General features: G+C 43.7%; 61 protein-coding genes (1 of these 61 cut by a window edge). 10 read left to right on the forward strand and 51 right to left on the reverse strand.

Annotated elements, in window-relative coordinates; genetic code table 11:
• Positions 1-323 precede the first annotated feature (323 nt).
• Positions 324-467, reverse strand: coding sequence for a hypothetical protein (locus NSQ54_17420; GenBank protein ID WYP26085.1), 144 nt, complete (start codon positions 465-467; stop codon positions 324-326).
• 70 nt (positions 468-537) lie between these two features.
• Between NSQ54_17420 and NSQ54_17425 the strand changes: the two genes are divergently transcribed.
• Positions 538-1,533: a nuclease-related domain-containing protein gene (locus NSQ54_17425; GenBank protein ID WYP26086.1), complete on the forward strand. Its 996-nt coding sequence runs from the start codon at positions 538-540 to the stop codon at positions 1,531-1,533.
• 46 nt (positions 1,534-1,579) lie between these two features.
• Here the strand turns inward: NSQ54_17425 and NSQ54_17430 are convergent, their stop codons facing one another.
• From NSQ54_17430 to NSQ54_17455, 6 genes are all read right to left on the reverse strand, one after another.
• Positions 1,580-2,476 carry a M23 family metallopeptidase gene (locus tag NSQ54_17430; GenBank protein WYP26087.1) on the reverse strand — a complete coding sequence of 299 codons (897 nt, stop codon included), beginning with the start codon at positions 2,474-2,476 and terminating at the stop codon, positions 1,580-1,582.
• A gap of 221 nt (positions 2,477-2,697) precedes the next feature.
• The gene (spoIID, locus tag NSQ54_17435) at positions 2,698-3,729 is read right to left on the reverse strand and encodes a stage II sporulation protein D (protein ID WYP26088.1); all 1,032 of its coding nucleotides are present in this window, start codon (positions 3,727-3,729) and stop codon (positions 2,698-2,700) included.
• 153 nt (positions 3,730-3,882) lie between these two features.
• Positions 3,883-5,217, reverse strand: coding sequence for a UDP-N-acetylglucosamine 1-carboxyvinyltransferase (gene murA, locus NSQ54_17440; protein WYP26089.1), 1,335 nt, complete (start codon positions 5,215-5,217; stop codon positions 3,883-3,885).
• Between the two features lie 41 nt (positions 5,218-5,258).
• Positions 5,259-6,020 carry a YwmB family TATA-box binding protein gene (locus NSQ54_17445; protein ID WYP26090.1) on the reverse strand — a complete coding sequence of 254 codons (762 nt, stop codon included), beginning with the start codon at positions 6,018-6,020 and terminating at the stop codon, positions 5,259-5,261.
• 95 nt (positions 6,021-6,115) lie between these two features.
• A complete protein-coding gene (locus NSQ54_17450; GenBank protein ID WYP26091.1) occupies positions 6,116-6,349 on the reverse strand; it encodes a DUF1146 family protein in 234 nt (77 codons plus the stop codon).
• 315 nt (positions 6,350-6,664) lie between these two features.
• Positions 6,665-8,203 (reverse strand): BCCT family transporter, encoded by a 1,539-nt coding sequence (locus tag NSQ54_17455; protein ID WYP26092.1) that lies wholly within the window; start codon positions 8,201-8,203, stop codon positions 6,665-6,667.
• A gap of 155 nt (positions 8,204-8,358) precedes the next feature.
• On the opposite strand from NSQ54_17455, the gene NSQ54_17460 reads away from it, so the two are divergent.
• Entirely contained in the window at positions 8,359-9,345 is a 987-nt protein-coding gene (locus tag NSQ54_17460) for a nuclease-related domain-containing protein (GenBank protein WYP26093.1), read from the forward strand.
• 530 nt (positions 9,346-9,875) lie between these two features.
• Here the strand turns inward: NSQ54_17460 and NSQ54_17465 are convergent.
• The 28 genes from NSQ54_17465 to NSQ54_17600 form a co-directional block, all read right to left on the reverse strand.
• Positions 9,876-10,277 (reverse strand): F0F1 ATP synthase subunit epsilon, encoded by a 402-nt coding sequence (locus tag NSQ54_17465; protein ID WYP26094.1) that lies wholly within the window; start codon positions 10,275-10,277, stop codon positions 9,876-9,878.
• 31 nt (positions 10,278-10,308) lie between these two features.
• Positions 10,309-11,727 (reverse strand): F0F1 ATP synthase subunit beta, encoded by a 1,419-nt coding sequence (gene atpD, locus NSQ54_17470; protein ID WYP26095.1) that lies wholly within the window; start codon positions 11,725-11,727, stop codon positions 10,309-10,311.
• A 32-nt stretch (positions 11,728-11,759) separates the two neighbouring features.
• Positions 11,760-12,623, reverse strand: coding sequence for an ATP synthase F1 subunit gamma (atpG, locus tag NSQ54_17475; GenBank protein ID WYP26096.1), 864 nt, complete (start codon positions 12,621-12,623; stop codon positions 11,760-11,762).
• A 41-nt stretch (positions 12,624-12,664) separates the two neighbouring features.
• Positions 12,665-14,179 carry a F0F1 ATP synthase subunit alpha gene (gene atpA, locus NSQ54_17480; protein ID WYP26097.1) on the reverse strand — a complete coding sequence of 505 codons (1,515 nt, stop codon included), beginning with the start codon at positions 14,177-14,179 and terminating at the stop codon, positions 12,665-12,667.
• Between the two features lie 23 nt (positions 14,180-14,202).
• Positions 14,203-14,751 carry a F0F1 ATP synthase subunit delta gene (locus NSQ54_17485; protein ID WYP26098.1) on the reverse strand — a complete coding sequence of 183 codons (549 nt, stop codon included), beginning with the start codon at positions 14,749-14,751 and terminating at the stop codon, positions 14,203-14,205.
• A complete protein-coding gene (atpF, locus tag NSQ54_17490) occupies positions 14,748-15,239 on the reverse strand; it encodes a F0F1 ATP synthase subunit B (GenBank protein WYP26099.1) in 492 nt (163 codons plus the stop codon). The genes NSQ54_17485 and atpF overlap by 4 nt, the downstream gene beginning before the upstream one ends.
• An 88-nt stretch (positions 15,240-15,327) precedes the next feature.
• Positions 15,328-15,549, reverse strand: coding sequence for a F0F1 ATP synthase subunit C (gene atpE / locus NSQ54_17495; GenBank protein WYP26100.1), 222 nt, complete (start codon positions 15,547-15,549; stop codon positions 15,328-15,330).
• Between the two features lie 71 nt (positions 15,550-15,620).
• A complete protein-coding gene (gene atpB, locus NSQ54_17500) occupies positions 15,621-16,355 on the reverse strand; it encodes a F0F1 ATP synthase subunit A (protein WYP28584.1) in 735 nt (244 codons plus the stop codon).
• Positions 16,356-16,373: 18 nt separating this feature from the next.
• Positions 16,374-16,763 carry an ATP synthase subunit I gene (locus NSQ54_17505; protein WYP26101.1) on the reverse strand — a complete coding sequence of 130 codons (390 nt, stop codon included), beginning with the start codon at positions 16,761-16,763 and terminating at the stop codon, positions 16,374-16,376.
• Complete coding sequence (locus NSQ54_17510) at positions 16,753-16,989, reverse strand: AtpZ/AtpI family protein (protein ID WYP26102.1); 237 nt, start codon at positions 16,987-16,989, stop codon at positions 16,753-16,755. The genes NSQ54_17505 and NSQ54_17510 overlap by 11 nt, the downstream gene beginning before the upstream one ends.
• 257 nt (positions 16,990-17,246) lie before the next feature.
• Positions 17,247-19,490, reverse strand: coding sequence for a S8 family serine peptidase (locus NSQ54_17515; GenBank protein WYP26103.1), 2,244 nt, complete (start codon positions 19,488-19,490; stop codon positions 17,247-17,249).
• Between the two features lie 117 nt (positions 19,491-19,607).
• The gene (gene upp, locus NSQ54_17520; protein WYP26104.1) at positions 19,608-20,237 is read right to left on the reverse strand and encodes a uracil phosphoribosyltransferase; all 630 of its coding nucleotides are present in this window, start codon (positions 20,235-20,237) and stop codon (positions 19,608-19,610) included.
• Between the two features lie 498 nt (positions 20,238-20,735).
• The gene (gene glyA, locus NSQ54_17525) at positions 20,736-21,989 is read right to left on the reverse strand and encodes a serine hydroxymethyltransferase (GenBank protein ID WYP26105.1); all 1,254 of its coding nucleotides are present in this window, start codon (positions 21,987-21,989) and stop codon (positions 20,736-20,738) included.
• A gap of 134 nt (positions 21,990-22,123) precedes the next feature.
• Positions 22,124-22,672, reverse strand: a complete 549-nt coding sequence (locus NSQ54_17530; GenBank protein WYP26106.1) for a TIGR01440 family protein — start codon at positions 22,670-22,672, stop codon at positions 22,124-22,126.
• A gap of 12 nt (positions 22,673-22,684) precedes the next feature.
• Positions 22,685-23,122 carry a ribose 5-phosphate isomerase B gene (rpiB, locus tag NSQ54_17535; protein WYP26107.1) on the reverse strand — a complete coding sequence of 146 codons (438 nt, stop codon included), beginning with the start codon at positions 23,120-23,122 and terminating at the stop codon, positions 22,685-22,687.
• Positions 23,123-23,189: 67 nt separating this feature from the next.
• Positions 23,190-24,488, reverse strand: coding sequence for a HAMP domain-containing methyl-accepting chemotaxis protein (locus NSQ54_17540; GenBank protein WYP26108.1), 1,299 nt, complete (start codon positions 24,486-24,488; stop codon positions 23,190-23,192).
• Positions 24,489-24,506: 18 nt separating this feature from the next.
• Positions 24,507-24,941, reverse strand: coding sequence for a low molecular weight protein arginine phosphatase (locus tag NSQ54_17545; protein WYP26109.1), 435 nt, complete (start codon positions 24,939-24,941; stop codon positions 24,507-24,509).
• Between the two features lie 72 nt (positions 24,942-25,013).
• Positions 25,014-25,556 (reverse strand): manganese efflux pump MntP family protein, encoded by a 543-nt coding sequence (locus NSQ54_17550; GenBank protein ID WYP26110.1) that lies wholly within the window; start codon positions 25,554-25,556, stop codon positions 25,014-25,016.
• 208 nt (positions 25,557-25,764) lie between these two features.
• On the reverse strand, positions 25,765-26,808 hold the full coding sequence (locus NSQ54_17555) for an L-threonylcarbamoyladenylate synthase (protein ID WYP26111.1): 1,044 nt from the start codon (positions 26,806-26,808) through the stop codon (positions 25,765-25,767).
• A gap of 204 nt (positions 26,809-27,012) precedes the next feature.
• The gene (locus NSQ54_17560) at positions 27,013-27,468 is read right to left on the reverse strand and encodes a hypothetical protein (protein ID WYP26112.1); all 456 of its coding nucleotides are present in this window, start codon (positions 27,466-27,468) and stop codon (positions 27,013-27,015) included.
• Positions 27,469-27,525: 57 nt separating this feature from the next.
• Positions 27,526-28,173, reverse strand: a complete 648-nt coding sequence (gene spoIIR / locus NSQ54_17565; GenBank protein WYP26113.1) for a stage II sporulation protein R — start codon at positions 28,171-28,173, stop codon at positions 27,526-27,528.
• Positions 28,174-28,226: 53 nt separating this feature from the next.
• Positions 28,227-29,042 (reverse strand): peptide chain release factor N(5)-glutamine methyltransferase, encoded by an 816-nt coding sequence (gene prmC / locus NSQ54_17570; protein ID WYP26114.1) that lies wholly within the window; start codon positions 29,040-29,042, stop codon positions 28,227-28,229.
• Positions 29,043-29,103: 61 nt separating this feature from the next.
• Positions 29,104-30,174 (reverse strand): peptide chain release factor 1, encoded by a 1,071-nt coding sequence (gene prfA / locus NSQ54_17575; GenBank protein WYP26115.1) that lies wholly within the window; start codon positions 30,172-30,174, stop codon positions 29,104-29,106.
• 70 nt (positions 30,175-30,244) lie between these two features.
• The gene (locus NSQ54_17580; protein ID WYP26116.1) at positions 30,245-30,604 is read right to left on the reverse strand and encodes a hypothetical protein; all 360 of its coding nucleotides are present in this window, start codon (positions 30,602-30,604) and stop codon (positions 30,245-30,247) included.
• A complete protein-coding gene (locus NSQ54_17585; GenBank protein WYP26117.1) occupies positions 30,597-30,977 on the reverse strand; it encodes a hypothetical protein in 381 nt (126 codons plus the stop codon). The genes NSQ54_17580 and NSQ54_17585 overlap by 8 nt, the downstream gene beginning before the upstream one ends.
• 24 nt (positions 30,978-31,001) lie before the next feature.
• Positions 31,002-31,397 carry a hypothetical protein gene (locus NSQ54_17590; protein ID WYP26118.1) on the reverse strand — a complete coding sequence of 132 codons (396 nt, stop codon included), beginning with the start codon at positions 31,395-31,397 and terminating at the stop codon, positions 31,002-31,004.
• 765 nt (positions 31,398-32,162) lie between these two features.
• Complete coding sequence (ptsG, locus tag NSQ54_17595; GenBank protein WYP26119.1) at positions 32,163-34,202, reverse strand: glucose-specific PTS transporter subunit IIBC; 2,040 nt, start codon at positions 34,200-34,202, stop codon at positions 32,163-32,165.
• Between the two features lie 160 nt (positions 34,203-34,362).
• Positions 34,363-35,193 (reverse strand): transcription antiterminator, encoded by an 831-nt coding sequence (locus NSQ54_17600; GenBank protein WYP26120.1) that lies wholly within the window; start codon positions 35,191-35,193, stop codon positions 34,363-34,365.
• A 149-nt stretch (positions 35,194-35,342) separates the two neighbouring features.
• Here NSQ54_17600 and NSQ54_17605 point away from each other — a divergent pair, with 149 nt between their 5' ends.
• A complete protein-coding gene (locus tag NSQ54_17605; protein WYP26121.1) occupies positions 35,343-36,659 on the forward strand; it encodes an FAD-dependent oxidoreductase in 1,317 nt (438 codons plus the stop codon).
• A gap of 270 nt (positions 36,660-36,929) precedes the next feature.
• On the opposite strand, the gene NSQ54_17610 is transcribed toward NSQ54_17605, so the two are convergent.
• From NSQ54_17610 to NSQ54_17645, 8 genes are all read right to left on the reverse strand, one after another.
• Positions 36,930-37,556 carry a thymidine kinase gene (locus NSQ54_17610; protein ID WYP26122.1) on the reverse strand — a complete coding sequence of 209 codons (627 nt, stop codon included), beginning with the start codon at positions 37,554-37,556 and terminating at the stop codon, positions 36,930-36,932.
• Between the two features lie 132 nt (positions 37,557-37,688).
• A complete protein-coding gene (locus NSQ54_17615; GenBank protein ID WYP26123.1) occupies positions 37,689-37,931 on the reverse strand; it encodes a type B 50S ribosomal protein L31 in 243 nt (80 codons plus the stop codon).
• A gap of 101 nt (positions 37,932-38,032) precedes the next feature.
• Entirely contained in the window at positions 38,033-39,319 is a 1,287-nt protein-coding gene (rho, locus tag NSQ54_17620; protein ID WYP26124.1) for a transcription termination factor Rho, read from the reverse strand.
• Between the two features lie 355 nt (positions 39,320-39,674).
• Positions 39,675-40,640, reverse strand: coding sequence for a class II fructose-bisphosphatase (glpX, locus tag NSQ54_17625; protein ID WYP26125.1), 966 nt, complete (start codon positions 40,638-40,640; stop codon positions 39,675-39,677).
• 34 nt (positions 40,641-40,674) lie between these two features.
• Positions 40,675-41,958, reverse strand: a complete 1,284-nt coding sequence (locus NSQ54_17630; protein ID WYP26126.1) for a UDP-N-acetylglucosamine 1-carboxyvinyltransferase — start codon at positions 41,956-41,958, stop codon at positions 40,675-40,677.
• A 144-nt stretch (positions 41,959-42,102) separates the two neighbouring features.
• Entirely contained in the window at positions 42,103-42,747 is a 645-nt protein-coding gene (gene fsa, locus NSQ54_17635; GenBank protein ID WYP26127.1) for a fructose-6-phosphate aldolase, read from the reverse strand.
• Positions 42,748-42,841: 94 nt separating this feature from the next.
• Entirely contained in the window at positions 42,842-43,705 is an 864-nt protein-coding gene (fba, locus tag NSQ54_17640; GenBank protein WYP26128.1) for a class II fructose-1,6-bisphosphate aldolase, read from the reverse strand.
• A 264-nt stretch (positions 43,706-43,969) separates the two neighbouring features.
• Positions 43,970-44,323: a response regulator gene (locus NSQ54_17645; protein WYP26129.1), complete on the reverse strand. Its 354-nt coding sequence runs from the start codon at positions 44,321-44,323 to the stop codon at positions 43,970-43,972.
• A gap of 183 nt (positions 44,324-44,506) precedes the next feature.
• On the opposite strand from NSQ54_17645, the gene NSQ54_17650 reads away from it, so the two are divergent.
• The 3 genes from NSQ54_17650 to NSQ54_17660 all read left to right on the forward strand — a co-directional run bounded on the left by NSQ54_17650 (position 44,507) and on the right by NSQ54_17660 (position 46,461).
• The gene (locus NSQ54_17650; GenBank protein WYP26130.1) at positions 44,507-45,031 is read left to right on the forward strand and encodes a DUF2529 family protein; all 525 of its coding nucleotides are present in this window, start codon (positions 44,507-44,509) and stop codon (positions 45,029-45,031) included.
• 276 nt (positions 45,032-45,307) lie between these two features.
• On the forward strand, positions 45,308-45,586 hold the full coding sequence (locus NSQ54_17655) for a transposase (GenBank protein ID WYP26131.1): 279 nt from the start codon (positions 45,308-45,310) through the stop codon (positions 45,584-45,586).
• On the forward strand, positions 45,583-46,461 hold the full coding sequence (locus NSQ54_17660; protein ID WYP26132.1) for an IS3 family transposase: 879 nt from the start codon (positions 45,583-45,585) through the stop codon (positions 46,459-46,461). The genes NSQ54_17655 and NSQ54_17660 overlap by 4 nt, the downstream gene beginning before the upstream one ends.
• A 291-nt stretch (positions 46,462-46,752) precedes the next feature.
• Here the strand turns inward: NSQ54_17660 and NSQ54_17665 are convergent, their stop codons facing one another.
• From NSQ54_17665 to NSQ54_17680, 4 genes are all read right to left on the reverse strand, one after another.
• On the reverse strand, positions 46,753-47,703 hold the full coding sequence (locus NSQ54_17665; protein WYP26133.1) for a nuclease-related domain-containing protein: 951 nt from the start codon (positions 47,701-47,703) through the stop codon (positions 46,753-46,755).
• Positions 47,704-47,775: 72 nt separating this feature from the next.
• Positions 47,776-49,371: a CTP synthase gene (locus NSQ54_17670; GenBank protein WYP26134.1), complete on the reverse strand. Its 1,596-nt coding sequence runs from the start codon at positions 49,369-49,371 to the stop codon at positions 47,776-47,778.
• Between the two features lie 219 nt (positions 49,372-49,590).
• On the reverse strand, positions 49,591-50,136 hold the full coding sequence (gene rpoE / locus NSQ54_17675) for a DNA-directed RNA polymerase subunit delta (protein WYP26135.1): 546 nt from the start codon (positions 50,134-50,136) through the stop codon (positions 49,591-49,593).
• A gap of 115 nt (positions 50,137-50,251) precedes the next feature.
• Complete coding sequence (locus NSQ54_17680; protein WYP26136.1) at positions 50,252-50,863, reverse strand: TetR family transcriptional regulator; 612 nt, start codon at positions 50,861-50,863, stop codon at positions 50,252-50,254.
• Positions 50,864-50,992: 129 nt separating this feature from the next.
• Here NSQ54_17680 and cls point away from each other — a divergent pair, with 129 nt between their 5' ends.
• On the forward strand, positions 50,993-52,189 hold the full coding sequence (gene cls / locus NSQ54_17685) for a cardiolipin synthase (GenBank protein ID WYP26137.1): 1,197 nt from the start codon (positions 50,993-50,995) through the stop codon (positions 52,187-52,189).
• On the opposite strand, the gene NSQ54_17690 is transcribed toward cls, so the two are convergent.
• Genes NSQ54_17690 through NSQ54_17700 form a run of 3 tightly spaced genes read right to left on the reverse strand, consistent with a single transcriptional unit; the run spans position 52,186 to position 54,823 of the window.
• Positions 52,186-52,671 carry a DUF456 domain-containing protein gene (locus NSQ54_17690; protein WYP26138.1) on the reverse strand — a complete coding sequence of 162 codons (486 nt, stop codon included), beginning with the start codon at positions 52,669-52,671 and terminating at the stop codon, positions 52,186-52,188. The two genes, cls and NSQ54_17690, sit on opposite strands and share 4 nt — an antisense overlap.
• A gap of 7 nt (positions 52,672-52,678) precedes the next feature.
• Positions 52,679-54,349, reverse strand: a complete 1,671-nt coding sequence (gene argS / locus NSQ54_17695) for an arginine--tRNA ligase (GenBank protein WYP26139.1) — start codon at positions 54,347-54,349, stop codon at positions 52,679-52,681.
• Positions 54,350-54,379: 30 nt separating this feature from the next.
• Positions 54,380-54,823 carry a DUF1934 family protein gene (locus tag NSQ54_17700; protein WYP26140.1) on the reverse strand — a complete coding sequence of 148 codons (444 nt, stop codon included), beginning with the start codon at positions 54,821-54,823 and terminating at the stop codon, positions 54,380-54,382.
• Positions 54,824-54,963: 140 nt separating this feature from the next.
• Here NSQ54_17700 and NSQ54_17705 point away from each other — a divergent pair, with 140 nt between their 5' ends.
• Together NSQ54_17705 and ybaK are read left to right on the forward strand one after the other, a co-directional pair.
• Complete coding sequence (locus NSQ54_17705; GenBank protein ID WYP26141.1) at positions 54,964-55,137, forward strand: CsbD family protein; 174 nt, start codon at positions 54,964-54,966, stop codon at positions 55,135-55,137.
• A gap of 215 nt (positions 55,138-55,352) precedes the next feature.
• Entirely contained in the window at positions 55,353-55,829 is a 477-nt protein-coding gene (ybaK, locus tag NSQ54_17710) for a Cys-tRNA(Pro) deacylase (protein WYP26142.1), read from the forward strand.
• A 34-nt stretch (positions 55,830-55,863) separates the two neighbouring features.
• Here the strand turns inward: ybaK and speE are convergent, their stop codons facing one another.
• Entirely contained in the window at positions 55,864-56,691 is an 828-nt protein-coding gene (speE, locus tag NSQ54_17715) for a spermidine synthase (GenBank protein WYP26143.1), read from the reverse strand.
• Between the two features lie 145 nt (positions 56,692-56,836).
• Here speE and NSQ54_17720 point away from each other — a divergent pair, with 145 nt between their 5' ends.
• Positions 56,837-57,671, forward strand: the beginning of a protein-coding gene (locus NSQ54_17720) for a PBP1A family penicillin-binding protein (GenBank protein ID WYP26144.1). It continues 1,223 nt past the right edge of the window; 835 of the gene's 2,058 nt are visible here — the first part of the coding sequence; its start codon is at positions 56,837-56,839; its stop codon lies off the right edge, out of view.

The raw sequence follows: 57,671 nt of genomic DNA on the forward strand, positions 1-57,671 counted from the left end.
AACTCCCCAGACGCTCTTACTAAAATAAAAAATGAACATTTTTTCCTTATGTCAGTGGAGGGTCTTGGTTTGCGTGTGATTCTTCTTGGTGTACGTGCTCCAGATCTTGGTATCACGCTCTTCCTTCTTGGTATCGAGCGCCCAATCTTGATAACGCCTCCGCTCTTCTTGCTATCGGCCCTCTCTTCTTGGTGCATCCCCCGCTTTTTCTTGATAGTTCCTGCGTTCTTCTTGGGAAGGTGCTTATGGGCTTGGTACTTCTTCCGTTCTTCTTGCTAATTCCCAGACGCTCTGACTAAAATAAAAAATGTTCATTTTTTTCCTTATGTCAGTGGGTCTTCTTGATAGATCCCGCGTTCTTCTTGGTAAGGCTCCTCGGTTCTTGGTACTTCTGCCGTTCTTCTTGCTCCCACTCCCGTTCTTCTTGCTAACCCGCTCCCATGCAAATTCTCCTCCACACATCGCAAATTTTCTCACCCATTTTAAAGGATTTCATCCACTCGAAAAGAATAGTACAGTACGAAGGGAGTTGATGGTTTGATTGTTTTGAAGGAACGAACGCGTCCTGTGCGGATCGCTCAGCTTGAGGCGCTTTTGAGGCGTATACCGAACCAGCATGAGAAGGTGCCTAATATTAAGAAGGAACTGAATCGGCGTAGGATTGGGTATCAAGGGGAGCAGTCACTCAATTATTATTTTAAATTTTTGAATGATCCTCAGTTGTTTTTGCTTCATGATCTTCGTTTGCTTGGAATGAATCAATCGTATTTTCAAATTGATACGCTTTTAATTAGTAAGTCGTTTGTCGCAATACTTGAGATTAAAAATTATTCAGGGTCTATTTATTTTGATCCGGATACGTATCAGGTCTACCGCACGTCTGCTACGCATGATGATGAAATTCTCACGAATCCTCTTCTACAGATCCAGGCACAAAAGCTACAGCTAAGAGATTGGTTGACTGCGCATAATTGGCCGCTGCTGCCGATTGCGAAGCTTGTTGTGTTTAGTGATCCTTCTACAAAAATTGTTTCTACTCCAACGAATCTCCAACTGCTGAAGCAAGTCGTTACGGCTCCCGCACTTCTTTCAAAGCTTGAGAGTCTTCAATCTATGTACTCAAAAGACTATCTGACTGACAACGCACTTGAAATGCTTACTCAACAGCTCGTCCACAAACACGTTCCCCCTGCTAGTTCTGATGTTCTCCATGATTTTCGTATTCCCGCTTCGACCATTATTTCCGGAGTATATTGCCCGTCGTGCCAGCGTCCGACACTTACGAGAGGGGTCGTTGTTGGGAAATGGTTTTGCCCTGATTGTTTGATTTCGTCTAAGCATGCTCATCTTTCAGCTCTTGAAGACTACTTCCTTCTATTAAATCACCAGGTATCCACAAGTGAGATTCATGCATTCTTGCAGACGTCGAACCGGCAACAAGCCTATGATTTGGTGAATAAGCTTCCACTACATCGGGTGGGAGAATTTCGTGCGAGGCGCTATGAATTAATGTACCCGCTAAGCATTCCATAAAAAACCACCGTAACCCTTATGGATTACAGTGGCATTTATGGGATATTTACGTATTAGAAGATTCGCTTGGTACAAGGCCTGATTGGTCTTGCTCGGTTGCATCTTCTTCAGAGTCTTTAGACTCGTCAGCGTCTTCTTTTTCATCAGCTTCTTTATCAGTGTCTTCGTCTTTGCCTTGCTCAGGTGCTGGTGTTTCTTTTTCAGCTTCTGCTTCAGCATCTTCAGCTTCTTTTGCTTGTTCAAGCTTTTCACCGAAGAAGTCTTCTGGGTTCAATGCTTCGCCTTCGCTGTCACGGATTTCAAAGTGTACGTGTACGCCGGCTTGTTCGTTATAAACGTTACGTCCTGCTGCACCTAGCTTATCGCCTTGATTCACCGTGTCGCCTTCTTCAACTGAAAGGGTTGCTAAGCTGCTATAGTGCGTTTTGAATCCATCATCATGCGTCACTTCAACGACATTTCCAAGAGTTGAATCTTGTGCTGCTTTTGTTACTTTACCGCTTAGGGATGCGATGACATCAAAGCCTTCTTCAGATGTTGCTCCAAAGTCTACCCCTTTGTTCATGCGGTACGTGTTGCTGTAGTATACAAGAGATGCTTGTTGCTCTTCTGCTGATGCAGATTCATCGTAAAAGTGTCCGATGATTTCTGCTTTTGAATCATCAAGTGTTGGTAGTGCAACGAGTTCTGTTGATGACTGAACTGGTACTGCTTCTTCATCACGTGGATCAAAGCCTAATTGAAAATCGTTTGTTGGCTCTTCAGTATTCTCTTGCTCTAGTGGTGTTCCTAAGTTTTGACCTTGGAAATAAAAGACGGAGCTAAGAATACCTGCTGCTGCTACTAGATAGACTGCTGGCAAAACCCAGCGTTTACGTAAGATTCGTTGTGCATTTGACCACTTGCTTTCGTTATTAGAAGATCGATTGTTATCTTCATTCATTTCTCATCACCTCAGCAACCATTCTGAACAGATTGCTAGAAATATATACATGGTGTGAAAAAAATTTTGAGATTCTTTTCGTAGCAGTGCTCATTCTCCATCTAGTAATCAACAGAGTTATTCACAGATCCACAGACTTTTCCCCATTTAGGCTGTTTTATCCACAGAAAAGAAAGCCTAGATTCTTAGAACTCCCAAGAATCCAGACTTTAGCCTGTGGATTATTTTAAACGAGCCGTGACTTTCTCTGCGAAATGATTAATTCCAGCGATTTCAATGCCTTGATAGTAATGCTCAACAATCTTATCGTAGGTTTTTCCGTCCTTCGCCATGCCGTCTGCTCCGTATTGACTCATTCCAACGCCGTGTCCCCAGCCCTTTGTCTCAATCGTTACTATTCCATTGGCACGTGTCCAGGTGAAGTCTGAAGAATCTAGAGCAAGTGCTTCACGGACCTGTCGTCCAGTAAGTTTTTTCTCACCCACTGTGACGGACGCAACTCTTCCACCATTTGTTCGTTCTGTGACTGGTGAGATGGAGCCATCAGATGGCAGGCTCACTTCTAATTTTTGCTGAAACTCAGCATCTGTTACTTCTTTTTTCGCTGTGAAACGTGGGGATTCCTGATCCCAAGGGCTTTCTACACTTCGAAGATAAGGAATTGGATTACTCCAATAGTCTTCGGAGTTCTCAGTGAATCCATTACTTGTTGAGAAAAACTGTGCGGATATAGGTTCGTCGTCATATGTCAGAATTTCTCCAGCCGTTTCATTTACTGCTTGTATGATCCGGTTGTTATAGGAGTCGAAGTCTTGTCCCCATTTCTCCCGAAGTTCGTTTGGATCTTGATACACTTGGTGAGTAATGGTGTCTGTCACAATGGCACCCTCTGGTACTTTTGCACTTTCCCCACTTAAAATGGCCTTTAAAATATATGTTCTTGCTGCGAGCGCCTGAGCTTTTAAGGCTTCCATTTCAAAAGATGGTGACATTTCGGATGATACCACTCCAGCGACATACTCTTCTAAAGGTATTTGCTCAACCACATTCTTCTTACTTCGAAACACTGCGACTTCAATGGTAGAAGCAATTTCTTCCGCTTCCTTATCCACAACTTCGTCCCCCGATGGCTTAATCTCTTTTGTTGCTGCGCTGATTGATGGCTCATCTTCTGAGAAAAACGCAACCATTACAGAAGGGATTATCAATACAGCGACAAATAATATGACAAACGACCAAGCAAACCGCTTCAAATGCATCCCTCCATTGCCACTTAACTAACGCTACTCTTAAAGGTATGTTGTTTAAAAGACAAGTAGAACGAAAAGAATAGAGACATTCACCGAGATGAATGTCTCTATTCCTTAAAAAATGCTGTCGTTTGGTATCATTTCCTAGGCAATAACCTAGTTTGTAGACGTATTAAGTGTTAATGGTGCTGTTTCTTCAAGAGCAACTGCCTCTTCTTCGACAACTTCCTGTACTTCTTCAACACGCTCAACGTCTCCACCGAGTGCAGCTAACTTACCTGCAAGGTTCACGTATCCACGGTCAATGTGTTTAAGTTCCGTTACTCGAGTAACTCCTTCTGAGACCAATCCTGCAATAACAAGCGCAGCTCCCGCACGTAAGTCGGTTGATGCGACTTCAGCACCTTGCAAATTGTTTGGTCCAGAGATAATAGCGGAGCGTCCTTCGATCTTAATGTTACTGTTCATACGACGGAATTCCTCAACATGCATAAAACGGTTTTCAAATACCGTTTCTGTGATGACACTTGTACCCTCTGCTTGTAAAAGAAGAGCCATCATTTGTGCTTGCATATCTGTTGGGAATCCTGGATGAGGCATTGTTTTAAGATCTACTGCTTTAAGCTTTTCAGGTCCTACAACACGTAATCCATTTTCTACTTCTGTGATGCCTACGCCCATTTCTTCCATTTTTGCAATAAGTGGACGTAAGTGCTCAGCTACGGCACCTTCAACGATGACATCGCCTTGAGTGATCGCTGCAGCAACCATAAATGTACCTGCTTCAATACGGTCAGGAATCACTGTATGATCAGCAGCTACTAATTTGTCTACTCCTTCAATGCGGATCACACCAGTACCAGCTCCACGTACTTTTGCACCCATTGCATTTAGGTAGTTGGCAAGACAAACAATTTCTGGCTCTTCTGCTACGTTTTCAAGGATTGTTGTTCCTTCAGCTAAAACAGCAGCCATAATAATGTTTTCAGTTGCACCTACGCTTGGGAAATCAAGATAGATCTTAGCTCCCTGCAAGCGACCATCAATACTTGCTTCAATGAATCCATTTCCGATTTCTACCGTTGCGCCCATTGCTTCAAAGCCTTTTAGATGTTGATCAATTGGTCTTGATCCAATCGCACAACCACCTGGAAGAGCAATACGTGCTTTTCCAACGCGCGCAAGGAGAGGTCCCATTACAAGGAATGAAGCTCTCATTTTGCGAACATACTCAAAAGGTGCTTCTGTTGCGAGTTCTTTTGTTGCATCAACGATAAACTTTCCGTTCTCATACGTTACATCAGCGTTTAAATTCTTTAATACTTCTTTCATTGTATATACATCAGCCAGTGCTGGTACTTCGTGAATTACTCCCGTACCCTCTTCAGCTAAAATAGATGCAGCGATCACAGGTAATACAGCGTTCTTTGCGCCCTCTACCTTGACGGATCCGCGTAGCTTGTTGCCACCTCGGACAATAATTTTTTCCAACATAGTCCCCTCCGCGTCAAGTTTTTGTCTCTTCTATATCATCAATATTCAGTCGTAATAATAGGCGTTCCTATTGTCACAGTTGTCCCCTCGCCCAAAGCTTCATCGCTTCTTAGAGCAATCTGGACATTCATCGTTTGGTCCCCTGTATTCAGTTGGTGCTTCCACACAGTAGTATATGCGGATACCGAGACAAACGTTTCTTCTGTTAGAGCTTCTACCTCGTTTGCATCAAGTTTCTCCATGTACAGATGAGCTTGATCCAATAGAGAATCATTTTTGTGAGTAAGGGCATCCTGAGTGCCTTGTACTTGTGTAAAAAGCGATGCCGTGTCCATTGAAAATAGCAGCAAGCGATCTTGTAATTGCTCCTCCAGCTTGTATGTATGCCAATCAGTCGCACGTGATCCAACTAATTTATACGTTGAAGCCAGTGTGTGGGTTCCATTATCCGGGTACGCCATCAGACGTATGGATTCTGTTACGCCACCTTTAGAAGTCAATTGAAATTCAGCTGTCCATTCTGTTGCGCTAGTATCATAATACGTTTGGTTCCAGCCCTCAAGCTGATCACTAAGCTTATGTACGTGTTGTTGGAACATATTTTTTGATTCAATCGTTCCATGAACGTCCCTTGCAAGCACCTGCCATTCTTTTAGAGCCAAATCACCGTAATCAACTAGTTCGAGGATCGTTTCAATTGGTTGAATGTCCCGTTCAGCTTGCGTATTGTCCGAGTTTGTATAAAACACCACTGCAGAAGACATAATAAGTAAGCTCAACAGACCCTTCAGCCATCCCATGAAAACCGCCCCTTTTTCGTTAAACTGTTATTACTAACAGTTTGACCGTTACAAGGCTAAGCATACATGGAAGTTAGAGTCACCTTTCGACAGCATTACCACAAATATTGGAGCAATCTGGATGCTTGAAGGTAATCAAGAAAAAAGCGGCTTACTAGGTATGCAAGAGCTAGGGCTGTAAGTAGTCTGAGCATGATTGCTTGGGGTCCTTTTGGTTCCCTTACAAACAAATCAAACCGAAAGCTTTGCAATGCCCACCAGGATAGCCCCAGGAACATAAGATTCACAACAATCTGAATCAGTGCGTCCTGTCCAAAACCATCAGTCACCTTCAAAAACTCCTTTTCTTACAGAATGAATCGCTGTAAGATTATTTGCCGTACATGTTAAAGCAAGTGTTAATAATGGATTATATGATGAAACAATCCACACTCAACTATAACGGAATTCCTTTAAAAAAGCTACATCAATTCTTTGTTGAATTCTAAAATAATGTTTAAAAGTTGACAAATTGAGACACGCTTTTTTATTTACACAAAAAACGTGACTTTCTTCCCTCTCTTCTACTACCCTAAAGTCCTTATCTTTAATCTTAAAATTCAAAAAAGACGTGTGAACTACTGTCACATCGCCTTTTTTTGTCATTATTTTTTTATGAAGCCTTGTTCTTTTGCAAGAATTCTGGCCACTCTCGGCGCGTGCCAAAGAAGTGGTAGCATCAAGATGGACACAGGGACGGCCGCAATGACAACAAATGATTGTAGGGCTCCAATTCCCCCTCCTCCGATATTGATCAAGATAATAGCAATAACTGCCATAATGACAGCCCAAAACACTCGCACAGGTTTAGGAGGGTTCCCAACACCTGTCACACTCATTGCGAGTGAGTAGGACATTGAATCGACCGTTGTTACAACAAACAAAGTAGTGAGTAGTAGAAAGACAAATGGCATAATCGTGCCGAATGGCATCTGATGAGCAATCGCAATGATTGCCGCCGGTAGACCATTTTCAAATAGTGGGCCACTAATACTACCTGCGTTGTTTAACTCATAATGAATTCCGCTTCCTCCAAGCACTGTAAACCAAATATTTGTGATAATTGGTGTTAACACCGCGACCACTAGAAAGATCTCTCGAATGGTGCGTCCCCGTGAGACGCGAGCAACAAGAAGTGCAACAAGCGGTCCAAAACCGATAAACCAGCCAAAGAAAAACAAGGTCCACGATCCTAACCACGCATTATCGCCTCTAAAGGTACTCATCGTTATAAACTCATTGAGATAAAATCCCGTAGACGTGATAAATGAATCTACAAGGAATCCTCCGGGTCCAAACACTAGTAAAACAACAGCAATGACAAGAGCTGCTCTTACATTTAAACTACTAAGAATTTGAATTCCTTTTTCAATACCAGTGATTGTAGAAAGCAGAACTACTGAACTTAACGCTAGAATAATGATCACTTGTGTCATAAATGTATTTGGCCAGCCAAACAGCACATTGACACCGTAACTCACCTGTAATCCCAAAAATCCAATTGGACCAATGGTTCCAGCGGCAGCTCCGATAATACAAACAACATCTGCAACAGTTCCCCAGGCACTATTCTTAATCTTTTCTCCGAAAATCGGATAAAGCAAGGTGCGAGGTTTCAGTGGCATGCCTCGATGATTGTGAGCGTACATAATCACGATACAACTAATGGCACCATACACCGACCATGCGGTAAATCCCCAGGATAGGAAACTTTGAGCGAGCGCAGGGGCAATAGCCGCCTCTGTTCCACCCTCAATTCCGTTAAATACGGGTGGCGTATCAATGAAATAATACATCGGTTCTGATGCAGCCCAGAACACCCCACCTGCTCCGAGTCCAGTCGTTACAATAATGGCTAAATATTTGTAAAAACTCATCTCCGGTTTTTTCAAATTACCCAGAACCACATTACCACTCGAAGAAAAAGCAATGTAGGCTCCCACTAAAAATGTTGCAATCAGTAGAACTTGCCAATACGGACCGAAATAACGGATCGCTAAATCAAAGCCTGCGTCCACATATTTCGACGTCCAACTTACGTTAAATAAAGAGAATAAGACAAAAGCCAGCAGCAATCCCCCACTAATTAGGAACACTGGCCAATTCAACATCTCTTTAGTCTTACTCCAATCTCTGCGATTCATGAATGTCCTCCAGTTGATTTTCGTAATAAGCAACCATCGTATCATACTTACCCCGAATGAATATTTTGAATCCTTTTTTATGTCGAATAGAGGAGAATTTTATTTTTGTGCCGCTAAGCAACCTTATGTAGTAAGGGAAAGGAAGTGATAGTAGTATGACCTTAAAAGAAAGAGTTATTCCATGGAAACTTCAGCAATTACGAGCAATTGAACGGCGAATGGCCTCCGTACCAGCTAAGCTGAAAGAGGATTTGAATGTGTATGAATCTGGCTATCGAGGTGAGCAGAATCTCGATTATCACCTGAGCTTTTTGGATGGAGAGGCGTATCATGTGTTGCACGACTTGCGGTTACGAGGAGAGAATGGATACTATTTTCAAATCGACTGCCTGGTGGTGACGCCGCATGTTCTGGTGATTGTTGAAGTGAAGAATCTGGTCGGGCGGTTTCAGTTTCGGGATGAGTTGGGGCAGATGGTTCGGGTGTGGAAGGGCGAAGAGGTTGTTATGCCGAATCCGCTGAATCAGATTAGGCGGCAACAAAGTCAGCTTTCGGGGTGGTTGTTATCTCACAGCTTTCCTCTACTCCCCATTGAATCAGTACTTGTATTTGCTCATCCATCAACGATCATTCATGCAACTGAGGAAGGTAAACGTTCCTTAAGTAGAGTCATTCATGCAGAAGGGATTGTGCCGAGGTTGGAGAAGATTTCTAAAAAGTTCAGCCTTAACGGGAGAAAACAAACGATCTCTTCCACCTGTAGAAAATTGATCAAAAAGTTAATCCAATCACATACCCCACTTTATTCTCCCATCCTTGAATCGTATAACCTTAACCCGCAGAGTCTTATCAAAGGCGTCTTCTGTACTGAATGTAACAAGCCACACATGATTCGACAATCTAAAAGTGGACGTTGGACGTGTAAACACTGTAATACAACTTCTAAAACAGCCCATGTGCAAGCGCTCGAAGACTATTTTCTGCTGATCAAACCGACTATATCCAATCAAGAATTACGAGACTACCTGCAGATTGATTCGAGTGCTGTTGCCTATCAATTATTAAAAAGACTTGATGTAAAACGAACACACAAAAATAAGCATTGTTATTACCATCTCACTCTTCCATTAAGATTAAAGTAAAAGCAGAGGCGTGGGTGTTGAGGCACATTCTATTGAATGGTGTTTGCAGGCCAGGGAGTGATTTGGAGTAAGTTCCGGGAACTATCGCATCATTTTTCGTGGCGGTTCACGTGGATCTGAGCTTTATCGCATTTATCCATGCTCTATCGCATGGATCTGCGAGGCTATCGCATCTTTCCTCGCTCCATCCCATGGATCTGCGGGCCTATCACATCTATCCATGCTCTATCGCATGGATCTGCGAGCCTATCGCATTAATCTATGCTCTATCGCATAGAGCTGCGGGGCTATCGCATTTATCCCCGCTCCATCGCATGGATCCACGGGCCTATCACATCGATCCTCGCTCCATCGCATGGATTCGCGGGGCTATCACATCGATTCTCGCTCCATCGCATGGATCCGCGGGGCTATCACATCGATCCTCGCTCCATCGCATGGATCCGCAGGTCTATCGCATCTATCCACGCTCCACTCCCCCTCACCCCACACAAAAAAACCGCCCTCCAAAAGGGCGGTTTCCTTATTCCTTATTTCCCAGCGACCTTCAAGCGGTTGAGAGCACGTTCGAGGGCGGCTTTGGCGCGGACGGTGTTGATGCCGTCTTGGCTTCCGGCGTTTACTCGTTTTTCGGCGCGTTCTTTGGCTTGTTGGGCGCGGTCGACGTCGATATCAGACGGTCGTTCGGATGCTTCTGCTAAAATGGTAACCTTATCCGGTCGTACTTCTACGAATCCGCCGCTGACCGCGATTCTGTCTTCGGATGAGCCTTTTTTCATTCGGGCTATGCCGATGGCAAGTGGCGAAACGAGCGGGATATGGTTTGGTAAGATACCAAGTTCACCTTCAACAGTTCGAACAACCACCATGTCGACGTCACCTTCGTATACAGTGCCGTCGGGTGTGACGACGCTGGCTTGAACAGTTGGCATTAAATCCCCTCCTTTTCAGCAGGTCGTGGCATTACGCCATTTGGCCTGCTTTTTCAACCACTTCTTCAATGCGGCCAACTAGACGGAATGCGTCCTCTGGCAGATCATCGTATTTTCCTGAAAGGATTTCGCTGAATCCTTTGATTGTTTCTTTAAGTGGTACGTACGAACCTTTTTGACCAGTGAACTGCTCCGCTACGTGGAAGTTCTGGCTTAGGAAGAACTGGATACGACGCGCACGTGCAACGACTAGCTTGTCATCCTCAGATAGCTCTTCCATTCCTAGGATCGCGATAATGTCTTGAAGCTCACGGTACTTCTGAAGTGTCTGCTGAACACGACGTGCTACAGAGTAATGCTCTTCTCCTACAACTTCTGGAGAAAGCGCGCGAGATGTTGATGCTAACGGATCCACAGCTGGGTAGATACCCATTTCTGTTAGCTTACGCTCAAGGTTTGTTGTTGCATCCAAGTGAGCGAACGCTGTTGCTGGTGCTGGATCCGTGTAGTCATCGGCAGGTACGAAGATTGCTTGGATCGATGTAACAGATCCTTTTTTCGTACTTGTGATACGCTCTTGTAATTGACCCATCTCAGTTGCTAGTGTTGGCTGGTAACCAACGGCAGATGGAAGACGTCCAAGTAGGGCAGAAACCTCTGAACCTGCTTGTGTGAAACGGAAGATGTTATCAATGAAAAGTAGTACGTCTGCGCCTTGCTCATCACGGAAGTACTCTGCCATTGTTAATCCACTTAGTGCTACACGCATACGGGCACCAGGTGGCTCGTTCATTTGACCGAATACCATCGCTGTTTTCTTGATAACGCCGGCATCTGTCATTTCATGGTACAAGTCATTTCCTTCACGCGTACGCTCTCCAACTCCAGCGAATACAGAGATTCCGCCGTGCTCTTGGGCAACGTTGTTGATAAGCTCTTGGATAAGAACGGTTTTACCTACTCCCGCTCCTCCAAATAGTCCAACCTTACCACCCTTTGTATAAGGAGCAAGTAAGTCTACTACTTTGATTCCTGTTTCAAGGATTTCAGTAGCTGTTGTTAACTCATCAAAAGCAGGTGCTTCGCGGTGAATTGGGTCACGACGAACGCCACTTTCTACTGGATCTTTGAACTTAAGGTCAATCTCATCACCTAGTACGTTGAATACACGACCAAGTGTCGCTTCCCCAACTGGTACAGAGATTGGTGCACCTGTGTCAACAACGGCTGTTCCACGAACAAGTCCGTCTGTTGAGCTCATTGCAATCGTACGAACAGTATTGTTACCAAGGTGTAGGGCAACTTCTAAGGTTACGGAAACTTCAACCGCACCTGATGCGCCACCTTGTTGATTTACGGTTAAGGCATTGTTAATTAAAGGAAGGTTGCCATCGACAAATTGAACGTCAACAACAGGCCCTGTAATTTGAATAATACGCCCTGTGCTCATCTTTTTCCCTCCTATTTAGATCGGCTTCCTATCTACTCGAGAGCGGCTGCTCCACCGACAATTTCTGTGATTTCCTGCGTAATAGCCGCCTGACGTGCACGGTTATAGGAAAGTGTTAAGTCATCAATCATAGAGTTTGCATTATCCGTTGCAGCACTCATCGCTGTCATTCTTGCACCAAATTCACTGGCCTTTCCATCAAGCAGAGCACCGAAAATCAAGCTTTCTGCATATTGAGGCAGCAATTGGTCAAGAATGGCTTGTTCGTTTGGCTCATAAATGTACGACGCACCCGCGCCTGATTGTTCATCCTCAAGTCCCGCAAGCGGCAATACTTTGCTTTCTGTCGGGATCTGAGAAATCGGGTTCACGAAGTGGTTATGCCAAATGTATAACTCATCAAACACTTGATCAGCAAACATTTCAACAGTCGTACTTGTTAGATTCTTAATATCACTGAACTCCGGTTGGTCTGCCACTTGAATCATTTCTTGGATAATTGGAAGTCCACGTCCTTTTAAAAGGTCACGGCCAATTCGTCCAATCACGATCAATGCATACTCATCCGTAGAGTTATGTCGCTCATTAAGGGTTTTTGTTAATCTACGAATCAGGTTACTGTTATATCCGCCGGCAAGTCCCGTGTCGGATGTGATAACGATATAACCTGTTTTCTTTACCGGACGTTGTTCAAGCAATGGATGTGTCGCATCAGAGCCACTTGCAGCCATACTTGAAACTACTTCACGAATCTTTTTCACGTAAGGGTCAAAGGACTGTGCCTTATCCTGCGCACGGTTCAACTTAGAAGCTGCAACCATTTGCATTGCCCGTGTGATTTGTTTTGTTTTCTTCGTGGACGTAATCCGGTTTTTTATATCACGCAATGAAGCCATTCATTTCACCACCTTTATTCAAAACTTGGGTCTGGATCGCCTTAGCTCTCAGAAACGTTAAATCCTTTTTTGAACTCTTGAATTGCTGCTCTAAATTCGCCATCGTCAGGTAGGTTACCAGTTGTGCGAATATGATCAAGCAAGTCTTTTTTGTTGTGGTCAAAGAATGTAAATAGTTCTGCTTCAAAACGAAGAACATCTTTAACTGGAATATCATCTAAGTATCCATTAACAAGCGTAAACAGAATTGCTACTTGCTTTTCAACTGGAACTGGTTTGTTTAGGTCTTGCTTTAAGATCTCAACTGTACGTACACCACGGTTCAGCTTCGCTTGTGTTGCAGCGTCAAGGTCTGATCCGAATTGAGAGAATGCCTCTAGCTCACGGTATGAAGCAAGATCAAGACGCAGTGTACCCGCTACCTTTTTCATTGCTTTAATTTGAGCAGATCCACCGACACGGGATACAGAGATACCCGGGTTAACGGCTGGACGTACACCAGAGTAGAATAGGTCAGATTGTAAGAAGACCTGTCCGTCTGTGATTGAGATTACGTTTGTTGGAATGTATGCTGATACGTCACCAGCTTGTGTTTCGATAAATGGTAGAGCTGTGATTGAACCAGCGCCTTTATCGTCACTTAGCTTCGCTGCACGCTCAAGTAAGCGAGAGTGAAGATAGAATACATCCCCTGGGAATGCCTCACGACCTGGAGGACGACGTAGCAATAGGGACATTTCACGGTAAGCTGCAGCTTGTTTAGAAAGATCATCATAGATCACAAGAACGTGCTTGCCGTTATACATGAACTCCTCTGCCATAGTTACCCCAGTGTATGGAGATAGGAAAAGCATTGGTGCTGGGTCAGATGCACCAGCAGATACAACGATTGTGTAATCAAGCGCACCACGTTGACGAAGTGTTTCTACAACGTTTGACACAGTTGATTCTTTTTGACCGATCGCAACGTATACGCAGATCATGTCCTGGTCTTTTTGGTTCAGGATTGTATCAATCGCGATTGATGTTTTTCCTGTTTGACGGTCACCGATGATTAACTCACGCTGACCACGACCAATTGGAATCATGGAATCAATTGATTTAATCCCTGTTTGAAGTGGCTCGTGTACAGACTTACGATCCATTACACCAGGTGCATTTCCTTCAATTGGACGACTCTTTGTTGTGTTGATTGGACCAAGTCCATCAACTGGCTGTCCAAGTGAGTTAACAACACGTCCAAGAAGCTCTTCTCCAACTGGAACCTCCATGATACGGCCAGTACGCTTAACCTCGTCACCTTCACGAATACCAAGGTAAGGACCAAGAATGATGATACCAATCGTGTTCTCTTCCAGGTTCTGAGCCATACCCATAACGCCATTTGAGAACTCAAGTAATTCACCAGCCATTACATTCTCAAGACCATGAGCGAACGCAATTCCATCCCCAACGCGGATAACCGTACCAACGTCTTGAACTTCAACATTTGCTTCATAGTTCTCAATTTGCTGCTTAATCAGCGAGCTAATTTCTTCAGCTTTAATGCTGCTCATTTTGATTCACCCCTCACTATTTGCTACCGATTTCCTGCTAACAGGTTTCGTTCTAGACGGTTTAATTGACCTTTGATGCTACCGTCATATATGCGATCGCCGATGCGAACTCTAAGTCCACCAATCAGCTCCGTGTCTACTTTATTTGTTGCAATGAGACGACTTTTCTCCGCTTTAGGAGCAAAGATGATCTCAACTTGCTTTAATTCTTCATTTGTTAAAGGCTTCGCAGAGTACACAGTTGCTTCTGCGATATTTAACAAATCATGATGTAACTGCTTGTAGGCTTTAGATAACTCAGGGACAATCGAAAAGCGCTGACGCTCAAGTAAAAGGAGTAATGTATTTAAAACATCCTGCCCTACTTTACCTTCAAAGCTGCTTCTGATGACGTTCTGCTTCGCCACAAGTGTAACTTTAGGATGTTGAATCGTCTTTTCAAGCTCAGGAGTACTTTGTAAAACGGATTGGATAACCTCTAGCTCTTCGCCCGTTTGATCAAGTGTACCTTTTGACTGAGCCAATTGAAAAAGAGCAACCGCGTAACGATTTGCTACCGCTTGGTTGCTCATAGCTCTTCGCCCGCTTGTTTAAGATAGTCTTGAATCAACTGTTCTTGAGCCTTCTCATCCAATTCTTTCTCAATAACCTTTTGGGCAATTAAGACTGATAAAGACGCGACCTGTTCGCGAAGAGCCACAACAGCCTGGTCTTTCTCATTTTGGATTTCAGCAATCGCTGTATCTTTCATACGCTGAGCTTCTTCTTTCGAGGCTTTGACAATATCTAGCCCCTGCTGCTCGCCTAGTTTCTTTGCATTTTCAATGATTCCTTGCGCTTCTTTTTTCGCTTTGTTTAATTCTTCACGCTGCTGGTTAAGAAGTTCTTCCGCATCTTTACGATTGCGTTCCGCTGAATCAATTTGGTCGTTCACTAATTTCTCACGTTGCTCCATGATGCCTAGTAGAGGTCTAAGAGCAAATTTGCTCAGTAACGCAAGTAGAATAACAAAACCAATTAATTGAACAGCAATTGAACCCCATGGTATTTCAAATCCCATGATTGTGTACTCCTTTCGTCGCTATACATAAGGAATGGCGAAGGTTCAAGAAATGAACACAGTCGCCATTATTATACGATCGTACTAATTAACCACCGATTCCGAAAAGCATTAGGATTGAGATAACAATCGCAATGATCGGCACAGCCTCTGCCAATGGTACACCAATAAACATAAGTGTTTGAAGTGTTGACTTAAGTTCTGGTTGACGAGTTACACCTTCAAGAGTTGCTTTAACGATGATAGCAACCGCAATCGCACCACCAATAGCGGCGAAACCTGCTGCAAGAGCAATACCTAAAAATAACATAATTCATGTTCCTCCTAGTAAAATAGTTTTTTATTATATAGTTTGTCCAAAGATCGGACGGTGTTAATAGATTAATGTGCCTCGACTTTATGAGACATGTACACCATTGCTAGCATGACAAATATGTATGCTTGTAAGCTACCAATGAAAATACTGAATGCTTGCCAGATAATTAACGGAACTAGGGAAGTCACTGCAGATAAAATATACATTAACGGTCCTGCTCCCTCAATGCCAAACCCGGAAACACCAAATGTAACAATGAGAATCATCAGAATCTCTTTTGCGTAGATGTTACCAAATAGACGCATACCAAGCGTTAGCATGTTTGCAATTTCCTCAATGATCTTAAATGGTAGCAGCACCCAAACAGGTGTTACGTAACCTTTTAAGTAACCATTCAATCCATTAATACGTATGCCATAAACATGTGTTAGCAATACGACAAAAACAGAAAGAGAAAGAGCTAATGCCGGATCGGATGTTGGAGATTTCCACCAAACCTCATGCGTTTCCTTGTTGTAAATCTCAAAAGGAATCCCTAGCATATTACTAACAAATACGTAGAATAGTAGTGTTACAGCCAATGCAATAAAACGGCCGCCTACGTCCCAACTCATATTCGCTTTTATAATGTTTCGACAAAAGTCTACTGACCATTCTAAGAAGTTTTGTAGCTTCCCAGGACGAACAGATAAATTGCGTGTGCCAATAAAGAAGAGTAGAAATATAATTAAACTTGCGACAAACGACATGAGTATCGTTGAGGCATGGAAAGTAAGTCCATATATTTCCCATTTGGCCATTACATGCTCCACACACCATCACCTCTCTTTAGAAAAAAATTTTCGTACGCTGTCAATGAATAGCATAGCGTATACGGATGAAAAGCCGACCAAAACAAATCTGACATCTAACCATTGTGGAAGTATAATTGCTAGATACACAACAGCCACTGGTACAAGGATACGCAAGATGACGTTCACTCCAACGAGCAATGACATCACACGATTCTTTTTCAAAGCAACATACCCTATGATTTTTGCATCAACAAAGTTCAATACAAGATTCACAAGTCCTGCAGCTAAACCAGCGAGAAGACTTAGAAACAAGATACGAAACGAGGTAGCAAAATATCCCGTCATGCAAATAGCGGCGCATACTCCAAGTATCGTCGCATATCTTTTCATATTTGTTTCAAGTTCACCTGTCATCATCACCGTCTCCTAAAAATGGCTGAATCACCTTATACATCCCGTAACAGCCTGTTAAGAGTCCAATAAACAGAAAGATGATTAGAAACAATGGCATCGTTCCTAACTTACGGTCAAGCCACAAGCCAAGAAATAAGCCACCAACCACTCCTCCAACCAAACATGAGGATATCATTGAAACTAATCCTGCTGTTCTCCAAAGGTTCGTCGATTTTTGCTTCGGCATCTTAGCCTCCAAACAATAAAAAAACATAGAAAACGAGCGTTAATATGTAACCCTTATCATTTGTCCCTAGTTATCGTACAATAGCGAAACCCTTGTGTCAACGGTGTTTTGCCCTGAAACAAAAGAGGTTCCCAAGGTTCTTCACAATTGTTCACACTTTAGCCATATTGCCTGTAAGATTTTCCAAGAGACACTTCATAAGTGTACGTTGCTTTCAAAAAAAACTCAAGAGAAAACGCTTTCTCCTGAGTACTTTTTTATTCCTTTTCTTCTTCTATCTGGATCATAGACTCAATAATGTCCTGCTGACCTTCTTGTTTTGCGTAAACGAGTGCTTTGTATGTTCCTGGTGGCAGGCTTACTTCTGTGACCTCACCTTGAACCATTCCCCTGTCGGAATGATCTCGTGTTTCTAAATAAGTTAGGAATTGAAACGTATCCGGGTCATAAAGAGCGATCCCTGATTCTTCTGCGCCTCCAGGCAGGTAGTACTCATATCTGTACGTATTCGGCTTGTCCCCATGAGCAAATTGGAAAGCCATCACTCGTGGATAATCTGGTTCTTCCATAAAGAGGATATAAGGAACAAGAATGTCTTCCTTCCCTCCAGTTACTCGAATCTGGTCATAGTGAATGCCTTCACCCAGAATAGAAGGCATTAAGTCTAATGACAGCGTGACCTCTTCTTTTTCCTTAGGACCTAATGTGACAGCTGGAGGTGCTTGCCACTCCATCCCATCAAGTAGCACAAATGGAGGATCAATGTGATACGTGTTTGTTTGATCACTTTGATTTTCAATAGTTATGGTGACAGAACGCTTTTCGCGTATGTCTGTTTTTGCATATTTCCCAAATGTAATCGCTGCGGGGTAAACAAGCGTATCAAGTGCCAACGCCTTGTCTACTTGAAGTCGGCCTGCTCCCTGTTCGTGTGGCGCGTACAGCTCGTTCTCTTTATTCATTAAAGGCTTTGCTGAATTCATTAACGCTGCTTTAATTTGTTCAGGTGTCCAGTCCGGATGAGCCTGCACAAGTAAAGCCGCTGCCCCAGCCACATGTGGTGATGACATGCTTGTGCCATCAAGACCTGTATATCCCCCTGGCACTGTACTGTCAATACTCATTCCTGGAGCAACCAGATCCGGCTTCACTTCCCATGAAAACGTCACAGGACCTCGTGAACTAAACGGCGCTAAAAAGTCTTGTTCCTTTCGATACACGGTTCGAATAATTGGTGTATGCGGGGAATCAAGTTCTTCTACCAACCACTCTCCATCTTCCTGACTTAACGTTCCCGCAGGAAGTTGATAGGGATTCTCCGTTCCTCCAGCAAATGAGCCTGATGTATTGTTATAAATCAATACGCCAATTGCTCCTGCTTCTTTAGCGATTTTTATCTTATCTTCAAATGAAATCCGTCCCCGTTTAACAAGAACCACTTTTCCATTCGCATCAATTTCATTGTAGTCATCCTGCAAACCAAACCCGGCATCAACATATTGAAAATCGCGTCTTAAGGTCCAACGCTCGGTTCCTTTTAACGCATGAAGCGGCAATTCCTTATCCTTACTCGGAATGGTTATATAAGGTGTCTGCATCGGCGGGGCCGAGGCACCAACAGAGATTGCCTTCTCAGCCGTTCCTGGAGAACCAACCGTCCACATCGCCGGTCCACTGTTTCCACTCGATGTAACAGCAACCACACCTTCCTCTACTGCTTTATCTAAAGCTAAGCTCGTTGGCCAGTCTGGACCATTTACGGTGTTTCCAAGAGAAAGATTCAACACGTCCACACCATCCGACACCGCTTTTTCAATCGCTTCAATCACTTGTTCCGTTGTTCCCTGTCCACCTGGACCAAGCGCACGGTACGCATAGATTTCCGCCTCTGGCGCTACTCCTTGCACCCGTCCGTTTGCTCCAATGATACCCGCCACATGAGTTCCATGCAGTGTAGGTGGACCTTGGGAGGCAATCGTCTCCATCGGATCATCATCGGAATCAATGAGATCATATCCACCCTTAAAATTACGCATAAGATCAGGGTGAGTATAATCAATGCCCGTATCAATGACCGCTACCTTTACACCCTCACCCGTTAACCGGTGGCCATCCGCATCCAGCATTCCTCGTACAGATCCCGCTCCGATAAACGGAACACTTTCCTCAAGCGCCGCATGATACGTCGCAATCTCATCCACCCGCTCTACGTGACGAAGCGACTTTACCCGATCTACCTCTGTAGAAGGAAGACTCACCGAAAACCCATGATATAACGTGGAAAACGTTTTTCGAATCGAGCTTCCTGGAATCTGAGCCGAAACCTCTGCCTTTACCTGATCCAGTGTGCCATCCTCAGCTGCCACGATCACAATCGTTTCTTCCGCCGGCTCTGTGACAGATGTTTGCACAGGTAAATTCGGATACAATACCTCTGCCTCCGCCTGCATCGGCATCAAGACGCACAAAATCAGTAGTAGCCATACACAACGCTTCTTCAAACACTCACCTCCCATGCCTTTTGTATCCTAACTAGTATGAGGGAAAGTGTAGTTCCTTATGCACAAAAAAAGACACAAACGCATTGAATACGTTTGTGTCTTTTTGATTAATTTCTCTTATTTTGTACCGAAAAGACGGTCACCAGCATCACCAAGACCCGGAACAATATATCCGTGATCATCAAGTTTTTCATCCATTGCTGCTAGATAAACATCCACATCAGGGTGAGCTTCATTTAACGCCTTAACCCCTTCAGGTGCAGCAACAAGACACATTAGCTTAATGCTTGTAGCCCCGCGCTTCTTAATCGCTGAAATCGCATCAATCGCAGAACCACCCGTTGCAAGCATCGGATCAATGACAATAAAGTCACGCTCCTCCACATCCTTAGGTAGCTTCACATAATACTCAACTGGCTTTAGTGTCTTTGGATCACGGTATAATCCAACGTGACCTACCTTAGCCGCAGGAATCATACGTAAAATTCCGTCTGTCATCCCAAGACCCGCACGCAAAATCGGTACCACACCAAGCTTCTTACCAGCAATACGATTCGCCTTCGCCGGACCAACTGGCGTTTCCACCGTTGTCTCCTCAAGTGATAAATCACGTGTAATCTCAAAAGCCATCAGCGCCGCAACTTCCTCTACCAGCTCACGAAACTCCTTCGTGCCCGTTTCTTTATCACGAATATATGATAATTTATGCTGAATGAGAGGGTGATCGAAAACAAATACTTTACTCATGGCCATCGCTCCTTAAATTGAACTTTCCTTAAAGCATTCTAGCGGAAACAAGCTCCTTGTTCAAGTGTCAATCCTTAAATGTCCGTGGAGAAGGGTGTAGGTAGAGGGTTTAACTAAATAATGTTGAGGTTTTTACATATTTATGTGTGGGGGGGTCTTGGTTTTGAACTCATTCTTCTTGCTGTGCTCTGCGCGCTGCTTGCTATCCGGCTCGTTCTTCTTGCTAACGCCCCTCCCATCTTGGTCCGAGCACCGCTCTTCTTGCTATCAGCCCTCTCTTCTTGATTGGACCCCCGCTTTCCCTTAGTAAACTTGACGTTTTCCTTGGTAAGGCTCTCCGCTTCTTGATATCCTTCCCGTTCTCCTTGCTCCCGCTCCAAATGTTCTTACTAAAATAAAAAATGTTCATTTTTGTCCTTATTTCATTTCGGTTCTATCTCCCTACGCCTCGCCCACTAAAAAACCTCCTCCCACGATGGGAGGAGGCGCACTAAGATCTTATAGGTTCGGGTACATCGGATACTTCGCTGTTAGATCAGCTACGCGCGTACGCACTTGCTCGGCAACTTCTTCGTTGTCGACGTTTTTAAGTGTGAGAGCGATGAGTTTTCCGACTTCTTCCATTGCTTCTTCGTCAAATCCACGTGATGTAACAGCTGCTGTTCCTAGACGGATACCGCTTGTTACAAACGGGCTTTGAGGATCAAATGGAATCGTGTTTTTGTTTGTTGTGATACCAACGTGGTCAAGTGCTTTTTCAGCTACTTTTCCTGTTAGTTCAAGAGATTGAAGGTCCATCAGCAGTAGGTGGTTATCTGATCCGCCTGATACTAGGTTAATTCCTTCAGATTGTAGCACTTCACCAAGACGTTTTGAGTTATTGATGATGTTTTGTGCGTATGTTTTAAATTCTGGTTGTAGGGCTTCACCAAATGCAACAGCTTTTGCTGAGATGACGTGCATAAGTGGTCCACCTTGGATACCAGGGAAGATTGATTTATTTAGGGCTTTTCCGAACTTTTCGCCCATTTCTTCGTTTGTTAGGATGATTCCGCCACGTGGTCCGCGTAATGTTTTGTGCGTTGTTGATGTCACAAAATGTGCGTGTGGAACTGGATTCTGGTGAAGGCCAGCTGCAACAAGTCCGGCGATGTGCGCCATGTCGACCATTAGGTATGCGCCTACCTCATCAGCGATCTCACGGAATTTAGCAAAGTCAATTTCACGTGGGTATGCACTTGCACCAGCCACGATCATTTTTGGTTTATGTTCAACTGCAAGCTCACGAACAACATCATAATCGATGCGTTGCGTTTCTTGGTCTACACCGTACTCAACAAAGTTATATTGAACGCCACTGAAGTTTACTGGGCTACCGTGAGTGAGGTGTCCACCGTGAGACAAGTTCATTCCTAGAACCGTATCTCCTTGTTCAAGAACGGTAAAGTAAACAGCCATGTTCGCTTGTGCTCCTGAGTGGGGCTGGACGTTTGCGTAAGCCGAACCGAAGATTTCATTTACTCGCTCTTGAGCAATTTCTTCAACGATATCAACATATTCACAGCCACCATAATAGCGGCGCCCTGGGTAACCTTCTGCATATTTGTTTGTTAATACAGAACCCTGAGCCTCCATTACCGCTTCACTAACAAAGTTTTCTGATGCAATTAATTCAATTTTGTCGCGCTGACGACCTAACTCCAAATTAATCGCTTCTAGAATTTTCGGATCTTGCTTCTTTAGATTCTCCATTACCCATTCCCCTCTCAAAAACCGCTCTCATTCGGTTTTAGACTGTTTCTAATTAGATTCATCTATATACTATCATAGATTTCGGCTTATTTCCGTAAAATTTGCGGACTTCCATAAAAATCATTCTGCTTTTCTTATTCATAAACAGCTCGTACGCCACCAATTAGCTTCGGACGGGTGATCGCCATTGTGACATGGGCCGCTCCAATTTCTTTCACTTGGCTTCTGACCGGTACAACCACTGATTTTAAATGCATTCCGATAAATGTGTCTCCAATATCAATGCCAGCATCCGCACGAATTGCTTCTACTAAAACAGGGTTCTCAAGCTGCGAAAAAGCGTATTCTGCCATCGCTCCTCCCGCTTTGCGAACAGGAACAGCAGATACAGGCTCGTACATTCGCGCTTTTGCCGTTTCTGCTTCAACAACAAGCGCACGATTCAGGTGCTCACAGCATTGAAACGCAAGCGCCACACCTGTTTTCTTTTGATAGGCAAGGAGCGTTTGATAGATTGCTATCGCTGCTTCCTGTGACCCATTTGTACCAATATGTTCACCTATCACTTCACTTGTACTTGTTCCAATCACAAGCAAGTCATTAGACGTGAGTGGTTTTGCTTGATGCAGATCTTCTAATAGCTTTGCAAGTGATAACGTGATTGTTTCAGGTAGTGAACTCATCATCCGTATCTCCTAGCACTCGTAAGTTGAAATTTTTCCAATGCGATTTGCATGGCGCCCGCCTTCAAATTCAGTTGTTAGCCATATACGCACAATCTCTATTGCAACTCCAGGTCCAACTACGCGCTCACCCATTGCCAGCATGTTACTGTCGTTGTGCTCGCGTGTTACTTTTGCTGTAAATAAGTCGTGAACAAGCGCACAGCGGATGCCTTTAACCTTGTTCGCTGAGATGGACATACCTATGCCTGTCCCACAAATTAAAATGCCGCGATCAAATGTGCCATCGGCTACCTTTTCAGCCGCCGGAAAGGCGTAATCTGCATAATCAACAGAAGCGGTTGAATCCGGACCAAAGTCTTCGTATTCATGTCCTAACTCTTTGATTAGTGATTTGATACTATCTTTCAATTCAAATCCTGCGTGATCTGAAGCAATCGCGATTTTCATAAAGGTTCCCACCCTCGTTAGATTTAAAAAAACGCCTAAATCGGTCTTAGGCGCTTTTCTTCTGTATCTATATTGTAAACCTTTCGATCGAGGTCTTCAATCTCTTCGCTTGAATTGATAGTTCATGTGCTGCTTTTGCGGTATCTGCGATGGTCGTAGTTTGATCGTTGGCAAGCTCGGTGACACTGGTGGAATCACGTGATGTCTCCTCAGCAATGGCAGCCACTTCCTCCGATGCCCTTGATGTAATTTGAATGGCTTTCATCTGCTTATCAACCATTCCCGTGATCTCCGAAATGACGGCCGCTACTTCGTCTACTGCACGAGTCATTTCTTTCATCGTACGACTGGTTTCCTCGCCCTGCTTTGATTGTTCATTGGCTTCAGCCACTTGTTCACTAATCTGGCGAACAACATTTTTCACTTCTGATTGCATCGTATGTACAAGCTCCGTGATGCTTGCCACTGCCTGCGCACTCTCATCCGCCAGCTTCCGCACTTCCTCTGCTACAACCGCAAAGCCTTTCCCTTGCTCTCCTGCACGCGCTGCTTCAATGGAAGCATTTAACGCAAGAAGATTTGTTTGACCGGCTATTTCACCAACAAGCGAAATGATCTGTCCCACTTCACCTGCCTGATTTTCCAATTTTTTAACCGCACCGAGAGAGGCTTGGTTATTTTCTGCAAGCAAGCGAATGCCTTCTACTAAGTTCTTAATGACACTTCTGCTTTCATTTAAATTATTTACAAGCTGTTTAGAAGATGTGCGTGATTGATCGGCTCGCCCTTTCACCTGCTCAGCAATCTGTTTTGCCTCATTCATTGAGACCGCATTTTTGCGACTAACCTCTGCTGATCCCACAGCTGCTTCTGAGATGGATTGGAGCGTCCCCTCCATTTGCTTCACTCGCGAGGAAGCAAGCTCAGAGGACTCGGTCATATGACTCACTCGTTCTTCCGTTTCCAGAAAGCTCGAGTCGATATCCTTCACCATTTTACGCAGGTTTAACAGCATTTCATTGTACGCTTCGCCTAGTGCGCGGATCTCGTCATCCGAGCCTGTCAGTAACACATCCTCCTGGATATCTCCTGCGGCGGCTTTTCTGGCAGAAGCTTCTAGTCGGTTAAGAGGCTTCGTGATATAGCCAGCTGCGAAAAAGCAGAGAATTCCTGTCCATAGGATACCAGCAACCAACGTTAAGATGGTAAACACTTCACTATTTATTCCAAGCCACTCTGCTAAATAATCGGATAAAACAAAGATAAATAACGCGCTAATTCCATATGTAACTAGTGCCAAGCCACTTACGCCAAGGACTAGCTTCTTGCGGAGACTAAATCGATATGATGGTTTTTCCTGGTCCAACTCAACATCCCCTTATGCTCACTTATTCCATTTTTGAAGTAACCTTTTAATGCTTTGATCGAGCTCACGCGCCACTTGATCATACTCTTCCTTTGGTCCGCCGATCGGATCGCCAATATCTCCGCCCATTTCAGCGTACCCTTTTAATGTGTAGACTTTTTCTGATGCCTCCGGATGCCTGATCCCAAGCATGTCTTTGTGACTAGTTGTCATCGTTAAAATGATATCGGCCCAGTCAATTAATTCAGCTGTCACTGGCTGTGACACATGCTGATGGCGAATCCCACGCTCATTGAGTACCAGCTGTGTCCCTTCTGACATCGGAACCCCCGGCCAAGCTGTCACTCCCGCTGATTGAACAGAAAGCTTATCCCCCGCTTGTTCTTTTAAAAGGTATTCAGCCATTGGGCTACGACACGTGTTTCCTGTGCATACAAATAAAATATTTTTCATGATGGACATCCCCTTTTTCATTTTGTTTCCCACAAAATAAAGTATTGTCCTTATTCTAACATCTCTTGCACATTAAAGCGGAAACATAATCTTGATCCCAAACCCAATGAGGATACACCCTCCGAGAAGCTCGCCGTAAATGCCAATATACTTTTGAAACTTCGCCCCGATTAAAAGCCCAAGCCATGACAGCACCATGCTGACAAATCCAATCAACGCAACGGTTAGAATCGTCTTTGCCCCAAGAATGCCGAAGCTTAACCCCGCTGAAAAACTATCAAGGCTAACACTGACTGCAAAAGCCATAAGCCCCCAGCCAACCGGCTTTAAAAACGAATTATCCTCTGTTGAAAAGGCAGAGAGAATCATCTGCAGGCCAATTAATAAAAGCAGGCCTCCACCGATATAAATGGCTACCATATCAAAGTAGGTTGAGAGCCATTTACCAGTAGCCATTCCGAGGAGCGGCATCGCTACGTGGAACAAGCCAATTGTTAAACCAATCCGGAAAATCTGGCGGCCACGCAGTCCGAGCATTCCCATACCAAGCGTGACGGAAAAGGCATCCATTCCAAGTGCTGCTGACATAATTAATATCGTCACAAATTCACTCATTGTTTACTCACTCCTTGAACATGCTACTTGAATGTATGCATGGACAAGGAAAAATAGACAACCTATCTGAGGAGAGGGGATAGGCTGAATAAAGTAAAAGTGAATAGTGCAATAAATCCGCTGCGGGAGAATCCTTCGCTCGTTTTGTTATAAATGACGAAAGGCGAATGATTCGGTCATTGAATCATTCGCCTTTTTCTTATTTACTTTATTTAATCATCCGTCCACCGGCAGCTTTTTCGAGACGGTTCATGATGGCTGCTCCTACGCCGGTCTCGTCAAAGACCTCGGAGAATATGATGTCGATCTTTTGGTCATCGAAGGCTCTAAGTCCGTTGTAGAGAAGCGCAGCCGTTGTAGAGAGATCTCCGTCTGTTCCACAGGCGTAGACAAAATCTGCATCGTAACGATTTACGCGTTCTTCCGTTGTAAGGACTCCGACTCGTTTTCCGTCGGATCGTGCGCTTGTGGCAAGCTCTTGGATCAGTGTCCGGTCACAGACAAGCGTTAAGCTTCCTTTTGGCGCGTAGTGGGTGTATTTCATCCCGGGTGACTTTGGCGCTTGTCCATCGTCTATAAGTGCCTGATCCAACTCCACATGCCCGCAGACCTCTGTCAGCTGTTCCTTTGTTATGCCACCAGGTCTAAGAATCATGGGCACCTCGCCACTGATATCAAGAACCGTGGATTCGACACCAACACCTGTTGCTCCCCCGTCCACAACACCAGCAATCCGCCCTTCAAGATCCGTCCATACATGATCCGCTGTGGTTGGACTTGGTCTTCCCGACAGATTGGCACTTGGCGCTGCCACAGGTACTCCTGACTTTTCAAGAAGCTCACGCGCAACTGGATGGGATGGCATACGGATCGCAACCGTTGAGAGTCCCGCTGTCACGTTGGTTGGGACCTTGTCATTTGCACGAAAGATAAGCGTAAGCGGGCCTGGCCAATATTCGTCCATGAGCTTTTCAGCGATTGGCGGGACCTCTGTGACCAATTCCTCGAGTCCTTCACGTGTGGCGATATGAACAATTAGCGGATTATCATTCGGACGTCCCTTTGCTTTAAAAATATCCGTGACCGCCTCGGGATCCAAGGCATTTCCTCCAAGTCCATACACAGTCTCGGTCGGAAACGCGACAACCTGTCCATCTTTGATACATTTTGCCGCTTCTTGTAGATCGCTTTCTATATTCTGAAGATTTGCTGACTTATTCACATTCCATCGTTTTGTCTGTATATAACTCATAGCACAGCTCCTATCCTCCCTATTCTGTGATTTGGATTGCCTTTTGTCAAATTTGTCTGCGTATTCTGCCTAAGTCCTTTTATATCAACGGTTTTAGTCTACTAAATTCGTAGTGAAAATAAAATAAAAACATCTGTTCTCCTAACGAGAATAAGGTTACCCACACCTGTGGATAACCTGTAGATAAGCCGTCAGTTCCTCATTTTATTCACATGATTGTTCAAGTAATTCACAGGCAAAAATCGACACGTTTTTATTTTCCGATTGTTTAAAATGTGATAATCGTTTTATTTCATCAGGTACATGTTCAAGCTTCATCTGCCTGAATTGCAATTGTTCAAAAAACACACCAGCTTGTCTTGTTAATAAATAGACTTCCTTTAATTCAAGCTTACGGCCATACGCCAAAGCAGCCTCTAGAAAGCCCATGCCTTTTGCAGGCGTAAAATAGTCCGTTTCAAGCACAAGAGATCGCAGCAACCCATACTCACCAGCTGGTTCAAGTCCAATGATTCCTACAATCTCATTATCTATGGTTTCAGCTACTAAAAAGAAGCTGGTAATGTTTCTTGCATCGTCCTCATGAAGTCCTGCGCGTGCAAGCAGTCGTTGAATATGGAGTAGATCGTGATCTCTAGCCTGTCTGAATACCATTGTCATTCGGATACGCCCCTTTTTAGGTCTTTGCACCATCCTATGCGGGGCTTGTCTCTCGTATTACTGATTTGTCGCAACGGTTGTTGTATCATCACCAAACAGACTATCAAACAATCCTTTAAAGAAATCGACGAAGAAGAACGAAACCTCAACTTCCTCTTCTGTCTCTTCTACTACTTCAACCTCTTCTGCTTCTTCTTGTGGCACTGCATTACTTTGATCCATATCAATAAAGCATAATGGCGGGAACAATACGCACCACCAGTTTTCCCCAAGACCCTCGCCAAGTGTAATTAACACCGCTTGATACTCTCCAGCAGGATACACAAGATTACCATACAGCTTTGTCGGAAAGTCTACTTGTTCGAAATCAACATGATATTCTTGATTAAGCCCTTTGGCTGCAAGCTCAGCTTCCACAATGGCTTCCACTTCACCAAGATTTGATTCAATGACTTCCATTGCTTCCTGCTTTGACTCAATTCCTGTTACCCACTCAGTGATGGAGGCATTCACCTGATCACGAATGTCACGCTTTAGCTTTTGATCTGCAACAGAATCGCTATTTGCAAGGATACGTAAACGAATGGCATCCTCTTGGCTCACTTCTTGATGAAACGCAGCAATTGCTTGGTTTCCTTGGTCTTCCCAGCTTATGATTAATACGAAAAAAGAGAATAATAGATAAATAATAGCTTGTGGTTTCATGACCAGCACCATCCCTTCCTCCCTATTGTGGTCGGGATAGACTGGCTCTAAACCTATAACTCTTCGACAAAATCTCCGTATGCAAGAACAATGCGATCCTTTTTGTTGATATCAAAACGGACCTCGGTTGTTGTTTTCGGGAAAGCTGTTTGCAGCATCTGTCTCACGGCTTCTCCTTGACCTGCACCCACTTCAAATGCAACCAGAGCACGCGGCTTAGCGACTTGTCTGATTTGCTCCGTTAGCTTTCGGTAACAATCAAGACCATCAGCACCTGCAAATAAGGCAAGCTCTGGCTCATGCTCCCGTACATGAACAGCAAGTGTCGGCCGATCTGATTCAGGGATATAAGGCGGATTGGACACGATGATATCAAACGTTTGTCCTGTTTGAATAAAAGGCTCCAACAGATCTCCTTGGTAAAAGCTGATCTCTGCCCCATGCGTAGCTGCATTTTTCTTCGCCATAGCCAGTGCTTTTTCCGAAATATCGACGGCTGAAAGGCTTAGTGATGGATCTTCAAGCGTTAGGGTAGTAGCAATAATACCACTGCCCGTTCCAACATCAACCGCATCAAGTGCCGTAGCATCCGGAAAGACGGCCTTTCTTCGTTCAAGAACTGCGACAATGAGCTCTTCAGTTTCCGGTCGTGGAATAAGAACATCACCCGATACCTGAAACGGGCGACCATAAAATTCTTCATGACCAATCAGATGCTGAACCGGATGACCTTTTCCAAGCATGTGGACATCCTGTTGATACGTGCGAAACAGGTCATCTGGCATCTCGTCGTGAAAACGTGCAAACAAACCTGCGCGGTCAACGCCCAGGTGATGGCGGAGCAGCCATTCACCAGCCATTGTTTCCACGTCTCTCTCCTCCAAAAAAGAAGAAGCCCAACGGAGGGCTTCGTGTATCGTTTGGCTCATCTTAGTCTTCAGCCCGTTCCATCAGCTCAGACTGTTCTTCCATAATCAACTGATCAATAATTTCATCAAGCTTTCCTTGCAAAATTTGCTCCAGCTTTTGCAATGTTAAGCCGATACGGTGATCCGTTACCCGGCTTTGTGGGAAATTGTACGTACGGATTCGCTCAGACCGATCTCCCGTACCAACCGCTGTTTTACGTGTTTCATCGTATTCAGCTTGGATTTCACGATTGATCTTATCAAACACACGCGCACGTAAGATCTTCATTGCTTTTTCTTTGTTTTTAATCTGAGATTTCTCATCCTGCATGGAAACCACAGTACTTGTTGGTAAGTGTGTTAAACGAACCGCTGACATCGTAGTGTTTACACTTTGTCCACCCGGGCCACTTGAAGCAAATGTGTCCACACGAATATCCTTCTCATGGATTTCAACCTCAACCTCTTCCGCCTCAGGAAGAACCGCAACTGTCGCTGTAGACGTATGAATCCGACCACCAGACTCCGTTGAAGGAACACGCTGCACACGGTGTGCTCCGTTTTCATACTTCAGCTTGGAATAGGCACCATTTCCATTCACCATGAAAATAATTTCCTTGTATCCACCAAGCTCTGTTGTCGTCGCTTCCATGACTTCAATCTTCCACCCTTGAGCCTCTGCAAAACGGTGGTACATTTTATAAAGGTCACCCGCAAATAGCTGCGCCTCGTCTCCACCGGCTGCACCGCGAATCTCAACGATTACGTTTTTATCATCATTCGGATCCTTAGGCAGAAGTAAAATACGCAGGCGTTCCTCAAGCTCCTGGGATTGAGACGAAAGCTCAGAGATTTCCTCTTTCACCATCGCGTACATCTCATCATCCAGCTTCTCTTCAATCATCGCCTTCGCATCTTTTAGCTGCTCCGACACTTCCTTGTATTCACGGTACGCTTGAACCGTATCCTCAAGCCCAGACTGCTCCTTGGAGTACTCGCGCAGACGCTTTGTATCACTAATAATATCTGGATCACTTAATAATTCATTTAACCGGTCATATCTGTCCTCTAAAGACTGCAAACGATCAAACATGTCTTCACCTCATAATCTAATATCCGTTCATAGCATAACGTTCTAAGTATAGTATATAGGCACCCCCCGGTCAACGTGACCCCGAGGCGTGCCGGTCTTTTTTGTACCAGAGGTAGGCGTCAATGAGTTCAAAGAGGGCGAGGGCTGTAAGAAGGACTGTGAGGAGGAGCAGTCTCCAGAGTGGCACCTCAATTAGAAGCCACAATAAAACAATGATCGCCCCAACAAAAATCGGGAAAAGCTTTGACAGCTTAAAGCGCCTTTCTGGAATTTGCTTTCCCGGACCAAAATTTGTACCCTTCCCAATTTTACCAGCTACAAAAATCACAACGCTTACAAATAATGCATAAAAGAAACTTCCATTTATAAGGTAGACTGTCGCAACGAGCCAAACCGATAATAAAATTGAATACGTTTTTTCACTAACCATTTTGCATCTCCTTGTTATGTAGCTCCTGTTGTTCTTTTTTGTACCAGAGGTAGGAATCGATATATTCAAACGTATTGATTAAAAGAACAAGTGTAGTTGCTGTAATTTTTCTCCAAAGTGAAAGATCTATAAAATTAGGGATCCAAATAAAAATGAGAAGTACCATTCCTACTAAAATGAGAACCTTTGACGCTGTGAACCTACTTTTTGAGGAAGCTCCCCATAATCCAAACTGGCCATGATAGCCAAGTGTCGCTCCGAGCGTTGCTGCACCGACCATAATTAAGATGTTTATCCATTCAGCATCCAAAACTAATAATAGTATAATAATAATAAAAGGTAGAAAGAATAGCTGTTTCTTCTGACTAATCAATTGGAATGCCCCCCTTTTAACTAACTATACGTTCTCACACGACTTACGGTTTCGTTCTTCCATTTCCAGTATTTCACGCTGTTCTTTTTTGTACCAGATGAAGGCGTCGATGATTTGAAAAACGATGAATAGTACGATGAGGGCAGTTGCCAAGTTGAGGCGCCATTCAGGAGTCGGAAGTTCTACAACCCATATCCAAATGATGATTCCAATCCAGAATAACGAATTAAGCAAGGTGTTCCGCAATCGTTTACTCGCCCATTCTCCCCACACCCCTGACTGAACGTGGTAGGAAATGACCGCCACGATTATAATGCCCGCAGTATAAAGAATCGTTCTTAGCCAATCCATTCCAGCAATCAGACATAAACAGAAAAAGAACAAAGGAATAAGAATCACATGATATTTTAATGTGAGCACACGAACACCCCCAGTTTACCCCGACTATACAGGATTCCAAATTATAGTACAAATAGAAAGATAGATTTTATGTGGGAGGCGTTAGGGAGGAATGGTTTGAGCTTTCGTCTTTGCTAGCGTTGTTGTTCTTGATTGAGCTCCGTTTCTCCTTACTTACTCTCTCATTCTTCTTGGTATAAGAGGGGGTGTTCTTGGTATGGAGGGCTCGGGCTTGGTATTGTCCTCTTTCTTCTTGCTATCAGCACCTGTTTCTTGGTGGAACATGCTCCGGGCTTGGTGGATGGTCTGTTTTTCTTGCTAACGCTCTTCGGTTCTTAATTAAAATTGATTTCTCCTTGGTTGGGTGCGGTTTGTTCTTGGTATTTCTCCACACTCCCACGTTGGCGCTGTAATTTCTCTATTTTTCTTACTACAAGGATCTTTGTTCTTGATATTCCTCCGAACCTTCTTACTAACGCCAATGTTCTTGATTGAGCTCCGCTTCTCCTTACTTACTCTCTCATTCTTCTTAGTGTGAGTGGGGTTGTTCTTGGTATGGAGGGCTCGGGCTTGGTATTGTCCTCTTCCGTCTTGCTATCAGCACCTTTTTCTTGGTGGAACATGCTCCAGGCTTGGTGGACGACCTGTTTTTCTTGCTAACACTCTTCCCTTCTTGATTAAAATTGATTTCTCCTTGATTGGGTAGGGTTTGTTCTTGGTGCTCCTCCTCTCCCCCTCCCCCACACAAAAAAGCCAGAGCATCCCGCTCTGGCTTTTCCTCAACTTTTATTCTGCTTTTTTAATTGCTAATACGTTCTCTGTACCTGCTTTGACTTCTCCAGACTTTAGGAGCTGGATGAATTCATCTTCGGCTAGGTTTGTGAAGACGATTGGTGTGATGATGGATGCGGCTTTTTCAGAGATGATGTCAGTGTCAAAGCGCAGTAGTTCTTGGCCTTGTGTGACTTTGTCTCCTTGTTCGACTAGTGCTTCGAAGCCTTCTCCTTTTAGGTGGACGGTATCAATTCCAACGTGGATCAGGATTTCTTTGCCTGATTCGTCTACGAGTCCAAGGGCGTGCTTGGTCGGGAAGAAGTTCACGATTGTCCCTGCAATTGGTGAGCGGACAATTCCTTCTGTTGGTTTGATGGCGAATCCGTCTCCCATCATTTTTCCGGCAAATACGTTGTCCGGTACGTCTGTGATCGGTAGGATTTCTCCTGTGATTGGAAGGTTGAATGTGAATTCTCCTTCGGTTGTTGGTCCTGCTTCGACAACGGTTTCGACTTCTTCAATTGGCGTTGGTGTCTTGCCTGAGATGATGTCGTTGATTTGTCCTTTTAGTTGATCGGATTTTGGTCCGAAGATGGCTTGGATGTTTTGGCCGACTTGCATGACACCAGATGCTCCAAGTTTTTTCAGACGATCTTTTTGAACTTGATCAACGTCTTTTACAGATACGCGTAGACGTGTGATACATGCGTCAAGGTTTGCAATGTTCTCTTTGTTACCTAGTGCTTTAAGTACTTCATAAGGTAGGTCGCCTACTGGTGCTGAAGCTGTTTCAACTCCCGCGCCTTCTTCGTCTTCCTCACGTCCTGGAGTCATTAGGTTAAACTTCAGAATCGCGAAACGGAATAATACGTAGTAGAGTACTGAGAATCCAAGCCCTACGATGATGACCCACCACCAGTCAGTACGGTTTGGTAGGACTCCGTAAAGAAGGAAGTCGATAACTCCACCTGAGAAGCTCATACCAATTTTCACGTCTAATAGATACATGAGTAAGAATGATAGACCGGCAATCAATGTGTGAATCACAAAAAGAATCGGTGCTACAAACAAGAATGAGAACTCAAGTGGTTCTGTGATACCTGTTAAGAATGCTGTAAGGGCTGCTGATCCCATAAGACCGGCAACAACTTTTTTGTGTTTAGGTTTTGCACAGTGATAGATAGCAAGTGCTGCTGCTGGTAGACCGAACATCATGAATGGGAATTTACCTACCATGAACGTTCCTGCTGTTGGTTCTACGCCATCACGAATCTGTGCGAAGAACATTGCTTGGTCCCCTTTAACCATTTCACCGGCTGCGTTCACATACGTTCCAAACTCAAACCAGAATGGTGAGTAGAAGATATGGTGCAATCCGAATGGAATAAGTGCACGCTCAATCACACCAAAAATGTAGACGCTAAGCGCTGGGCTTGCTTCTGTCATGAAGTATGAGAATGAGTTAAGTCCTGTTTGAATGAAAGGCCAGATAAAGTGAAGAATAACCCCCATGAAAATCGCGAAAAATGCTGTTGCAATTGGTACAAAACGTTTACCAGCAAAGAAGCCTAGGTACTGAGGCAAGCTGATATTATAGTATTTATTAAAGGTAAAGGATGCGAGTAATCCGGCGATAACCCCACCGAACACGCCTGTTGATAATGTCGGGATCCCGAGTACGCTCGCATACGCTGGATCAGCGCCAACCATTTCTGGTGTGATGCCTCCCATGGTTCCCATTGTTACGTTAATAATTAAAAATCCAATAATAGCGGCAAGTCCTGCTACCCCGTCTCCGTTAGAGAGCCCGATGGCTACCCCAACCGCAAAGAGTAACGGTAGATTTGCAAAGACGATATCTCCTGTTTCAAGCATTAAGGTTGAAATCATTGAGAAGACGTCATTTCCTAAGAACGGTAATGTACTCAGGATGTCTGGGTTCTGCATTGCATCACCAAAAGCAAGTAAGATACCAGCTGCAGGTAGTAACGCAACCGGAAGCATTAATGCACGACCCATACGTTGTAACACGCCAAAGGCTTGTTTAAACATGTTTAGTTCCTCCTAATAAGTTTGTAAAATCAACATAAAAAAGCATGAGGGAAAGAACGCTCGTGACCAAAAAAGGATAGACTCCTCCTGTAGATCATTCGAACGTTTTCTTTCTCTCATGCCTGCATCACCAGTCACACGTTTAAGAAAACGATAGGTATTAATTTTGAGTTAGACGTTGCAAGTGAAGCGTCAAATACACCGCTTCTCCCTCAGGAATTTGTTTCTTGAGAGATTGTTGCATGACTTTTATGAGATTCCATGACAAATTATAGCACACTGGATATTCTTTTTGCAATACTTCTTTAAGCGCTTCCATTGGATCAAGATATTTTTCTTCTTCAATTCGCTCGATCGCAAAATGCAGATGACGAACCAATCGTAAATAGTTGATCTCCGTTCGATCCACTTTAATCTGTAAACGCTGTTCAATAATATCCACAAGCTGGGAAATAAGTCGCGTATGGGCATTCACATCTTGAAGGCTACGATTTGTAATTCCACTATGGATGTGAAGCGCAATGAATCCAATCTCACTATCCGGCAGGAGCACATCTAGCTTGTCGTACACAAACTCTCGAATGTCAGTTGCCACTTTAAATTCCTTCGGATAGGCAAGCTCTGTTTCTTTTAAAAATGGATTGACGATCGCTTGTCCTTGTTTAATACGTTTTATCGCATAAAATAAGTGATCAGTTAAAGCAACATGTATATGTTCAAAAAGGGTTGTTGAAAGCTTTTCTTCAATTAACTCAATCACATCGTTCATTAATGCTAAAAAGCCTTCATCTATATAGTGGATTAATTGCTGATACTGTTTTTGTTCGGATTCTTCTTTTAAAACAAAGAACTTCTCCGCTTGTTCTCTGCCGACTTCATCTCCAGATGCTTTTCCGAAGCCTAGGCCTTTTCCGATGAGGACGACTTCATCATAGTCAGGGTGGCTCGCAACCAACACATTATTATTAAGTACTTTCTTGACAATGAGCATGACGCAAAAGCCCCCTCTAATCCTAAAAAGACTGTTCTCATCATACGAAACGAGACAGCGTTCGTCAATCCTGTTGTTCCTTTGTTTGATCCATATATGGTTAGGGAATCCTTTGAGATAGACTTATAATGAAAAATGGAGGTGACCGAATGAATTATGTGATTATAGGCGGGGATGCTGCTGGAATGAGTGCGGCGATGCAAATTGTACGAAATGATGAGGATGCAAAAGTGACGGTTCTAGAGAGTGGAACGTATTATTCGTATGCACAGTGTGGCTTGCCGTATTTACTTAGTGGAGTGGTTGAAGAAGCTGATCAGCTCGTGGCACGTAATGTTGAGACCTTCCGCGAAAAACATGGAATTGATGCGCGGGTGAATCACAAGGTGACAGGTGTTGATCCAGAGCAAAAGACGGTACGTGGCGATGGATTTGAGGTTTCCTACGACAAACTATTGATTGCAACCGGCGCCAGACCTGTTGTACCTGACTGGGATGGAATGAATCTTGGACGGATCCATACGCTAAAAACGATTCCTGATGCGCTCGAGATTATGAATAACCTAGGAGAAGATGTGAATCACGTGACGATTGTTGGTGGCGGTTATATCGGGCTTGAGGTCGCTGAAAACATGGCGTTGCTCGGTAAGAAGGTGACGATCATTAATCGTTCGGAGCGATTAGGCGCTGACTTTGAAAAGAGTATGTCCTCTCTTATTCAAGAGGAAGCCACGAAGCACGGCGTAGAGCTTATATTAGGAGCAACGATCACAGGATTTTCTGGAGATTCAGATGGAAATGTTCAGACTGTAAAGACCTCGGAGCAGACTCTTCAAACAGATCTTGTGATTGTGGCTGTTGGTGTCACACCAAATACAGACTTCTTAGAGGGAACAGGCATCCATTTCTCACCACAGGGAGCAATCAAGGTTAATGCCTACCTGGAATCAAATGTACCCGACATTTATGCCGCCGGCGATTGTGCCACTCAATATCACAGATTAAAGAAAATTGATGATTTTCTTCCGCTAGGTACACATGCTAATAAACAGGGTCGATTAGCGGGCCTTAACATGATTGGTCACGCGCGTGCGTTTCAAGGAGTTGTTGGGACAGCGATTATGCAATTTTTTGACTTAACGTTAGCACGAACAGGTCTTTCTTCCAGAGAAGCGCAGGAGCTTAAGTTTCCATGTGCCGTCTCTGAAACAGAAACCTCAACTAGTGCAGCCTACCATCCGAATGCCGAGCGGATACATAGCTTACTCGTCTATCACCGCGATACGGAACAGGTACTCGGTGGTCAATTCATCGGTAAAACCGGTGTCGATAAACGAGTGGATGTGCTAGCAACTGCCCTTTATTACTCGGTGACGATGGAACAAATCGAGAACCTCGACCTTTCCTATGCCCCACCGTATAACAGCGTCTGGGATCCGATTCAACAAACAGCGCGAAGACGGTGAAACAGGCGGGACATAACCTTAAGTTGATGATTAAAACACAAACATAGCACCAGACCCGCTACAGGAGAATCCCTCGCTTTCCACGGGAACGGCCTCAGCCCCTTTCGCGGAAGAAGCGCCGCTACAGTGTCTTCACCGCGTTCTGTTCCGTAGGAGTCTCGGGTTCTCCTTCCGCTCGTTTTCTCAAAAACACTAATGGCGAACGATTAGACTGTCTAATCATTCGCCATTTTCTTATTGATTTTTAGTTTTGTCTCAGGCTCTTTGTCTTTATAAATGCGAAGGAGCCGATTCCTCGTCTTTATTAAAAAATTGAGCCGGCTCATCTGGTACTTGATGACAGTGGCGACATCTAGGCTCATAGGATTCAGAAGCACCTACTAAGATGATAGGGTCGTTATAAGAAGCTGGTTCTCCGTTAATTAATCGTTGCGTCCGACTTGCTGATGCCGCACAGCTTGCGCAAACCGCCTGAAGCTTAGTTACTTGCTCAGCCAAAGCCATCAACTGCATGGTCGGTCCAAATGGTTCACCACGAAAGTCGAGATCAAGACCTGCGCAAATCACGCGAATTCCACGATCGGCTAGTTCACTTGCCGTATCAATAATGGCTACATCAAAAAATTGAACTTCATCAATGGCGACAACCACCGTATCTTCATCAACAGCTTGAAGTAAATCCATTGCCGTTGCAACTGGCTCGGCCCATACTTTATTCCCGTTATGTGAAACGACCTCTTCCACACTATATCGATTATCAAGTAATGGTTTAAAGACCTGCGCTTTTAGTTTGCCGAATCCGACACGACGCACGCGACGAATCAGCTCTTCAGATTTGCCCGAGAACATGCCCCCGCAAATCACTTCGATTCGACCTTCCTGATTATGACTGTTCATTTGAACCCACCTTACTTTGTTCTTTCCCCATACGATATCGCACTTTACCTACGTTGTATAGGGTTCGCCTAAAGTTATAAGCTATGTATAGACAGAAAAAAAGCAGGCAAGTATGTCTGCCTGCTATATTTCTTATAGGTTGTATTTCTTTTTGAAACGGTCAACACGTCCGCCAACATCGTTAAGCTTCTGCTTACCAGTGTAGAACGGGTGTGAATCAGAGCTGATCTCAACTTTAAGAAGTGGGTATGTGTTACCATCTTCCCATTCAATTGTTTCAGCAGATCCTTTAGTAGAACCACTCAAAAATTTGAATCCTGTACTTGTGTCTAAAAAGACAACCTTTTGGTAATTAGGATGGATATCCTGTTTCATAATCTTTCATCTCCTTTTGCCCTGAATCTCTTCGAAACAGAGTTAGTTCGCACACGCAAGAATTATATCAATTTCGACAGACAAATGCAATATCGTTTTTCTTATGATTTTGAGCTGACTGGACGTTTGCGTACACCCTTCATGTCTTGATCAAGAGATTCGAAAAACTCATCGTTTGTTTTTGTACTCTTCACGCGTTTAATGAACTGATCTACGTATTCTGCAGAATCATTCATTGTTTTACGGATTGTCCAAAGCTTATCAAGCTGAGACTTATCAATAAGTAACTCTTCTTTACGTGTTCCAGAGCGACGAATATCAATCGACGGGAAGATACGACGTTCAGAAAGCTTACGATCAAGATGAAGCTCCATGTTACCAGTTCCTTTAAATTCCTCGTAAATGACATCATCCATACGAGATCCGGTTTCAATAAGAGCTGTTGCTAGAATGGTTAAGCTACCGCCCTCTTCAATATTACGCGCTGCCCCAAAGAATCGCTTCGGACGGTGGAATGCCGCCGGATCAATCCCCCCTGATAGGGTACGCCCACTTGGTGGAATGTGCAGGTTATACGCACGTGCAAGACGTGTAATACTATCCATTAAAATGACAACATCTTTTTTATGCTCAACCAGACGCATCGCACGCTCTAGTACAAGTTCAGCGACTTTAATATGGTTTTCAGGCACTTCATCGAATGTTGAGCTAATTACTTCCCCTTTTACAGAGCGCTCAATATCCGTTACTTCCTCTGGACGCTCATCAATGAGTAGAACCATCAGCTCTACATCTGGATGATTATCGGCAATACTATTGGCTACTTCCTTCATTAAGGAGGTTTTTCCTGCCTTTGGAGGGGCAACAATCAATCCACGCTGACCAAAACCAATCGGTGAAATGATATCAATGATACGAGAAGACACTCGGCCTGGTTTAGACTCAAGCTCAATTTTCACCTCTGGATATAACGGTGTTAAGGCCGGGAAATACGGACGGTCCTTGGACGTTTCCGGTGCTTTTCCGTTAACCGCCTCAACATGAAGCAAGCCATGGAATCGCTCATTCTCTTTTGGAGGGCGAACTTTTCCTGATACCTTATCCCCTTTACGCAAATCAAAACGACGGATTTGCGAAGCAGAAATATAAATATCCTCTACACTCGGTTTATATGCGATTGGGCGAAGGAATCCAAATCCTTCGTTTGGGACAATATCTAACACACCTTCCATAAACATAAGGCCGTCCTTTTCAGCCTGGCCCTTTAGAATGGAAAAGATTAATTCTCTTTTTGTTAGTTTACTATAGTAGGAAACTTTAAACTCTTTCGCAAGTTCATAGAGTTCCTTTAATTTTAATTTTTCTAGTTCGGCAATGTGGACACTCATTCTTACACCACGTTTCTAATAATTTTCGTTCACTCATTCTTTGAAAGCGCTTTTTTGAATGCATTTCTTAAAAGTTCATCACAAAATAGACTATAAAACGACTTACTGATAGAAAGTTTGTACGTAAAGTTGGAGATTATTTAACGTTTAGTCAATTTGGGAGTTTGTGTACGTCATCCATTAATCTAAATAGGAGAATTCGTGGAGAAATCCATTCGCGGTTCATGTATGATAGCGAGTATATTCTCTTATATTACCCTAAAACATACTAAATATTCAATACCTCATAAAAAAATAGAAGAGAACAAACAAAAAGAACCAACAGAGGCTCTGCTGGTTCTAGTACCCGACTCGTTTAACGAATAACGAGATCTGGCTTCTTTTTCATGCTATGCGTTCCTTCAACAAAACGAATTGTACCGGATTTCGCACGCATAACAATGGATTGGGTATCGGCATTTTTCCCTTTATAACGGACCCCTTTTAAGAGTTCTCCATCGGTTACTCCAGTTGCCGCAAAGATACAATCATCTCCACCTACTAGATCGTCCATTTTAAAGACTTTATCTATGTCTGTGATCCCCATCTTATGGCAACGTTCGATTTCTGCGTCATTTTGAGGAAGTAGGCGACCTTGTAATTCTCCACCTAGACATTTTAATCCTGCTGCTGCAATGACACCCTCCGGCGCACCACCTGATCCAAGCATGATATCCACACCTGTATCACCAAATGCAGTATTAATAGCCGCCGCCACATCACCGTCAGAAAGAAGTTTAATTCTGGCGCCTGCCTCACGAATTTCTTGGATCATTTTTGTATGGCGTTCACGATTCAAAATCGTAACCACAAGATCTTCAATGTCCTTATTCTTCGCTTTTGCTACAGCTCGAAGGTTATCAATGACAGGTGCATCAATGTCAACAAGCCCAACAGACTCTGGTCCTACCGCAATCTTTTCCATATACATATCTGGAGCGTTTAACAGCTGGCCATTGTCAGCCACCGCAAGTACGGCAAGTGCATTCCACTGACCATACGCTACGATATTTGTTCCTTCTAATGGATCAACTGCAACATCTACACGTGGACCATAGCCGTTCCCAAGCTTTTCTCCTATGTAAAGCATTGGGGCCTCATCCATTTCCCCTTCACCAATTACAACGGTACCTTTCATTGGAATGGTATCGAACACATCACGCATCGCTTCAGTTGCTGCACGATCCGCTTCTTCCTTGTTCCCTCTTCCCATCCAACGTCCGGACGCTAAGGCTGCCGCTTCTGTCACACGAACTAGCTCCATTGATAAACTTCTTTCCATAACCAGATTCCTCCCCGTATACGTACATCATCTATTAGCTTTTTACTTGTTCACGTTCTTCTTCTGACATTTGTTCACGCCAGATTCGTGCACCTAACCCTACAAGCTTTTCTTCTAGATTCTCATATCCGCGGTCTACATGCTCTAGACCTGAAAGTTCTGTTACTCCGTTGGCCATTAGTCCTGCTATTAATAACGCAGCCCCGGCTCTAAGGTCGCTCGCTCTCACCTTTGCTCCCTGAAGTTCGGTTGCACCATTAATAATGGCTGATCTGCCTTCTACCTTTACATCTGCTCCCATCCGACGGATTTCGTCGATATGTTTAAAGCGAGCATTATAAATGGTGTCGGTTACAATACTGGTTCCTTTTGCTTGCGTGAGCAAGGTTGTAAACGGCTGCTGCAAATCAGTCGGGAACCCTGGATAGACAAGTGTCTTAATGTCCACTCCCGTTTTTTCTTTGTGATTCTCAATTAAAACCTGGTCATCTCGCTCTTCAACAGTGACACCCATTTCTCGTAGTTTCGCAATCAACGACTCTACGTGATACGGAATGATATTATCAACAACCACTTTTTGACCAATCGCTGCTGCAAGAATCATATACGTCCCTGCCTCGATTCGATCAGGAATGATCGTATGACGACAACCATGTAACGATTCAACGCCATCAATACGAATGACATTGGTTCCGGCACCCTTAATCTTTGCTCCCATATTCGTAAGAAGTGTAGCAACATCAATAATTTCGGGTTCCTTGGCTGCATTTTCAATCACCGTCTGTCCTTTAGCTAGAACAGCGGCTAACATAATGTTAATAGTTGCTCCAACGCTAACAACATCCAGGTAAATTCGAGCGCCTTTCAGTTCATCCGCACGCAAATAAATGGCACCTTGTTCATTGGTCACTTTAGCGCCAAGTGCTTCAAACCCTTTTATATGCTGATCGATAGGTCGCGGACCCAAGTTACACCCGCCAGGAAGTCCAATCACCGCTTTTTTAAATTTTCCAAGCATCGCACCCATCAAATAATAAGACGCGCGCAATTGTTTCACTCGTCCATTTGGAAGTGGCATTGAAAACATTTCTTCAGGATGAATCGTCATCTCGTGATCACTTAACTCAACTGATCCACCAATTTCTTTTAAAAGCTCTGAAAGCAGCTCTACATCTGAAATATTTGGTAAATTGTCTATGGTCACAGGGCTGTCCGCTAATATAGCAGCTGGAATTAAAGCCACTGCACTATTTTTTGCTCCACCAATTTGTACGGTTCCTTCTAAAGGGTAACCGCCCTCAATCATTAATTTATCCATGATCGCTTCCCTTCTTTCCTCGTTCCGTCCTTCTAACCAGTATAGCCAGTTTCATCCTTATTATAAAAGCTGACCATGACATAAACTGGGCAGAAGGACGGACCAAATTCGCTTATAAGCTAATGGTCCGCCATCTGTCATGAATTAGTTATTACGATTATCCCAGTCAGCAAGGAACTTCTCAATTCCTTGATCAGTCAGTGGATGTTTAGTTAATTGTTTGATTACATTAAGCGGAATTGTTGCAATATGAGCACCTCTGATCGCTGCCTCTGTTACGTGAACAGGATGGCGAACGGATGCTGCAATGATTTCTGTAGGCAGCTTGTGCGTTTCAAAAATCGCTGCAATTTGATCAATAAGGTCAAGTCCATCATGTCCAATATCATCAAGTCTACCAAGGAACGGAGATACATACGTTGCTCCTGCACGTGCTGCAAGTAAGGCTTGTACAGCAGAGAAAACAAGCGTTACATTTGTTTTGATTCCTAGCTCAGAAAAAGCGTGAACGGCTTTAAGGCCATCCGGTGTCATTGGAACCTTAACTGTAATGTTAGGAGCAATAGCAGCCAGCTCTTTTCCTTCACTAATCATTGTTTCAGCGTCAAGTGCAATGACTTCAGCGCTTACAGATTCAGAAACAAGATCTGTGATTTCACGTAATCGATCGTGGAAATCCACGCCTTCTTTTGCCACAAGTGATGGATTTGTAGTAACTCCTGAAAGAATGCCTAACTCTTTTGCTTCACGAATCTCGTTAATATTTGCTGTATCAATGAAGAATTTCATTAAGAACACATCGCTTTCTAAAGTAGATTGTCATGATTGTTTGAAAAATCGACAAAAGCAGTTCCAAAAGAACTGCTTTTATCATTGTGCATGATTATGCCTTGTTTGAAGAACCAAATTCTTGCATTTTTCCAGCTACAGTTGCTTTGATCGCATCTCTAGCAGGTCCAAGATATTTACGTGGATCATACTCATCCGGCTTAGCAGCAAGTGTTTCACGAACTGCTTTAGCTGAAGAAATTTGGCTTTCTGTATTTACATTGATTTTGGCATGACCAAACTCAATTGCTTTTTTAATATCGTTTGTTGGAATTCCAGTACCACCGTGAAGAACAAGTGGAATACCTACAAGACCATCAATTGTTTTCATGTGATCAAAACCAAGGTTTGGTTCACCTTTGTAAGGACCATGAACAGAACCTAGTGCAGGAGCAAAGCAATCAACGCCTGTTGCTTCTACAAGCTCTTTACATTCTTCAGGAATTGCGTAAGCTGCTTCAGCATCATCAACGATTAGATCGTCTTCTTGTCCGCCAATACGGCCAAGCTCAGCTTCTACAGATACTCCTACAGCGTGTGCCATTTGAACAACACGTTTAGTAAGCTCGATGTTTTCTTCTAGTGGATGATGAGATCCATCAATCATAACAGAAGTGAATCCAGCACGGATTGCGCGCGCGCAGCTTTCAAGACTTGAACCGTGGTCAAGGTGAATCGCTACAGGAACTTCTACTCCATACTCTTCCATAAGTGCTTCAACCAATTTCACAATTGTTTTGAAACCACCCATGTAACGAGCAGCACCTTCAGATACACCAAGAATAACTGGAGAGTTTTCTTCTTTGGCTGCTTGAAGAATCGCTTGAGTAAACTCAAGGTTGTTTACGTTAAACTGTCCAACAGCATAACCTTCTGATTTTGCTTTGTTCAGCATGTCTGTCATTGAAACTAAAGGCATAATGATGATCCTCCTACTATATATTGCAGATTTTCTTACATCAGAGCGTCAAAATTAACCACGTGCTACTGCATACGTGAAGATGTGAACCGGAATCCACAGAGCTTGTCCACTATGTAATAATAGTTGAACCAATCACGTGTTGGTTACATTTTGTGTTCTTTTGATCGAATCCATTATAGCATATTATGAGTCAAAAACACGTTTTTTACGCCATAGTTTCTATGATTTTTTAGAAAGTCACCGCGTGAAAGCCCTTCACTTTTACAAATGATCTCGAATGACCTGTCTCACATCATCAATATCAAATGGTTTCGAAAAGTAACTAACCGCTCCGAGCTCGATCGCTTCGTTAATTAAATTTAATTCTCCGTATGCAGTCATCATAATTACTTTAATATCAGGATGAGTCACTTTGATTCTTCGGAGAATCTCTAAGCCATCCATACCAGGGATCTTCATATCGAGTAAAATGAGGTCCGGGTTCTCATCTTGAACGATACTTAGTGCTTGGACGCCGTTTGCAGCTTGATGAACGGAATAACCATCCTTCTGCAAAATCTCATTAAGAAGCACACGTATACCGTATTGATCGTCTACCACCAGTAATTTTTTCAATTTTCAACCTCCTTATGCGCTAGACTATGTTTAGAGATAAAGAACTATTTTCGGTGTTCTCGATAAGGAATCCTGCTTTTGTTTGCATTTTGTTAAAAAAAATCGAAATTTGTTTATACAAGCGCAGAATTATGATGTTTGTTACAATAAAACAAAAGAAAATCGATTCAAAGGAGAATCCATATGCTTCGTATATTTAACACTCAAGTAACAGGAGCCACTAAAGCTCTTTTACATAAAGAAGAAGACATCGAGGACGCCGCACGCCTGTTAAGCCAGGCTCTCGCAGCAGACGATCATGTCTACATCGCAGCCTTCGGTGAAATGAAAGCCATCGAAGCAGAAGCCGTACATGGACATGAGGCCCTGCCAAATGTTCACTCTCTTGACGAGTACGGCATTGATTCTGTGACAGAGCGCGATCGCGTGGTGCTCGCTACTCGTTTTTCCCACGACGAAGAAGCCGTGCAGCTTGCCCGTAAGCTTGCCAGACGCGGAATTCCTTTTCTCTCTATTACTACCATAACAGAGAATGACGAAGCTTCTCTAGTCTCATATAGCGATCTCACCCTCGATTTGAATCTTCACCAAGGCCTAGTGCCTGATGAGGACGGCACACGTGTCGGGTATCCCGCTTCACTACTGGGCTTGCATGCTTACTTTTTGCTTCTGCTTGTGGTGCGGGAGATTTTGGCGGAGGTTGGGTGAGACGTTCGTTCGTAGATTAGTGGTGCGGAGAGTATTTTTGTAGGGGGCCAGGGGAAAGTGCTCGATTTATGAGCATTTGGAATGAGGTTTTGCGCGTACTTGGGTTTTTGAGCACCGAGCCTGGTTTTTTGCGCATTCTTCGGGTTTTTGAGCACTGTGCCTGATTTTTGCGCATTCTTCGGGTTTTTGAGCACTGCACTAGAGTTAGTCTTAAAAGTGGAAACATTAAAATGAGCATTCGTAGACTAGACGTAACGATAAAAAGGATGTGTTCATATGGGAAAGCATCATTCAATGGAGTATAAGGAGTATGTCGCTAAATTAGTGGTGGAAGATGGGCGTAAGGGAACGGATGTGGCGTATGACCTTGGACTTCATGTATCCACAGTCAATCGCTGGGTTCAAATGTATAAAAAGAAACACGTGACTTCTCTCTCAGATATGCCGATGACCCAATCTGAAGTTGAAGCCTTAAAAAAACGGAATGAAGATCTTGAGGAGGAGTTAGAGATCTTAAAAAAGGCTATGCACATCTTCACGCAAAACCCCAAGTGAAATTTCTGTTTATAGAGGCCCATCGTGACGAACACTCGGTGGTGAAGATGTGTGGGGTGCTCAACGTTTCAACGAGTGGGTTCTACAAGTGGAGAGGAAAACAAAGGGACGAAAAGACTATAAGAGAAAGACAAAAAGCTGACGTTAAGCAAAAGATCAGTCAGTCCTTTCATGAAAGCTTCGGCACGTATGGCAGCCCTCGTGTACATCACGATTTAATCGAATGGGGCTACACGCTCTCTCAAAAAACAGTGGCTCGATACATGAAAGAATTGAAGCTGAGTGCCAAAACAAAAGTAAAATACGTAGTGACCACAGATTCCAATCATGGCTTAAAAGTATTTCCAAATCTAATGAACCGACAATTTAAAGCCTATCATCCGAACACAAAGTGGGTGACAGATATAACGTATGTCCGTACCGTCGAGGGTTGGCTTTATATAGCGACGGTTATGGATTTGTTTTCCCGCAAGATCGTTGGGATTCATATGGCAGCGTCAATGGATAAAGAGCTTGTCATTACGGCTCTCAAGCGAGCCCTTTCTACAAGACAACCACCAAAAGGGTTCATCCATCATTCAGATCAAGGTTCCCAATACTGTTCAAGTGCTTATCTAGAGGTCATAGAAAAAGCCCAGGCGAAAATAAGCATGAGTAGAAAAGGAGATCCTTACGACAATGCCTGTATCGAGTCTTTCCATGCGACGATAAAAAAAGAGCTCATCTATCGGGTTCGTTTTGAAACAAGAAAGGAAGCTATGAAGGTCATCAATCATTATATTTTTAATGTGTACAATACGAAGAGAAAACACTCATCTTTAGGCTATCAATCACCGAATCAATATGAGCAAAACTATCTAAAATCGTTATCATAGATGACGCAAAAAAGGACCAATTAAGCATAAGACATTCAACCCTAAATGGAAGGGTTGAATGTCTTATGCCCAGCAAGCGGAGCGCGGTAGGCTTTATAGAGTGACAGACGCATTTTCAACTGTCCACTTTCTTGACAGAACTCCAGCACACGCTTTTTTGCGCATTCCTACACTTTTTGAGCACCTCACACGCTTTTTTGCGCATCCTACACTTTTTTGAGCACCACACCCTCTTCCCCGCGCATCCCAAACTTTTATGAGCACCGCAACCGCTTTTCCGCGCGCGCATTATCACCTCTTTTTTGCACATTCAGCTTCAAATTCTTTTAACATTCGATAGGCTGTGTGTCTCGATTCGATGCTTAGATATGCTCGGGCTTCTTTGTTTGTAAGTTTTTTATCAAATATATTGGAGAATTGCTCGATTGCTTGGAGATGAGCGGGTTTGGAAAAGTGTTTGCAGCGGATACAGTACCAGCTTCCATTCTTTTTGGAACGAGTCATGTTGGGTTGGTTACAAGAGGGACAATCTACTCCTTTACGGAGATCTGAAGGTTTAATTAAGTAGGATTCAAGCGGGAAGATCCGTTCTGGAACGTGTGCATTTTTGAGGCAGTCTGTTAATTTGATTATGTCTGTAGTTTTTAGCTTTTTCACGGGAAACTGGCTTTGAATTTTTTCAAGTTTGTTCGGAAGATATTCTGCTCTTATGATTGAGGGATGGTCGGTTTCCATCATGGTTGTTGGGTTAGAAAAAGCGATGAGCGACTTTATGGGGATCGAAGGAAAACGGTGATTTAAAAGAAAGTGCTGCAGTTGAATGTGTTGTCGATGAATTTGAGTTAAAGGATTTGGTAAGCTCTCCACTCGATCATGTAGTTTTCGGATCATTTGGCCTGAGGCTTGTTCAAAATGAATGCTGCCAGCAATATTTTTCACTTCAACAATTGATATAAATTGAGAGCATACAACTAGTGTATCAATTTGAAAAAAGGTTTGATTGATTCCACTGATTCGTAAGTCATGAAAAAGGAAAAAATCATCATTTAAAAACTGAAGATGATAATCCAATGTTTGTTCTCCCTGAAATCCTAACTCTCTTTTCGTCAGATCATGATAAACCGTTTGGTAGCTGGTATGATGGGGGATAAGTCTGGCATGAAGAGCTCGGAGCTGCTTTAACTTTGACGGCATACTTCTTTCTTTAACTTGTTTGATGGCGGATCCCTCCTTGCCAATCATATTCGACACCCACCTCCCCCACCCCTCCAACAAAAAAAGAGCGCAGATCCAAGTCTGCGCTCTCTACTGTATTTATTTTACGGATGCTTTGATAAAGTCTCTGAACAACGGCTGCGGGCGCGTTGGTCTTGAGACGAATTCTGGGTGGAACTGGGATGCGACAAAGTATGGGTGGTCAGCTAGCTCGACGATTTCTACAAGGCGGCCGTCTGGGCTTGTCCCTGAGAAGATAAAGCCTTCTGCTTCCATTTGTGCGCGGTATTCGTTGTTGAATTCGTAGCGGTGACGGTGGCGTTCGTATACGACTTGTTCGCCGTATGCGTCGCGTGCCACGGTTCCGTCTTGTAGCTTACACGCATAAAGGCCAAGACGCAGGGTTCCTCCAAGGTCTTCTACGTCTTTTTGTTCTGGTAATAGGTCAATGATTGGGTATGGAGTGTCTGGGTTTAACTCAGCTGAGTTGGCCCCTTCAAGACCTAATACGTTACGTGCGTATTCAACGGATGCAAGCTGCATGCCTAGGCATATGCCGAGGAATGGCACTTTGTTTTCACGCGCATAACGGATGGCTGTGATTTTTCCTTCGATTCCGCGATCTCCGAATCCACCTGGTACGATAACGCCGTCTACTTCTTGTAGGCGATCCGCTACGTTTTCATCGGTGATTTCTTCTGCATTGATCCATTCGATTTTGATGTCTGCGTCATAAGCGTAACCAGCGTGACGTAAGGCTTCTGCAACGGATAGGTATGCATCTGGTAGAGAAACATATTTTCCAACTAGGCCGATGCGAACGGTGTTCTTCAGATTACGCACGCGCTCAACTAACTCTTCCCACTCGGTCATATCCGCTTGTTTTGTTTCTAGTTTTAAATGATCACATACGATGTCATCTAGTTTTTGTTTTTGAAGAGCCAGTGTTACTTGGTATAACACGTCTGCGTCTTCTGCTTCGATGACTGCTTCTTTACGAATGTCACAGAACAAGGCAATTTTTTCTTTCATATCTTGTGGAACTGGACGTTCTGTACGAACAACAATGACGTTTGGCTGGATGCCTAGAGATCGAAGCTCTTTCACGCTGTGTTGTGTTGGTTTTGATTTCATTTCTCCTGCTGCTGCAAGGTAAGGAATCAATGTACAGTGAACGTACATCACATTCTCATGGCCAACATCACTCTTGATTTGGCGGATCGCTTCAAGGAACGGTAAGCTCTCGATATCTCCAACGGTTCCACCAATTTCAGTAATGACTACATCTGCATTGGTTTCTTTTCCAGCGCGGAATACACGCTCTTTGATTTCATTTGTAATATGTGGAATAACCTGAACCGTTCCACCAAGGTAATCTCCACGACGCTCTTTTTTCAGAACGGTCGAGTAAATTTTCCCTGTTGTTACGTTGCTGTTTTGGCTTAGGTTAATATCAATAAAACGCTCGTAGTGTCCAAGATCCAAATCCGTTTCAGCACCGTCATCTGTAACAAATACTTCACCGTGCTGGTACGGGCTCATTGTTCCCGGGTCCACGTTAATGTAAGGGTCAAACTTTTGAATCGTTACACTTAGTCCTCTATTTTTCAGGAGTCTCCCTAATGAGGCTGCTGTGATCCCTTTTCCAAGTGATGATACGACGCCGCCTGTCACGAAAATATACTTTGTTGCCATGCCTGATCTCTCCTTTTTGCTGCTTGCCCTATTGGCTGCATCTACTCTTATGATTCCTTGGAAGCCAGATATAAAACAAAAAAAACAAAAGCGGTGGTTTCCCTATATGCAGGGGGGCACACGCTTTTGTTTCTCAATCATCTATGTCAGTTCATTATACTATTTCTTAAGCCCAAGCATGATTCTACATAGAAATTGTGGATAAGTCAACCCTTTGTCTTAACGATCTTCCTCTTCTTCATCAAACGACTCTTCGTCGTCTTCTTCGTCGAGTTCTTCATCGTCGTCTTCTTCAAAGCCATCAAGATCTTTGTCCTCGAAGTCTTCTTCTGCATCCTCTTCGTTTGAGATCTCATCTAATTCGTCCTCAAGATCTTCAAACTCATCCTCTTCAGAATCATCCAGTTCGCTGTCGTCAACTAAGTCCAAATCATCTTCGTCATCAAATGATTTTTTCTTTTTCTTTTTCGGCGTTGCCGCTGGTACTGGCTCTTCAATTTGGTCAATTGGGTACCATGCTTTGATACCCCAACGGTTTTCTCCAAGTGTTATGAAACGTCCGTCCGTGTTTAGATCTGTGTAAAGAAAAGAGATACGCTCTTTTACTTCAGCTTTACTAAATCCTTTGATCTTCGCAATTTCATCAACTAGAGCATAGTATTCGATCGGTTGGTTTTTTTCTTGCATTAAAGCATACGTAATTTCTATCATTGATAGTTCTGATATTTCATCAGCCGTTAGTGTGTTTATGTTCAAACCGGGCACGCCCTTTCACCGTTATCTATAAGATCCAAATCATCTATCAAATTTTAAGATCATCTTTTTCATTATAAACATATTTTCATAAAATATGCTAGAGCTTCCTTCGTTCCATGCGTGTTCATGTTGAAATTAATTGGTTAATTTGCATGTCTATGTACTCTTCTAGGGTAAAATGCCTTCTGAGCGCCCATCTACGGAAGGTCCACATTTGACCTGCGACTAAAATATTATGTGTCACAAGCTTCATTTCTTTTTCTGATAGACTCAATACATTCTCTTTTTTGCAGTCAGCCAAAATTTCTTCCATCATCTCTACCATTTCTGTTTCTTTATTAAGCACATATGGAAGTGTTTCTTTTGGTAGTGATTTGGTCTCCTGGTACATAACAAGTACTTCCTCCTGCATGGAATCAATGACCAGGAAGTACGCACGAATCGCTTCTTTTAAACGTTGCAGTGCTGGACCTGTTGTGTGTAGTTGCTTTTTCAAGCGCTCGGTTACTTCATCATAAATCGCGTCACAGACTAGATAAAGTACATCTTCCTTCTTCCCAATATATTCATAGAGTGTACCTATGCTAAACCCTGATTCTTTTGCAATTTCCCTTGTTGTGGTCCGGTGGAAGCCTTTTTCAATAAATAATCGCACAGCTCCTTTGATGATCTGTTCGCGACGTTTATGTATGAGTTGTTGATCTTTCACTAGACTTGGGACGTTTTTCTTTTCCATCAGGCAACAGTCTCCCTCTCACCTATTTGCCTATATTCTACCATGAGTCTTCTCCTGATTTCAAAAGCGCTTCTCATGATTTCATTCAAATTGGACATAGTAAAGAAAAACGTATGCAAGGAGATCCTCATGAAGATTGCACTTACGATTATTTTCCTTCTGATTGCTATCATTGTTTACCTTCGAGTTGACTTTCTCGCTGGACTGACAAGATTACGCAAGCAACCCGAGCCACCTATTCAAGAAATACGCCATACAAGCACCAACCTTCTTGCAACGGGCGAAGACTTTTTTGCCAAGCTTTTTGCTGATGTCACTGCAAGCCGCCATCATGTCCATATGATGTTTTATATTTTTAAGGAGGATCATATTGGGATGAGATTAATTGAGCTTTTAGAGAAAAAGGCCAACGAAGGTGTGGATGTGAAGCTTCTCGTTGATTGGGTCGGTTGTAAGCTTTCCCGAAAAACGATTAAACGATTACAGGAGGCAGGTATCGTTTTTGCAAAAAGTCACATCCCAACGTTTCCTACACTTTTTTTCTCGTTGAACCATCGAAACCACCGGAAGTTGACGATCATTGACGGGAGGATTGGATATCTAGGCGGGTTTAATGTGGGAGATGAATACCTTGGCCGACATCCTAGGTTTGGCTTTTGGCGTGACTTTCATATGCGCTTTGAAGGAGATGGGGTACAGGATTTGCAGGACCAGTTTTTTGCTGATCTAGCACTTGCCGGTATTAAAAGTCAGCATAAAAAAAGTGATTATCCTGCGCTTGAGAAAGGACCACATCCCATTCGTTTTTTCACAACATACGGTAGGGGACTTGAGTCATTGCTCTTAGACATGCTTAAAAAAGCAAACTACTCCATTCTCCTTGGCTCACCTTATTATGTGCCAGGTGAGGCGGTCCAAGAAGCGTTGATTCAGGCTTCTCAAAACGGAATGGAGGTCAGCCTTCTTCTCCCGCAAAAATCAGATCATCCTCTCGTAAAAGAAGGATCAATGGGGTACATCCAGCGTCTGATTGAATCAGGCGTTTCGGTTTATCATTATGATCAAGGCTTCTACCACGCAAAAGCCCTGGTCATTGACCAGAGCTTCGGATGGATTAGTACAGCTAATTTAGATAAACGCAGCTTTCATTTAAATAGTGAAATGACTTGCCTGCTTGAAGATGAAGCAAGTGTCCGTATTGTCGTAACACGTATGCTCCATGATATTGAGATTTCTGAAAAGCTCACAACTCAATCCTTAAAACAGCGGAGCCTCTACAGCAAAACAAAGGAACAGCTTGCTGGTATGGTTTCGGGATTACTTTAAAACAGAAAGACATCCAGTAAAAACCATACGATCAGAACGGTTTGGATAAAGGCCTTTGCCAATGTCCCGCTTAAGAAAGCGAGGAACGAGGCAAAGGCTATTTTTAAGGCGTTGTTCATGTTCCGAAAAACAATTAGCTCAACAATTAAAACGAGAGCAAACGGGACTAGGATGACTCCAAATGGAGGCATTACAAAGGCACCAACAATGACACCGATAATACCGGCCCACTCTCCCCATTTTGAGCCTCCGTACTTTTTCACAAAATATCTGCTAGCAAGTAAGTCTGCTACAAATAAGACGATGGTCAAAATCGCTGCAATGGTCCAGAACACCCAGCTGAGCGACCCTTCTGAGACTCCGAACTGGTAAATGAGAAAACCAACCCAGAGAACGAGTACAGATGGAACAATCGGAAAGATTAGACCTACATATCCAAGGATGAAGCAGGCAACAATGAGTATCCACCAAACGATATCCATGGGGGTCTTACATTTTCTCTGGTGCGCTCACACCTAGAAGGGCGAGTGCACTTTGTAGCGTAATTTGTGTAGATTTCATTAATGCAAGACGAGCCTTACTTTTCTCTGGAGCTTCTGCATCCAGCACACGTTCTGCATTGTAGAAGCTATGCAGAGCCGAAGCCAAATCATGAACATAGTTTGCAACCTTATGCGGCGTACGCTTGGCAGCTGCGTCTGCTACAACGGTAGGGAAGTCCCCAATTGCTTTTAGTAGATCATATTCTTTCACTGAATCAATTGGCGAAAGATCTGTGTCTAAGCTGTAGCTAAGGCCAAGCTCTTCCCCTTGACGAAGCATACTGCATACACGCGCATGCGCATACTGTGCGTAGAATACTGGATTTTCATTTGATTTCGATACAGCCAGATCCATATCAAATTCAAGCTGCGTATCCAAGCTTCTCATTGCAAAGAAATAACGAGTCGCATCAAGACCCACTTCCTCCATCAGCTCACGAAGCGTCACGGCTTTCCCTGTACGCTTACTCATCTTCACTTTTTCTCCGCCTTGTACAAGACTCACCATTTGCGTAATTTGAATATCAAGCTTTTCACGATTGTAGCCTAGTGCCTCAACCGCCGCTTTCATTCTCGCAATGTATCCGTGGTGATCGGCACCCATCATATCGATTAAGCGGTCATAGCCACGGTTGAATTTATCTTCATGGTACGCGATGTCTGGAAGCAGATACGTGTAGCTACCATCCTTTTTAATCAGCACGCGGTCTTTATCATCCCCGTACTTTGTTGTACGAAGCCATGTTGCCCCATCTTCTTCGTAGATTTCATCCTGCTTACGAAGAACGTCAAGTGTACGGTCAATCACACCAGACTCATAAAGAGACATTTCAGAGAACCATGTATCAAATTCAACTCGGTAATCAGCGAGGTCAATCTTAATTTTTTCAAGTGCTTTGTTTAAACCGTATGTGCGGAACGCTTTTAGACGCTCTTCATCTGCAAGCTTCAGATATGAGTCCCCCTCAGCCGTTGCAAGCTCTTGACCCATTTCAATAATATCCTTACCATGGTATCCGTCCTCAGGCATTTCCGCATCCATTCCGAGCGCTTGCTTGTAACGAGCTTCTACAGAATAAGCGAGATTGTTAATTTGGTTACCAGCGTCATTAATGTAGTATTCACGACCCATTTGATAGCCGGCCTTCTCCATGATCTTGCACATTGCATCACCAACAGCCGCTCCGCGCGCGTGCCCAAGATGAAGGGTTCCTGTTGGGTTAGCAGATACGTACTCGACTAAAATCTTCTCGCCTTTTCCTGCATCACTTTCGCCGTATGTATCAGGCTTAGACAATACGTCTTTGATGACGTCACGTAAAAACGAGTTATCCATATAAAAGTTGATAAATCCAGGACCTGCAATGTTGATTTCTGACACAGATGCCTTTTCTTTGTTCAGACGCTCTGTGATCTGCTCGGCGATTTGCTTAGGCGCTTTTTTCGCCACACGAGCTAGCTGCATTGCGATGTTTGTTGCATAGTCCCCGTGTGATTTATCCTTAGGCGTTTCAAGTAAAATATCAGGAACGTCCTGTGCTTCACACAGTCCCGCTTCTACGATCGCTGTTTTTAGTTCTTCCTTTAACAGTTGCTTCATTTGTTCAACGCTGTTCATTTGCTTGTACCCCTCTAATCAAAATGTAATTTAGTCGTCTGCTTCTTCTAATTTTAGCCGAATCTCGTGACTGCCAGTCTCCTGACCTGCAATCCAGAAACGATACCGAATATAGATGCGCCCTCTTGGCTTTTGAAACGTTGGCCATTGAACAAGGACAACTTCTGTCTCCGCTTTGGTTTCCCAAGACACCTCTGAAGTCACGTATCGTCCGAACGTTTCCTTATTTGAAACAAAGGTCTGGCGCATTAAGACATCTCCTTGGCGGATCAAGGTTAACTCTTCTCCGTCCCACTTCATCGTAGTCTGGACACTCTCATCCACACCAAACTTCTCCGTGAACCTTAAATAATCCTGTGTGCCTTTATGGTACAGCTCACCATCCGTTGTAAATTCATACGAGTCCAGCTCGCCTTGTAGCTCTATATTGGTTTGAAACGTTAAACGCAATCGTCGTTTTATCGGTTTATTCATGTGACGCACACCTTTCTCTTCTCCAAGTTTAGCGAGTTTGTCTGGCACATGCAAGATACCTATTATACACGAAAAGGTTTAACACTCAGAAAAAAAGTGTATACACTCCATGTAAGCAAAAATTAAAGGAGGCATTTCTAATGAGTAACGGTACTGGAGACAAAATCAAAGGCGCAGTCAACAAAGCAAAAGGTGAAGTGAAGGATCAAGCTGGAAATGCTACAGACAACCAGTCCCTACAAGCAAAAGGGAAAAAAGATAAAGTAAAAGGTAATGTACAAGAAGGCGTTGGAAAAGCGAAAGACGCTGAATAAATAGAGCTTTAGGAAAAACCGATGCGAGTGCATCGGTTTTTTTGTGTGGGGCTGGGGTGCGGAGGTAGTGCTAGGTTCTTGGCTCTAACGCTCCAAATTCAGAGCCTATCGCTCCAATCCCCGCTCTAACGCTCACGCCCTCACCCCCTCCTTTGACAACTCCCTCCCCACTCTTGCATCATAAATCTACAGACCACAAAAGAAGGTGCATCCACATGAAAAAGGTAAAAACCAATGCGAGCAGGCTTTTAGATCAACAAAACATTCCTTACTCCATCCTTCAATACGCGACGTCAGATGGAAAAATTGACGGAGTCTCAGTTGCTCACAAAACGAATCAGGACCCTGATCACGTCTACAAAACACTGGTCACACAAGGGTCAAACAAGCAGTATTACGTATTCCTCGTAAAGGTAGCGGACGAGCTGCACTTGAAAAATGCAGCGAAGGCTGTAAAGGAGAAGCAGCTCACAATGATTCCAGTAAAGGAGATTCAGAGCGTCACCGGCTACATTCGTGGTGGTTGCTCTCCGATCGGAATGAAGCGGACATTCCCAACGATCATCGATGAGAGTGCAACAACCCTCCATGACATGATCATTAGCGGCGGAAAAATCGGTGTCCAGCTTAAACTCCCTGTTGAATCTCTTATCTCCATCACAAACGCAACCATCGCTCCTCTTACCAAATAAAAAAGCCATGCGCGCGGGCATGGCTTTCTCTCACTTATTTTAAAAGATCTGCAACAAACTTTGGCAACGCAAAGGCTGCTTTGTGAAGCTCTTTTGTGTAGTATTTTGTTTCAATGTCATGGAAACGATCTTCACTGACTTCTAATGGATCCTTTGTTTTACTTCCAATTGTAAATGTCCAAAGTCCACTCGGGTACGTTGGTATGTTCGCTGTGTAGACACGTGTGATTGGGAAAATTTCTTTAATGTCTGAGTAGACATTACGAATCAGGTCCTGCTGGAACCATGGGTTATCTGTTTGAGCAACAAATACACCGTCTTCTTTAAGTGCTTTTGAGATTCCTTCGTAGAATCCTTTTTCAAATAGCTTCACAGCTGGTCCAACAGGCTCTGTGGAGTCAACCATGATGACATCATATTCGTTCTCTGATTTGGCAATGTGCATAAAGCCATCAGCGATTTGAACGTCTACACGCTCATCGTCAAGTGCACCCGCAATGGTCGGAAGATATTTTTTCGAGTATTCCACCACTTTACCGTCAATCTCAACGAGTGTTGCTTTCTCTACAGATGGGTGCTTCAGCACTTCGCGAATCACTCCGCCGTCACCGCCACCTACAACAAGAACGTGCTTTGGATTTGGATGGGTAAACAATGGGACATGCGCAACCATTTCGTGATAAACGAATTCATCCTTTTCGGTTGTCATGACCATGCCATCTAACACAAGCATATTACCAAACTCTTCGGTTTCAATCATATCGAGCTGTTGAAACTCTGTTTTTTCTGTATGTAACGTACGCTTAATCTTAGCCGTAATTCCAAAACGTTCTGTTTGTTTTTCTGTGTACCATAATTCCATGCGTATCACCTCGTCTTTATTTGCGTGTAACACAGCAAGTATAGCGGAAAAAACGTTTCATGCCAATTCAGCATGTTCTCATGTTTAAAAAACGTCAGAACAACCCATCCTGTATGTATTCAACATACATTGGGGGTGCATGGCTATGCAGGTTGTTCTAAGTCGGAAGAAAACGAGACGGATTCGGTTTTTGCGCTTTATGGTTCGCTCAGTGTTACTCGCTCTTATTCTATCAGGTCTATTTATTCTTGGGCTGCTTTCCTATACTCGTATGCAAGGTCCACCTCCGATCCAGGTTCCAGAGACAACCGTTTTTTACGGTTCAGATGGGTCTGTTATTGGAGAAGAACACGGAGGTCAAAATCGTTACTGGATTCCGTTTGATGAGGTAGCGCCATATGTCAGTCAAGCAACCGTTTCAATAGAGGACCGGAAATTCTATGATCACTTTGGCTTTGATTTGTGGCGAATTGGCGGAGCCATAGTCGCGAATATTAAAGCTGGTTCAAGCGCTCAGGGAGCGAGTACAATTACGCAGCAGTATGCACGAAATTTGTACCTATCTCATGAAAAAACGTGGAGTCGTAAATGGAACGAATTGATGTATTCCCTGCGACTTGAAATGAATTATAGCAAGGAAGAAATTCTTGAAGGCTATTTAAATACAGTGTATTACGGTCATGGAGCCTATGGAATTGAAGCAGCTTCTGGCTTCTTTTTTGATAAATCAGCGGCAGATCTAACGCTTGCAGAATCAGCGATGCTTGCGGGGGTTCCAAAAGGGCCGAGCTACTATTCTCCTATCATCGATTATGATCGAGCCAAAGCAAGGCAGGAGCTCATTCTTTCAAGCATGGTTGAAAATGGTTATATTACACAGGACGAGGCAGACACCGCTAAAGCAGAAGAGCTACATTTCGTACAAGCAGCAAATGCGGAAACTGAGGTCATCGCTCCTTACTTCCAGGATGTTGTCACAA

Source organism: Alkalihalobacillus sp. FSL W8-0930 (genome assembly GCA_037965595.1).
Lineage (GTDB): Bacteria > Bacillota > Bacilli > Bacillales > Bacillaceae_D > Alkalicoccobacillus.

Excerpts from the sequence above, each read along its gene's own strand:
- NSQ54_17530 (WYP26106.1), bottom strand. The coding sequence starts at position 22,672 with ATGAGTTCACTACCTGAAACAATCACGTTATCACTTGCAAAGCTATTA.
- rpiB (WYP26107.1), bottom strand. The coding sequence starts at position 23,122 with ATGAAAATCGCGATTGCTTCAGATCACGCAGGATTTGAATTGAAAGAT.
- NSQ54_17655 (WYP26131.1), top strand. The coding sequence starts at position 45,308 with ATGGGAAAGCATCATTCAATGGAGTATAAGGAGTATGTCGCTAAATTA.
- fsa (WYP26127.1), bottom strand. The coding sequence starts at position 42,747 with ATGAAATTCTTCATTGATACAGCAAATATTAACGAGATTCGTGAAGCA.
- NSQ54_17600 (WYP26120.1), bottom strand. The coding sequence starts at position 35,193 with ATGCTCATTGTCAAGAAAGTACTTAATAATAATGTGTTGGTTGCGAGC.
- ybaK (WYP26142.1), top strand. The coding sequence starts at position 55,353 with ATGAAAAAGGTAAAAACCAATGCGAGCAGGCTTTTAGATCAACAAAAC.
- NSQ54_17550 (WYP26110.1), bottom strand. The coding sequence starts at position 25,556 with ATGAGTGAATTTGTGACGATATTAATTATGTCAGCAGCACTTGGAATG.
- NSQ54_17680 (WYP26136.1), bottom strand. The coding sequence starts at position 50,863 with ATGGAAAAGAAAAACGTCCCAAGTCTAGTGAAAGATCAACAACTCATA.
- NSQ54_17555 (WYP26111.1), bottom strand. The coding sequence starts at position 26,808 with ATGAGTTATATACAGACAAAACGATGGAATGTGAATAAGTCAGCAAAT.
- NSQ54_17545 (WYP26109.1), bottom strand. The coding sequence starts at position 24,941 with ATGAAAAATATTTTATTTGTATGCACAGGAAACACGTGTCGTAGCCCA.
- cls (WYP26137.1), top strand. The coding sequence starts at position 50,993 with ATGAAGATTGCACTTACGATTATTTTCCTTCTGATTGCTATCATTGTT.
- spoIIR (WYP26113.1), bottom strand. The coding sequence starts at position 28,173 with ATGAAACCACAAGCTATTATTTATCTATTATTCTCTTTTTTCGTATTA.
- NSQ54_17460 (WYP26093.1), top strand. The coding sequence starts at position 8,359 with ATGACCTTAAAAGAAAGAGTTATTCCATGGAAACTTCAGCAATTACGA.
- NSQ54_17615 (WYP26123.1), bottom strand. The coding sequence starts at position 37,931 with ATGAAACAGGATATCCATCCTAATTACCAAAAGGTTGTCTTTTTAGAC.
- fba (WYP26128.1), bottom strand. The coding sequence starts at position 43,705 with ATGCCTTTAGTTTCAATGACAGACATGCTGAACAAAGCAAAATCAGAA.
- argS (WYP26139.1), bottom strand. The coding sequence starts at position 54,349 with ATGAACAGCGTTGAACAAATGAAGCAACTGTTAAAGGAAGAACTAAAA.
- rho (WYP26124.1), bottom strand. The coding sequence starts at position 39,319 with ATGAGTGTCCACATTGCCGAACTAGAAAAATTAAAATTAAAGGAACTC.
- prfA (WYP26115.1), bottom strand. The coding sequence starts at position 30,174 with ATGTTTGATCGTTTGCAGTCTTTAGAGGACAGATATGACCGGTTAAAT.
- ptsG (WYP26119.1), bottom strand. The coding sequence starts at position 34,202 with ATGTTTAAACAAGCCTTTGGCGTGTTACAACGTATGGGTCGTGCATTA.
- NSQ54_17510 (WYP26102.1), bottom strand. The coding sequence starts at position 16,989 with ATGCCGAAGCAAAAATCGACGAACCTTTGGAGAACAGCAGGATTAGTT.
- NSQ54_17705 (WYP26141.1), top strand. The coding sequence starts at position 54,964 with ATGAGTAACGGTACTGGAGACAAAATCAAAGGCGCAGTCAACAAAGCA.
- glyA (WYP26105.1), bottom strand. The coding sequence starts at position 21,989 with ATGGAGAATCTAAAGAAGCAAGATCCGAAAATTCTAGAAGCGATTAAT.
- NSQ54_17690 (WYP26138.1), bottom strand. The coding sequence starts at position 52,671 with ATGGATATCGTTTGGTGGATACTCATTGTTGCCTGCTTCATCCTTGGA.
- NSQ54_17670 (WYP26134.1), bottom strand. The coding sequence starts at position 49,371 with ATGGCAACAAAGTATATTTTCGTGACAGGCGGCGTCGTATCATCACTT.
- NSQ54_17560 (WYP26112.1), bottom strand. The coding sequence starts at position 27,468 with ATGACAATGGTATTCAGACAGGCTAGAGATCACGATCTACTCCATATT.
- NSQ54_17610 (WYP26122.1), bottom strand. The coding sequence starts at position 37,556 with ATGAACAGTCATAATCAGGAAGGTCGAATCGAAGTGATTTGCGGGGGC.
- NSQ54_17630 (WYP26126.1), bottom strand. The coding sequence starts at position 41,958 with ATGGATAAATTAATGATTGAGGGCGGTTACCCTTTAGAAGGAACCGTA.
- NSQ54_17650 (WYP26130.1), top strand. The coding sequence starts at position 44,507 with ATGCTTCGTATATTTAACACTCAAGTAACAGGAGCCACTAAAGCTCTT.
- atpB (WYP28584.1), bottom strand. The coding sequence starts at position 16,355 with ATGGCCAAATGGGAAATATATGGACTTACTTTCCATGCCTCAACGATA.
- atpF (WYP26099.1), bottom strand. The coding sequence starts at position 15,239 with ATGGGATTTGAAATACCATGGGGTTCAATTGCTGTTCAATTAATTGGT.
- NSQ54_17700 (WYP26140.1), bottom strand. The coding sequence starts at position 54,823 with ATGAATAAACCGATAAAACGACGATTGCGTTTAACGTTTCAAACCAAT.
- atpD (WYP26095.1), bottom strand. The coding sequence starts at position 11,727 with ATGAGCACAGGGCGTATTATTCAAATTACAGGGCCTGTTGTTGACGTT.
- NSQ54_17445 (WYP26090.1), bottom strand. The coding sequence starts at position 6,020 with ATGGGATGGCTGAAGGGTCTGTTGAGCTTACTTATTATGTCTTCTGCA.
- NSQ54_17485 (WYP26098.1), bottom strand. The coding sequence starts at position 14,751 with ATGAGCAACCAAGCGGTAGCAAATCGTTACGCGGTTGCTCTTTTTCAA.
- NSQ54_17430 (WYP26087.1), bottom strand. The coding sequence starts at position 2,476 with ATGAATGAAGATAACAATCGATCTTCTAATAACGAAAGCAAGTGGTCA.
- atpG (WYP26096.1), bottom strand. The coding sequence starts at position 12,623 with ATGGCTTCATTGCGTGATATAAAAAACCGGATTACGTCCACGAAGAAA.
- NSQ54_17465 (WYP26094.1), bottom strand. The coding sequence starts at position 10,277 with ATGCCAACTGTTCAAGCCAGCGTCGTCACACCCGACGGCACTGTATAC.
- glpX (WYP26125.1), bottom strand. The coding sequence starts at position 40,640 with ATGGAAAGAAGTTTATCAATGGAGCTAGTTCGTGTGACAGAAGCGGCA.
- NSQ54_17665 (WYP26133.1), bottom strand. The coding sequence starts at position 47,703 with ATGATTGGCAAGGAGGGATCCGCCATCAAACAAGTTAAAGAAAGAAGT.
- NSQ54_17580 (WYP26116.1), bottom strand. The coding sequence starts at position 30,604 with ATGGTTAGTGAAAAAACGTATTCAATTTTATTATCGGTTTGGCTCGTT.
- upp (WYP26104.1), bottom strand. The coding sequence starts at position 20,237 with ATGAGTAAAGTATTTGTTTTCGATCACCCTCTCATTCAGCATAAATTA.
- atpE (WYP26100.1), bottom strand. The coding sequence starts at position 15,549 with ATGTTATTTTTAGGTATTGCTCTTGCAGCAGGTTTCGCCGCTATTGGT.
- NSQ54_17505 (WYP26101.1), bottom strand. The coding sequence starts at position 16,763 with ATGACAGGTGAACTTGAAACAAATATGAAAAGATATGCGACGATACTT.
- atpA (WYP26097.1), bottom strand. The coding sequence starts at position 14,179 with ATGAGCAGCATTAAAGCTGAAGAAATTAGCTCGCTGATTAAGCAGCAA.
- speE (WYP26143.1), bottom strand. The coding sequence starts at position 56,691 with ATGGAATTATGGTACACAGAAAAACAAACAGAACGTTTTGGAATTACG.
- NSQ54_17605 (WYP26121.1), top strand. The coding sequence starts at position 35,343 with ATGAATTATGTGATTATAGGCGGGGATGCTGCTGGAATGAGTGCGGCG.
- NSQ54_17455 (WYP26092.1), bottom strand. The coding sequence starts at position 8,203 with ATGAATCGCAGAGATTGGAGTAAGACTAAAGAGATGTTGAATTGGCCA.